General features: G+C 60.3%; 55 protein-coding genes and 2 pseudogenes (1 of these 57 only partly in view). 32 read left to right on the top strand and 25 right to left on the bottom strand.

What is annotated here, in order from left to right:
- The 11 genes and pseudogenes from rpsC to rpsL form a co-directional block, all read right to left on the bottom strand.
- The coding region annotated (gene rpsC / locus QVP03_RS02850; protein ID WP_288210613.1) for a 30S ribosomal protein S3 crosses the window boundary (this coding region is incomplete at its 3' end): on the bottom strand, window positions 1-596 show 596 of its 730 nt. The annotated region extends 134 nt beyond the left edge of the window.
- 4 nt (window positions 597-600) lie between these two features.
- On the bottom strand, window positions 601-1,011 hold the full coding sequence (gene rplV, locus QVP03_RS02845) for a 50S ribosomal protein L22 (RefSeq protein WP_018696465.1): 411 nt from the start codon (window positions 1,009-1,011) through the stop codon (window positions 601-603).
- A 7-nt stretch (window positions 1,012-1,018) separates the two neighbouring features.
- Window positions 1,019-1,288: a 30S ribosomal protein S19 gene (rpsS, locus tag QVP03_RS02840; RefSeq protein ID WP_009597568.1), complete on the bottom strand. Its 270-nt coding sequence runs from the start codon at window positions 1,286-1,288 to the stop codon at window positions 1,019-1,021.
- A gap of 17 nt (window positions 1,289-1,305) precedes the next feature.
- The gene (gene rplB, locus QVP03_RS02835) at window positions 1,306-2,130 is read right to left on the bottom strand and encodes a 50S ribosomal protein L2 (protein WP_018696466.1); all 825 of its coding nucleotides are present in this window, start codon (window positions 2,128-2,130) and stop codon (window positions 1,306-1,308) included.
- 5 nt (window positions 2,131-2,135) lie between these two features.
- Window positions 2,136-2,426 (bottom strand): 50S ribosomal protein L23, encoded by a 291-nt coding sequence (gene rplW, locus QVP03_RS02830; protein ID WP_018696467.1) that lies wholly within the window; start codon window positions 2,424-2,426, stop codon window positions 2,136-2,138.
- Window positions 2,427-2,442: 16 nt separating this feature from the next.
- Window positions 2,443-3,069, bottom strand: coding sequence for a 50S ribosomal protein L4 (gene rplD / locus QVP03_RS02825; protein WP_018696468.1), 627 nt, complete (start codon window positions 3,067-3,069; stop codon window positions 2,443-2,445).
- A 1-nt stretch (window position 3,070) separates the two neighbouring features.
- Complete coding sequence (gene rplC, locus QVP03_RS02820) at window positions 3,071-3,685, bottom strand: 50S ribosomal protein L3 (protein ID WP_022332118.1); 615 nt, start codon at window positions 3,683-3,685, stop codon at window positions 3,071-3,073.
- Between the two features lie 72 nt (window positions 3,686-3,757).
- Window positions 3,758-4,088, bottom strand: a pseudogene (gene rpsJ / locus QVP03_RS02815) (30S ribosomal protein S10).
- Between the two features lie 8 nt (window positions 4,089-4,096).
- On the bottom strand, window positions 4,097-6,211 hold the full coding sequence (gene fusA, locus QVP03_RS02810; RefSeq protein ID WP_022332117.1) for an elongation factor G: 2,115 nt from the start codon (window positions 6,209-6,211) through the stop codon (window positions 4,097-4,099).
- 16 nt (window positions 6,212-6,227) lie between these two features.
- Window positions 6,228-6,704 (bottom strand): 30S ribosomal protein S7, encoded by a 477-nt coding sequence (rpsG, locus tag QVP03_RS02805; RefSeq protein WP_022332116.1) that lies wholly within the window; start codon window positions 6,702-6,704, stop codon window positions 6,228-6,230.
- A gap of 38 nt (window positions 6,705-6,742) precedes the next feature.
- A complete protein-coding gene (gene rpsL / locus QVP03_RS02800) occupies window positions 6,743-7,123 on the bottom strand; it encodes a 30S ribosomal protein S12 (RefSeq protein WP_026318484.1) in 381 nt (126 codons plus the stop codon).
- A gap of 586 nt (window positions 7,124-7,709) precedes the next feature.
- On the opposite strand from rpsL, the gene leuS reads away from it, so the two are divergent.
- From leuS to QVP03_RS02755, 9 genes are all read left to right on the top strand, one after another.
- A complete protein-coding gene (gene leuS / locus QVP03_RS02795) occupies window positions 7,710-10,466 on the top strand; it encodes a leucine--tRNA ligase (RefSeq protein ID WP_022332115.1) in 2,757 nt (918 codons plus the stop codon).
- 113 nt (window positions 10,467-10,579) lie between these two features.
- Window positions 10,580-11,458: an alpha/beta hydrolase gene (locus QVP03_RS02790; RefSeq protein ID WP_022332114.1), complete on the top strand. Its 879-nt coding sequence runs from the start codon at window positions 10,580-10,582 to the stop codon at window positions 11,456-11,458.
- A 278-nt stretch (window positions 11,459-11,736) separates the two neighbouring features.
- On the top strand, window positions 11,737-12,822 hold the full coding sequence (gene prfA / locus QVP03_RS02785; RefSeq protein ID WP_018696477.1) for a peptide chain release factor 1: 1,086 nt from the start codon (window positions 11,737-11,739) through the stop codon (window positions 12,820-12,822).
- Between the two features lie 139 nt (window positions 12,823-12,961).
- Complete coding sequence (locus QVP03_RS02780) at window positions 12,962-13,276, top strand: MGMT family protein (RefSeq protein ID WP_022332113.1); 315 nt, start codon at window positions 12,962-12,964, stop codon at window positions 13,274-13,276.
- Between the two features lie 258 nt (window positions 13,277-13,534).
- Window positions 13,535-14,074: a TonB-dependent receptor plug domain-containing protein gene (locus QVP03_RS02775; RefSeq protein ID WP_022332112.1), complete on the top strand. Its 540-nt coding sequence runs from the start codon at window positions 13,535-13,537 to the stop codon at window positions 14,072-14,074.
- Window positions 14,075-14,077: 3 nt separating this feature from the next.
- A complete protein-coding gene (xseA, locus tag QVP03_RS02770) occupies window positions 14,078-15,325 on the top strand; it encodes an exodeoxyribonuclease VII large subunit (protein WP_022332111.1) in 1,248 nt (415 codons plus the stop codon).
- A gap of 7 nt (window positions 15,326-15,332) precedes the next feature.
- Entirely contained in the window at window positions 15,333-16,256 is a 924-nt protein-coding gene (locus QVP03_RS02765) for an N-acetylglucosaminyltransferase (RefSeq protein WP_022332110.1), read from the top strand.
- Between the two features lie 12 nt (window positions 16,257-16,268).
- A complete protein-coding gene (gene xseB / locus QVP03_RS02760; protein ID WP_018696481.1) occupies window positions 16,269-16,460 on the top strand; it encodes an exodeoxyribonuclease VII small subunit in 192 nt (63 codons plus the stop codon).
- Between the two features lie 2 nt (window positions 16,461-16,462).
- On the top strand, window positions 16,463-17,236 hold the full coding sequence (locus QVP03_RS02755; protein WP_026318485.1) for a class I SAM-dependent methyltransferase: 774 nt from the start codon (window positions 16,463-16,465) through the stop codon (window positions 17,234-17,236).
- 144 nt (window positions 17,237-17,380) lie between these two features.
- Here the strand turns inward: QVP03_RS02755 and trhA are convergent, their stop codons facing one another.
- Window positions 17,381-18,037 (bottom strand): PAQR family membrane homeostasis protein TrhA, encoded by a 657-nt coding sequence (gene trhA, locus QVP03_RS02750; protein ID WP_018696483.1) that lies wholly within the window; start codon window positions 18,035-18,037, stop codon window positions 17,381-17,383.
- An 81-nt stretch (window positions 18,038-18,118) separates the two neighbouring features.
- Here trhA and QVP03_RS02745 point away from each other — a divergent pair, with 81 nt between their 5' ends.
- The 9 genes from QVP03_RS02745 to argH all read left to right on the top strand — a co-directional run bounded on the left by QVP03_RS02745 (window position 18,119) and on the right by argH (window position 28,951).
- The gene (locus QVP03_RS02745) at window positions 18,119-20,317 is read left to right on the top strand and encodes a RelA/SpoT family protein (RefSeq protein WP_018696484.1); all 2,199 of its coding nucleotides are present in this window, start codon (window positions 18,119-18,121) and stop codon (window positions 20,315-20,317) included.
- 32 nt (window positions 20,318-20,349) lie between these two features.
- On the top strand, window positions 20,350-20,970 hold the full coding sequence (locus QVP03_RS02740; protein ID WP_018696485.1) for a GNAT family N-acetyltransferase: 621 nt from the start codon (window positions 20,350-20,352) through the stop codon (window positions 20,968-20,970).
- Between the two features lie 18 nt (window positions 20,971-20,988).
- Window positions 20,989-22,191: an argininosuccinate synthase gene (gene argG / locus QVP03_RS02735; protein WP_018696486.1), complete on the top strand. Its 1,203-nt coding sequence runs from the start codon at window positions 20,989-20,991 to the stop codon at window positions 22,189-22,191.
- On the top strand, window positions 22,188-23,150 hold the full coding sequence (gene argC / locus QVP03_RS02730; RefSeq protein WP_022332109.1) for an N-acetyl-gamma-glutamyl-phosphate reductase: 963 nt from the start codon (window positions 22,188-22,190) through the stop codon (window positions 23,148-23,150). Before argG ends, argC begins: the two co-directional genes overlap by 4 nt.
- A 211-nt stretch (window positions 23,151-23,361) precedes the next feature.
- Window positions 23,362-24,492, top strand: coding sequence for an aspartate aminotransferase family protein (locus tag QVP03_RS02725; RefSeq protein WP_022332108.1), 1,131 nt, complete (start codon window positions 23,362-23,364; stop codon window positions 24,490-24,492).
- A 146-nt stretch (window positions 24,493-24,638) separates the two neighbouring features.
- Window positions 24,639-25,595: an ornithine carbamoyltransferase gene (locus QVP03_RS02720; protein WP_022332107.1), complete on the top strand. Its 957-nt coding sequence runs from the start codon at window positions 24,639-24,641 to the stop codon at window positions 25,593-25,595.
- A complete protein-coding gene (gene argB / locus QVP03_RS02715; RefSeq protein WP_022332106.1) occupies window positions 25,595-26,386 on the top strand; it encodes an acetylglutamate kinase in 792 nt (263 codons plus the stop codon). Before QVP03_RS02720 ends, argB begins: the two co-directional genes overlap by 1 nt.
- Before the next feature lie 60 nt (window positions 26,387-26,446).
- Complete coding sequence (locus QVP03_RS02710) at window positions 26,447-27,508, top strand: M20 family metallo-hydrolase (RefSeq protein ID WP_022332105.1); 1,062 nt, start codon at window positions 26,447-26,449, stop codon at window positions 27,506-27,508.
- 144 nt (window positions 27,509-27,652) lie between these two features.
- Window positions 27,653-28,951 carry an argininosuccinate lyase gene (argH, locus tag QVP03_RS02705; RefSeq protein WP_022332104.1) on the top strand — a complete coding sequence of 433 codons (1,299 nt, stop codon included), beginning with the start codon at window positions 27,653-27,655 and terminating at the stop codon, window positions 28,949-28,951.
- A gap of 148 nt (window positions 28,952-29,099) precedes the next feature.
- Here the strand turns inward: argH and efp are convergent, their stop codons facing one another.
- From efp to QVP03_RS02690, 3 genes are all read right to left on the bottom strand, one after another.
- Complete coding sequence (gene efp, locus QVP03_RS02700) at window positions 29,100-29,666, bottom strand: elongation factor P (protein ID WP_018696504.1); 567 nt, start codon at window positions 29,664-29,666, stop codon at window positions 29,100-29,102.
- Between the two features lie 62 nt (window positions 29,667-29,728).
- Window positions 29,729-30,277, bottom strand: a complete 549-nt coding sequence (locus QVP03_RS02695) for a UbiX family flavin prenyltransferase (protein ID WP_022332103.1) — start codon at window positions 30,275-30,277, stop codon at window positions 29,729-29,731.
- 1 nt (window position 30,278) lies between these two features.
- Entirely contained in the window at window positions 30,279-30,851 is a 573-nt protein-coding gene (locus tag QVP03_RS02690; RefSeq protein ID WP_018696506.1) for a polysaccharide deacetylase family protein, read from the bottom strand.
- A gap of 125 nt (window positions 30,852-30,976) precedes the next feature.
- Here QVP03_RS02690 and QVP03_RS02685 point away from each other — a divergent pair, with 125 nt between their 5' ends.
- Together QVP03_RS02685 and cls are read left to right on the top strand one after the other, a co-directional pair.
- Window positions 30,977-32,002, top strand: a complete 1,026-nt coding sequence (locus QVP03_RS02685) for a DUF4837 family protein (protein ID WP_022332102.1) — start codon at window positions 30,977-30,979, stop codon at window positions 32,000-32,002.
- Window positions 32,003-32,042: 40 nt separating this feature from the next.
- Window positions 32,043-33,458 (top strand): cardiolipin synthase, encoded by a 1,416-nt coding sequence (gene cls, locus QVP03_RS02680; RefSeq protein WP_018696508.1) that lies wholly within the window; start codon window positions 32,043-32,045, stop codon window positions 33,456-33,458.
- Window positions 33,459-33,478: 20 nt separating this feature from the next.
- On the opposite strand, the gene QVP03_RS02675 is transcribed toward cls, so the two are convergent.
- The 4 genes from QVP03_RS02675 to surE are packed head-to-tail and all read right to left on the bottom strand — an operon-like array spanning window position 33,479 to window position 36,366.
- Window positions 33,479-33,928, bottom strand: a complete 450-nt coding sequence (locus QVP03_RS02675) for a DUF2059 domain-containing protein (protein WP_022332101.1) — start codon at window positions 33,926-33,928, stop codon at window positions 33,479-33,481.
- A 23-nt stretch (window positions 33,929-33,951) separates the two neighbouring features.
- Window positions 33,952-34,587: a response regulator gene (locus QVP03_RS02670; protein WP_022332100.1), complete on the bottom strand. Its 636-nt coding sequence runs from the start codon at window positions 34,585-34,587 to the stop codon at window positions 33,952-33,954.
- A 1-nt stretch (window position 34,588) separates the two neighbouring features.
- Window positions 34,589-35,563 carry a sensor histidine kinase gene (locus QVP03_RS02665; protein WP_022332099.1) on the bottom strand — a complete coding sequence of 325 codons (975 nt, stop codon included), beginning with the start codon at window positions 35,561-35,563 and terminating at the stop codon, window positions 34,589-34,591.
- Window positions 35,564-35,592: 29 nt separating this feature from the next.
- Window positions 35,593-36,366 carry a 5'/3'-nucleotidase SurE gene (gene surE / locus QVP03_RS02660; RefSeq protein ID WP_018696512.1) on the bottom strand — a complete coding sequence of 258 codons (774 nt, stop codon included), beginning with the start codon at window positions 36,364-36,366 and terminating at the stop codon, window positions 35,593-35,595.
- Window positions 36,367-36,643: 277 nt separating this feature from the next.
- Here surE and rplS point away from each other — a divergent pair, with 277 nt between their 5' ends.
- Window positions 36,644-37,024, top strand: coding sequence for a 50S ribosomal protein L19 (rplS, locus tag QVP03_RS02655; RefSeq protein ID WP_018696513.1), 381 nt, complete (start codon window positions 36,644-36,646; stop codon window positions 37,022-37,024).
- A 386-nt stretch (window positions 37,025-37,410) separates the two neighbouring features.
- Here the strand turns inward: rplS and QVP03_RS02650 are convergent, their stop codons facing one another.
- Together QVP03_RS02650 and QVP03_RS02645 are read right to left on the bottom strand one after the other, a co-directional pair.
- Window positions 37,411-38,697, bottom strand: a complete 1,287-nt coding sequence (locus QVP03_RS02650) for an MFS transporter (RefSeq protein WP_022332098.1) — start codon at window positions 38,695-38,697, stop codon at window positions 37,411-37,413.
- 37 nt (window positions 38,698-38,734) lie between these two features.
- Window positions 38,735-39,724: a polyprenyl synthetase family protein gene (locus QVP03_RS02645; RefSeq protein ID WP_022332097.1), complete on the bottom strand. Its 990-nt coding sequence runs from the start codon at window positions 39,722-39,724 to the stop codon at window positions 38,735-38,737.
- 264 nt (window positions 39,725-39,988) lie between these two features.
- Here QVP03_RS02645 and QVP03_RS02640 point away from each other — a divergent pair, with 264 nt between their 5' ends.
- The 10 genes from QVP03_RS02640 (at window position 39,989) to QVP03_RS02595 (ending at window position 52,616) form a co-directional block, all read left to right on the top strand.
- Window positions 39,989-42,493, top strand: a complete 2,505-nt coding sequence (locus tag QVP03_RS02640; RefSeq protein WP_022332096.1) for a YfhO family protein — start codon at window positions 39,989-39,991, stop codon at window positions 42,491-42,493.
- A gap of 129 nt (window positions 42,494-42,622) precedes the next feature.
- Window positions 42,623-43,504 (top strand): cell division protein FtsX, encoded by an 882-nt coding sequence (locus QVP03_RS02635; RefSeq protein ID WP_018696517.1) that lies wholly within the window; start codon window positions 42,623-42,625, stop codon window positions 43,502-43,504.
- Window positions 43,505-43,762 (top strand): DUF3098 domain-containing protein, encoded by a 258-nt coding sequence (locus QVP03_RS02630; RefSeq protein ID WP_018696518.1) that lies wholly within the window; start codon window positions 43,505-43,507, stop codon window positions 43,760-43,762.
- A gap of 123 nt (window positions 43,763-43,885) precedes the next feature.
- The gene (locus tag QVP03_RS02625; RefSeq protein ID WP_022332095.1) at window positions 43,886-44,677 is read left to right on the top strand and encodes an undecaprenyl-diphosphate phosphatase; all 792 of its coding nucleotides are present in this window, start codon (window positions 43,886-43,888) and stop codon (window positions 44,675-44,677) included.
- Window positions 44,677-45,393, top strand: a complete 717-nt coding sequence (gene truB, locus QVP03_RS02620; RefSeq protein WP_022332094.1) for a tRNA pseudouridine(55) synthase TruB — start codon at window positions 44,677-44,679, stop codon at window positions 45,391-45,393. Before QVP03_RS02625 ends, truB begins: the two co-directional genes overlap by 1 nt.
- 65 nt (window positions 45,394-45,458) lie before the next feature.
- Window positions 45,459-46,508, top strand: a complete 1,050-nt coding sequence (queA, locus tag QVP03_RS02615; RefSeq protein WP_018696521.1) for a tRNA preQ1(34) S-adenosylmethionine ribosyltransferase-isomerase QueA — start codon at window positions 45,459-45,461, stop codon at window positions 46,506-46,508.
- A 53-nt stretch (window positions 46,509-46,561) separates the two neighbouring features.
- Window positions 46,562-47,368 (top strand): glycogen/starch synthase, encoded by an 807-nt coding sequence (locus QVP03_RS02610; RefSeq protein ID WP_022332093.1) that lies wholly within the window; start codon window positions 46,562-46,564, stop codon window positions 47,366-47,368.
- Entirely contained in the window at window positions 47,352-49,004 is a 1,653-nt protein-coding gene (locus QVP03_RS02605; protein ID WP_195611071.1) for a DUF4270 family protein, read from the top strand. Before QVP03_RS02610 ends, QVP03_RS02605 begins: the two co-directional genes overlap by 17 nt.
- A 77-nt stretch (window positions 49,005-49,081) precedes the next feature.
- On the top strand, window positions 49,082-51,379 hold the full coding sequence (gene topA, locus QVP03_RS02600; RefSeq protein ID WP_022332091.1) for a type I DNA topoisomerase: 2,298 nt from the start codon (window positions 49,082-49,084) through the stop codon (window positions 51,377-51,379).
- Window positions 51,380-51,407: 28 nt separating this feature from the next.
- Entirely contained in the window at window positions 51,408-52,616 is a 1,209-nt protein-coding gene (locus QVP03_RS02595) for a C1 family peptidase (RefSeq protein ID WP_022332090.1), read from the top strand.
- 349 nt (window positions 52,617-52,965) lie between these two features.
- Here QVP03_RS02595 and QVP03_RS02590 read toward each other — a convergent pair whose 3' ends face one another.
- Window positions 52,966-53,607 (bottom strand): pentapeptide repeat-containing protein, encoded by a 642-nt coding sequence (locus tag QVP03_RS02590; protein WP_022332089.1) that lies wholly within the window; start codon window positions 53,605-53,607, stop codon window positions 52,966-52,968.
- 179 nt (window positions 53,608-53,786) lie between these two features.
- Between QVP03_RS02590 and QVP03_RS02585 the strand changes: the two genes are divergently transcribed.
- On the top strand, window positions 53,787-55,202 hold the full coding sequence (locus tag QVP03_RS02585; protein WP_022332088.1) for a BamA/TamA family outer membrane protein: 1,416 nt from the start codon (window positions 53,787-53,789) through the stop codon (window positions 55,200-55,202).
- Window positions 55,203-55,283: 81 nt separating this feature from the next.
- On the opposite strand, the gene QVP03_RS02580 is transcribed toward QVP03_RS02585, so the two are convergent.
- The 3 genes and pseudogenes from QVP03_RS02580 to QVP03_RS02570 all read right to left on the bottom strand — a co-directional run.
- Window positions 55,284-55,850, bottom strand: a complete 567-nt coding sequence (locus tag QVP03_RS02580; protein WP_022332087.1) for a 4'-phosphopantetheinyl transferase family protein — start codon at window positions 55,848-55,850, stop codon at window positions 55,284-55,286.
- A gap of 3 nt (window positions 55,851-55,853) precedes the next feature.
- Window positions 55,854-57,134 (bottom strand): gliding motility-associated protein GldE, encoded by a 1,281-nt coding sequence (gldE, locus tag QVP03_RS02575; RefSeq protein WP_018696530.1) that lies wholly within the window; start codon window positions 57,132-57,134, stop codon window positions 55,854-55,856.
- Between the two features lie 16 nt (window positions 57,135-57,150).
- A pseudogene (locus tag QVP03_RS02570) lies at window positions 57,151-57,671 on the bottom strand (cell division protein FtsZ); the annotation flags it as partial.

The following is a 57,671-nucleotide window of genomic DNA, read 5'->3' as shown; positions in this document are numbered from 1 at the left end:
ACCTTCACACCCAGGATACCCACTTTGGTGAGCGCCTCGGTCAGGCAGAAATCCACGTCGGCACGGAACGTGTGCAGCGGAATACGACCCTCCTTTATAGTTTCGCTGCGGGCCATTTCGGCGCCGCCTACACGGCCGGAAACCTGGATCTTGATACCCTCGGCACCCATGCGCATGGTCGACGCTACGGCCGTCTTCACGGCGCGGCGGAACGATACGCGGCCCTCCAGCTGGCGGGCGATGTTCTGGCCGACGATCACGGCATCCACCTCGGGGCGCTTCACCTCGAAGATGTTGATCTGGATCTCCTTGCCGGTGAGCTTCTTCAACTCTTCCTTCAGTTTGTCGACCTCCTGGCCGCCCTTGCCGATGATGATACCCGGACGAGCGGTGGAAATGGTCACCGTAACCAGCTTCAGCGTACGCTCGATGATGATCTTCGAGATGCTTGCCTTGGCCAGACGGACATTCAGGTATTTGCGGATCTTGGCGTCCTCGACCAGCTTCTCGGAGAAGTCCTTGCCGCCGAACCAGTTGGAATCCCAACCGCGGATGATACCAAGACGATTTGCTATCGGATTAACTTTCTGTCCCATCTGATTACTTGTTTTCTACGGTTACCATTTTGTCAACTACGATCGTCACGTGGTTCGAACGCTTGCGGATTCGGTGAGCGCGGCCCTGGGGCGCAGCCTGAATACGCTTCAGCATGCGGCCGCCGTCTACGAACACCTCTTTTACACACAGTTTCGTGTCTTCCAGACGCTCGTTCTCGTTCTTGGCCTCCCAGTTGGCGATTGCCGACTTGAGAAGTTTCTCCATGCGGATCGACGCCTCCTTCTTCGAAAAACGAAGGATGCCCAATGCCTTGTTGATCTCCACGCCGCGGATGATGTCGGCCACCAGGCGCATCTTGCGGGGAGAGGTCGGGCAATCACGCAGAATAGCGATTGCCTTCTGCTTCTTTTCAGCCTTGATTTTCTCGGCTTTTATTGCTTTTCTTGCACCCATTTTCTACCTATTTTTTCTTGTTACCTGCGTGACCGCGGAAGTTACGGGTGGGGGCAAACTCACCGAGCTTGTGCCCTACCATGTTCTCTGTTACATACACCGGAATAAACTTGTTTCCGTTGTGGACAGCGATCGTCTGACCTACGAAATCAGGCGAGATCATACTTGCACGCGACCAAGTTTTGATGACCGACTTTTTGTTGCCTTCCGCCTGGGCGACTACTTTCGCTTCGAGCTTGGGGTCGATAAACGGTCCTTTTTTTAATGAACGGCTCATTATGTACTCTTATTTAATTATTTTTTCTTCTTGGAAATAATAAACTTCGAGGTCGTCTTCTTCGGGTTGCGAGTCTTGTAACCCTTAGCCAGCAGACCCTTGCGCGAACGGGGGTGACCACCGGATGCACGGCCTTCACCACCACCCATCGGGTGATCCACGGGGTTCATCACCACGCCGCGGTTGCGCGGACGGCGGCCGAGCCAACGCTCACGACCTGCCTTGCCGGAGCTTTCGAGGCTGTGGTCGACATTCGACACGACGCCTACCGTAGCACGGCAAGTTACGAGTACCATACGAGTCTCGCCCGAGGGCAGCTTGATGATGGCGAATTTGCCCTCACGAGCCAGCAACTGGGCGTAAGAACCGGCGGAACGAGCCATGGCGGCTCCCTGGCCGGGGTAGAGTTCGATATTGTGGATGACCGTACCCAGCGGAATCTCGCTCAGGAAGAGCGTGTTTCCGACCTCGGGAGCAACGCCTGCGCCGCTCATTACGGTCTGGCCCACCTGGAGGCCGTTCGGTGCGATGATGTAGCTTTTCTCACCGTCGGCGTATACCAGAAGTGCAATACGTGCAGTACGATTGGGATCGTACTCGACAGATTTTACAGTTGCAGCAATGCCGTCCTTCGTGCGCTTGAAGTCGATGTTACGATACATCTGCTTGTGACCGCCGCCGATGTAGCGAACCGTCATCTTACCAGAGTTGTTACGTCCACCCGAGCTCTTCTTGGGGCTGAGCAACGATTTCTCAGGCTTGTTCGTCGTGATTTCCTCGAACGTGCCGATAATCTTATGTCTCGTACCTGCGGTAACAGGTTTAAATTTTTTTACTGCCATCTCCGTTAGATATTACTGTAAAAATCTATCTTATCTCCGTCCTTCAAGGTGACGATAGCCTTCTTGAAGTTGTTAGCGCGACCCTCCAAGAGACCGGCCTTGGTGTAGCGGCTCTTGAGTTTGCCCATGTAGTTCACGGTGTTCACATCCGTCACGACGACGTTGTACATCTGTTCTACGGCATTGCGAATCTGCAGCTTGTTAGCCCTCACGTCAACGATAAAACCGTAGCGATTCAACTTTTCGCCCTGAATCGTCATTTTCTCGGTCAAAACCGGCTTAATAATAATTTCCATTGTGTGTCTTGCGTTTTTAAGCTAACATCGTATTCAATACATTCTCAGCGCCTTCCACCATCACGATCGCCGAAGCGTTCATCACGTCGTACGTGCAGACGTTCTGCGCCAGCACGGGCTGTACGTAGGGGAGGTTGCGGCACGAGAGCTGAAGGTTTGCATTGGACTCCGGGAGAACCAGCAGCACCTTTTTGTCGGCTACTTTCAGCGCATCGGCCAGGGCAACGACGGCCTTGGTCTTGGGGGCATCCATCGAGATGGGCTCCACTACGCTGATGACGCCGGCCTGTGCCTTGTAGGTCAGTGCGCTGCGGCGGGCCAACTGCTTGAGCTTCTTGTTGAGCTTGAAGCTGTAATCGCGGGGCTGGGGGCCGAAGATGCGTCCGCCGCCCGGGAAGAGGGGGGACTTGATGCTGCCGGCACGGGCACCGCCAGTGCCTTTCTGGCGCTTGAGCTTACGCGTCGAACCGGCAACCTCATTGCGCTGCTTCGACTTGTGCGTACCCTGGCGCTGGTCAGCGAGATACTGCTTCACGTCCAGGTAGATAGCGTGGTCATTAGCCTCCACGCCGAAAACGGCATCCGAAAGGACTACCTTACGACCCGTTTCCTTTCCTTGTGTGTTTAAAACAGCTAATTCCATACTACTTCTCAATTGTTAAATAAGCACCTTTTGCACCCGGGATCGAACCTTTCACGAGGATAAGGTTGCTTTCGGGAATAACTTTCAAAACACGCAGGTTCAAAACCTTGACCTGCTCGCCACCCATCTGGCCGGGCAAACGCTTGCCCTTGAAGACACGCGAGGGATAGGACGACGCACCCAGCGAACCGGGTTTGCGCTGACGGTTGTGCTGGCCGTGGGTCTGGCCGCCCACGCCGCCGAAACCGTGGCGTTTCACAACGCCCTGGAAGCCTTTACCTTTCGATATCCCGGTCACGTCGACCCAGTCCTCCTCCGAGAAGAGGTCTACGGTGAGCGTGTCGCCGAGATTCACTTCGGGCATACCCTTGAATTCAGCCATCTTGCGCTTGGGGGTAGTGCCGGCTTTCTTGAAGTGACCTAACAAACTGCTGCTGGTGTGCTTTTCACTTTTCTCGTCATAGGCAATCTGTACCGCTTCGTAGGTATCCTTCTCCACGGTCTTGATTTGCGTAACAACGCACGGCCCAGCCTCAATGACAGTGCATGGTATATTCTTACCCTCGGCACTGTAAACGGAAGTCATTCCGATTTTCTTTCCAATAAGTCCTGACATTTGTTGTCGATTGTTTGTTATAAATAAAGTGATCTTTCGTGCTATACTAATATAGGTACAAGCCTTCCGTTATCACACTTTGATTTCGACCTCCACACCCGAGGGGAGTTCCAGCTTCATCAGTGCGTCGATCGTCTTGGGCGTCGACGAATAGATGTCGAGGATACGCTTGAAGGTGCAGAGCTGGAACTGCTCGCGGGCTTTCTTGTTGACGAAAGTCGAGCGGTTGACCGTTGACGAAAGTCGAGCGGTGCACCGTGAAAATCTGCTTGCGCGTGGGAAGGGGCACCGGGCCGCTTACAACGGCGCCCGTGCTCTTCACGGTCTTCACAATCTTCTCGGCCGACTTGTCCACGAGATTGTGATCGAATGACTTTAACTTGATTCTAATCTTCTGGTTCATATGTTTGCTTATTCTATATCCTTACGTTTACCACTCGCTTTCTCGATGATCTCCTTAGCCAGGTTGGCAGGAACCTCCTCGAAGTGCGAGAACTCCATAGACGAGGTTGCACGGCCCGACGAGATCGTACGCAGCACGGTCACATAGCCGAACATCTCCGACAGGGGAACCTTGGCTTTCACCACGCGGGCGGTGCCTTTCGACTCCATGCCGGTGATCTGGCCGCGGCGCTTGTTCAGGTCGCCGATAATGTCGCCCATGTTCTCCTCGGGGGTCACGACCTCCACGGACATGATGGGCTCCATAATCACCGAGCCGGCCTTGGGGGCAGCGTTGCGATAACCGTTGCGGGCAGCGATTTCGAACGACAGCTGGTCGGAGTCCACGGGGTGGAACGAACCGTCGAGCAGCGTAATCTTCATCGAGTCCATCTTGTAACCGGCCAGCGCACCGTTGGTCATCGCCGAAGCAAAGCCCTTCTGCACCGCAGGGATGAACTCCTTGGGAATATTACCGCCCTTGACCTGGTCAACGAACGTAAGGCCCATCGCACCGTCGTCGGCAGGGCCGATCTCGAAGATGATGTCGGCGAACTTACCACGGCCACCGGTCTGCTTCTTGAACACCTCGCGGTGCTGAACCGTCTTGGTAAGCGACTCCTTGTAGTTGACCTGGGGGGCACCCTGGTTGATCTCGACGCCGAACTCACGGCGCAGACGGTCGACGATGATGTCGAGGTGCAACTCACCCATACCGCTGATGACGGTCTGGCCCGAATCCTCGTCGGTGTGAACCGTAAAGGTGGGGTCTTCCTCAGCCAGTTTCGACAGGGCGATGCCGAGCTTGTCCAGATCCTTCTGGGTCTTGGGCTCGACGGCCAGGCCGATCACCGGTTCGGGGAAGGTCATCTGCTCCAGGACGATCGGTGCGTTCTCGGCGCAGAGCGTGTCGCCCGTATGGATCTCCTTGAAACCTACGGCAGCGCAGATGTCGCCGGCCGATACGGTCTCCATGGGGTTCTGCTTGTTGGCGTGCATCTGGTAAATACGGCTGATACGCTCGCGTTTGCCGCTGCGGGAGTTGAGCACGTACGAACCTGCATCGAGCTTACCCGAATAGATACGCACGAAGCACAGGCGGCCTACGAAGGGGTCGGTGGCGATCTTGAACGCCAGACCGCAGAACGGATCGTTCTCCGACGCATGGCGCACCTCTTCCTGCTCGGTCTTGGGGTTGACACCCGTCACGGCGGGCACGTCCAGCGGCGAGGGCAGGAACGCAATGACATAGTCGAGCAGTTTCTGTACGCCTTTGTTGTGGAACGACGAACCGCAGAGCATCGGAACGACCTGCATCGAGATCGTAGCCTTGCGGATGGCTGCGAGCAGTTCCTCGGGGGTGATCGAATCGGGATCCTCGAAGAACTTCTCCATCAGCGCCTCGTCGGTCGAAGCGACCTCTTCGATGAGTTTCGCACGCCATTCGGCAGCCTCCTCGGCCATCGAGGCGGGAATCTCCTTCAGTTCGAAGTTATCGCGGACGGACTTGTCGTCGTAGTAATAGATCGCATTATTATATATAAGGTCTACCAATCCTTCGAACTTGTCCTCGGCACCGATCGGCAGGACGACCGGAAGGGCCGTAGCACCGAAGTGCTCCTTGATCTGTGCGCAGACTGCCAGGAAATCGGCGCCCGTACGGTCCATCTTGTTGACGTAGCCGATACGGGGGACATTGTACTTGTCCGCCTGGCGCCATACGGTCTCCGACTGGGGCTCTACGCCGCCTACGGCGCAGAACGTCGCAACGGCGCCGTCCAGCACGCGGAGCGAACGCTCCACCTCGACCGTAAAGTCGACGTGTCCCGGGGTGTCGATCAGGTTGATCTGGTACTGTTTGTCCTTATAGTTCCAGAATGCGGTGGTAGCGGCCGAGGTAATGGTGATACCGCGCTCCTGCTCCTGAACCATCCAGTCCATCGTAGCGCCGCCTTCGTGTACCTCACCGATCTTGTGGGTTTTACCCGTGTAAAAAAGGATACGCTCCGACGTGGTGGTCTTACCGGCATCGATGTGTGCCATGATACCGATATTGCGAGTGTAATGTAAATCTCTGGTTGCCATCTGTTCGGTCTCCTTATTAGAATCTAAAGTGTGCGAATGCCTTGTTGGCCTCGGCCATGCGGTGCATCTCCTCCTTGCGTTTGAAGGCGGCGCCCTGCTGGTTGAAGGCATCCATTATCTCTGCTGAGAGCCTATCTGCCATCGTCTTTCCGGCGCGCTTGCGAGAATAGAGGACAAGGTTTTTCATGGAAATAGAAATCTTGCGCTCCGGACGAACCTCCATAGGAACCTGGAACGTCGCACCTCCGATACGCTTCGATTTCACTTCGACTTGGGGCGTGATGTTCTCCAGGGCCTGTTTCCAGATTTCCAGGGGAGATTTATCAGCATCCTTCATCTTCTTGCCTACCAGATCCAACGCATCGTAGAAAATGGTGTAGGCAATACTCTTCTTACCGTCCAACATAAGGTTGTTGACGAAACGGGTCACAGACACGTCGCCGAACTTGGGATCCGGAAGTAGAATTCGCTTTTTTGGCTTAGCTTTTCTCATTGTTTATTCGAAAATTGTCTAATTAATGTTTCTCGTGATTATTTACCTGCCTTGGGGCGCTTTGCACCGTACTTCGAACGGCGCTGGCGACGACCGTCGACACCAGCCGAGTCGAGCGCACCGCGCACGAGGTGGTAACGTACACCGGGGAGGTCTTTCACACGACCGCCGCGGACGAGCACGATGGAGTGCTCCTGCAAGTTGTGGCCTTCACCGGGGATGTAGGCGTTGACCTCCTTGCCGTTGGTCAATCTTACACGCGCAACCTTACGCATAGCCGAGTTAGGCTTCTTCGGGGTCGTGGTGTACACACGGGTACATACGCCTCGGCGCTGGGGACACGCTGCGAGTGCCGGAGACTTGCTCTTGTCCTCCATGCTCACTCGACCGTTTCTCACTAACTGTTGAATAGTTGGCATTTCTTAAACTGTCCTTTAATTGTTAAAAAATCTATCTCCATTGTCCAAAATGGACTGCAAAGGTACGCAATTTTTCGGAAATACAATATATATGCACATCTTTTTTCGCCTTTTTACAGCATTTTAGCCGACTTGCAATTCTTTTTATTTATAAAATCATCAAAATAATAAGTATTAGTTATGCAAAATTCAACAATCGGTTTGTCATCAGCACGATAGCGGCTTCGAATACGACAGGGGAATGAGGTACGGGCTCGACCCCGGAAGGCGAACCGGGCCGAAACCTGCGGGCTTCGACCCCCATACCGCAGGCTGCAAGACACCGGGCGGGAAAGCCGTGGCGACGCTCCGGGAAAACGACACAGAACTCGACATACACAGCCACAACCACAGCCACGGCAAAGCCTATTCGATATGCGTCGTACCGCGCTACGACTGGCCGGCAGCACCGCCGAAACAGCGACGGGACACGGCCAAAACGGCTGCGTCCCGTTTTTTATGCCGCGACGCCGCCAAAAAAGACGACAAAACAAGAAACTTTTGCTATTTTTGCAGGAAAATCCGAAACAAACCGTTACGAAGAGCTATGGAGTACAATTTCAAGGAGATCGAGCCCAAGTGGCAGCGCCGCTGGCAGGAAAATAAAACCTACAAGGTCGAGACCGACCCGTCGCGGCCCAAATTCTACGTGCTCGACATGTTCCCCTACCCGTCGGGCGCCGGCCTGCACGTAGGCCATCCGCTGGGCTATATCGCCTCGGACATCTACTCGCGCTACAAACGCCAGAAAGGCTTCAACGTCCTGCACCCGATGGGATACGACGCCTTCGGCCTGCCCGCCGAGCAGTACGCCATACAGACCGGCCAGCACCCCGCCGTGACGACCGAGCGGAACATCGCCCGCTACCGCGAGCAGCTCGACAAGATCGGGTTCTCGTTCGACTGGGATCGCGAGGTGCGCACTTGCGACCCCGCCTATTACAAATGGACGCAGTGGGCGTTCCTCAAGATGTTCGGCTCCTATTACTGCTATGACAAGCAGCAGGCGCGCCCGATCGAAGAGCTGACCGCGGCCTTCGAACAAGGCGGCACCCAGGGACTGAACGTGGCCTACACGCAGGAACTGCATTTCACGGCCGAAGAATGGCGCGCCATGCCGGAGGAGGAGAAGGAACGGACGCTCCACAACTACCGCCTCGCGTTCCGTGCCGACACGATGGTCAACTGGTGCCCGGCGCTGGGAACCGTGCTCGCCAACGACGAAGTGCACGACGGGCTTTCGGTGCGCGGCGGCCATCCGGTCGAGCAGAAACGGATGAAACAGTGGCTTCTGCGCGTGACGGCCTACGCCCAGCGCATGCTCGACGGGCTGGACAGGCTCGCATGGAGCGACTCTTTGAAAGAGATCCAGCGCAACTGGATCGGCCGTTCGGAGGGGGCCCAGGTCTTCTTCGACATAAAGGATTCGGCGCGCAAACTCGAAATATTCACCACCCGCCCCGACACGATATTCGGCGTGACCTTCATGGTCATCGCCCCCGAACACGAGTGGGTGGGCGAACTGACCACGCCCGGCAACAAGGCCGCCGTCGAGGAGTACATCTGCCAGGCCAAGAAACGCTCCGAGCGTGAGCGCATCGCCGAGACCAAACGCGTAAGCGGCGTGGCGACAGGATCTTACGCCATCAATCCCTTCACCGGCAAGGCCATCCCGATCTACATCTCGGACTACGTGCTGGCCGGCTACGGGACGGGGGCCATCATGGCCGTCCCGGCGCACGACTCGCGCGACTACGCCTTCGCCCGCCATTTCGGACTGGAGATCGTCCCGGTAGTCGAAGGCGGAGACATTTCGCAGGAGTCGTACGATGCCAAATCGGGCAAAGTAATCAACTCGGATTTCCTCGACGGCAAGGATGTAAAGGAGGCGATTAGGATCATGTTCGACCAAATCGAGCGACGCGGATTGGGCCGCAAACGCATCAACTACCGCCTGCGCGACGCCATCTTCTCGCGCCAGCGCTACTGGGGCGAGCCGTTCCCGATCTATTACCGGGGCGACGTGGCCTGCCCGCTCGCCGAGGACAAACTGCCGCTCGAGCTGCCGCCCATCGCCGACTTCGGCCCCACCGAACAGGGCGAGCCGCCGCTGGCGCGCGCCACGAATTGGGCGACGCCGGAGGGCTATCCCTACGAGCTGTCGACCATGCCCGGATTCGCTGGGTCGTCGGCCTACTACCTGCGTTACATGGATCCGCACAACGACGAGGCGCTCGTCGGCCGTGAAGCCGACGAATACTGGCGCAACGTCGACCTCTACGTGGGCGGCATCGAGCACGCCACGGGACACCTCATGTACTCGCGGTTCTGGAACATGTTCCTCTACGACCTGGGCGTCGTCTGCGAAGAGGAGCCGTTCCGCAAACTCGTCAACCAGGGCATGATCCAGGGGCGCTCGAATTTCGTCTACCGCATCGTCGGCACCAACAAATTCGTGTCGCTCGGCCTGAAAGACCAGTACCAGACCCAGGCGCTCTATGTCGACGTGAACATCGTCCGCAACGACATCCTCGACCTGGACGCCTTCCGCGCCTGGATGCCCGAATACAAGGACGCCGAATTCATCCTCGAGGACGGCAGGTACGTCTGCGGCTGGGCCATCGAGAAGATGTCCAAGTCGTTCTACAACGTCGTGAACCCCGACTACATCGTCGACAACTACGGCGCCGACACGCTGCGCATGTACGAAATGTTCCTCGGCCCGCTCGAACAGTCCAAACCCTGGGACACGAACGGCATCGACGGCGTCTACAAGTTCCTGCGCCGTTTCTGGCGCCTGTTCTACGACCGCGACGGCAAGCTGGTGCTCACCGACGAAAAGGCGACCGAAAAGGAGCTTCGCACGCTGCACAAAACGATCAAAAAGGTCAGCGAGGACATCGAGAACTTCTCGTTCAACACCTCCGTCGCCGCCTTCATGATCTGCCTCAACGAATTGGGCGAATGCAACAAGCGCGAGGTGCTCGAGCCGCTGACCGTCCTGCTGGCACCCTTCGCTCCGCATATCGCCGAGGAGCTGTGGGAAACGCTGGGACACACGACCTCGGTCTGCACGGCAAGCTACCCCGCCTACGATGAGAAACACCTCGCGCAGAGCGCCTTCGAATACCCGGTTTCGGTCAACGGCAAACTCCGTTTCAAGAAGGAGTACGCCACGTCGATGACGCCCGCCCAGATCCAGGCCGACGTCGTGACGCAGCCCGAGGCGCAGAAATGGCTCGAAGGCAAGGCCCCGAAGAAAGTCATCGTCGTCCCGGGCAAGATCATCAACATCGTGATCTGACGCACCCCGGCGCAAGGCGCCACCGACGCCCCCGACACGGCGGATGCGGTCGAATCCGCGCCCGCATTCCCGGACAACCCGCCCCGCCCTGCGGGGACAAAAACGATAAGACCATGAGACGACCACACACACTGCTCGCCACCCTCCTGCTCGCCGCAGGCACGGCGGCCGCACAGGACTACGGACAAGCTGCGACGCTGAAAATCTGGGACAACACGACGGCGCCCCACAGCAACGGCATCGCCACGCCCGAACGGGAACCCGAGCCGAACCGGATTGCCGACGTTTCGCAGGCCGTGCTCTACATCTTCCCGGCCGACCCCGCAAAAGCGACGGGGCAGGCCGTCGTGATCTGCCCGGGCGGGGGCTACGTGAAACTGTGCATCGACTACGAAGGTTACGACATGGCCAAGTGGTTCGCCGCCAACGGCATCACGGCCGCCGTACTCAAATACCGCATGCCCAACGGCCACCCCGAGGTGCCGCTGGAGGACGTCGAACAGGCGCTGCGCATCATGATGGGGCTCGAAGCGGGCGCCACCGGGTTCACGGCCGGCAAGGTCGGCATCGTGGGCAGCTCGGCAGGCGGTCACCTCGCGGCCTCGGCCTCGACGTTGGCCGAGACCAAGCCCGCCTTCTCGATCCTTTTCTACCCGGTCATCACGGCCGAAAAGGGCAAAGGGCACCAGGGGTCGTTCAACGCCCTGCTGGGCGGCAGCCGCAATGCGGAGAGCGACACGTGGTATTCGCTCCAGAACCGCGTGACGGCACAGACCCCGCCGACGCTGCTGCTGCTTTCGGACGACGACAAGGTCGTGCCGCCCGTCAACGGCATCCTCTATTACAACGCCCTCAAGGAGCACGGCGTGAAAGCCTCGATGCACATCTACCCCACCGGCGGGCACGGCTGGGGCATCCGCGACCACTTCGAATACAAGGAGCAGTGGCAACAGGCAACGCTAGACTGGCTGAAAAAGCTGAACGAAGCATAGAATCCAGCTTCCGTGCTCCTGCGGCAACCCGGCCTGCCCGGCTGCGTGGATGTCGGGATACGACCGGCCACAAGCCGCAAAAGCGCAGGGAGGGAACTCGCGGAAGCCGTAGTGCAGGCAGCCGTACAGGAGTTCGGCCAACAGGTTCGTTCCCGCCGGGAGTCGGATTGGCCTGCGGGGCAATAATCTCCCCACGGAGAGGCGCAGCCCCGTTTTTTCAGACGGCGCATTGCCGTTTGACGATTATTGCGTATCTTTGCCGGCAAAATCAAGGATTTATGGCAGACAACAGCATTTTGAGCCGTCTCGACGGCCTGAAACTCAAATACGAGGAGACGGGGCAGAAACTCACCGACCCCGAAGTCATCGCCGACGTCAAACAGTTCGTGCAGCTCAACAAGGAGTACAAGGAGCTGGAGCCGATCATCGAAACCTCGGAACGCTACCGCACGGCGCTGGCCAACCTGGCCGAAGCCAAGGACATCCTCTCCAACGACAAGGACGAGGAGATGCGCGAAATGGCTCGCGGCGAGATCACCGAACTGGAGCCGGCCATCGAGCAGATGGAAGAGCAGATCAAACTGCTGCTGATCCCCAAAGACCCGCAGGACTCGAAGAACGCCATCATGGAGATCCGCGGCGGCACGGGCGGCGACGAGGCGGCCATCTTCGCCGGCGACCTGCTGCGCATGTATACCAAATACATCGAGTCGAAGGGCTGGCGCTACGAAATGACATCGTTCTCGGACGGTGCCGCGGGAGGCTACAAGGAGGTCGTCCTCAAAGTCACGGGGCAGAACGTCTACGGCACGCTCAAATACGAATCGGGCGTACACCGCGTACAGCGCGTGCCACAGACCGAGACGCAGGGCCGCGTCCACACGTCGGCCGCCTCGGTGGCCGTACTGCCCGAAGCCGAGGAATTCGACGTCGAGATCTCGATGAACGACATCCGCAAGGACATCTTCTGCGCCTCGGGGCCGGGCGGACAGTCGGTCAACACGACCTATTCGGCCATCCGCCTGACGCACATCCCCACGGGCATCGTCGTACAGTGCCAGGATCAGAAATCACAGCTCAAGAACTTCGACAAGGCCTTCGAAGAGTTGCGTACGCGCGTGTTCAACCTCGAATACTCGAAATACCTCGACGAGATCGCCTCGAAGCGCAAGACGATGGTCTCGACGGGCGACCGCTCGGCCAAGATCCGCACCTACAACTACCCGCAGGGACGTATCACCGACCACCGCATCAACTATACGATCTACAACCTCTCGGCCTTCATGGACGGTGACATTCAGGACGTGATCGACCACCTGATCGTAGCGGAGAACGCCGAGCGCCTGAAGGAAAGCGAGTTGTAAAAACCGTCCCCATGGGAGCCCCCATCCCCGCATGCGTACTGCCCCCGTCCGGGCCGGCTGCACCGGGGCAACCCCTGCCTTCCATGGCCAACGGGCTTGGACGGGGAACCCGCCGCAAACCGCTATCGACCGAAAACCATTGCAAACCGACAAACTGACAGGCCGGGCATTCGACGACGAGGTATATGCCGTCGTGGCGCAAATCCCCGCCGGGAAGATCGTTTCCTACAAGCAGATCGCCCGGCTGATCGGCATGCCCGACCACGCCCGCCGCGTAGGCCGTGCCATGGCCTCCGCCCCGGCAGAACTCCCCTGCCATCGCGTGGTCAACAGCGCCGGGCGCACCGCCCCCGGCTGGCCGCAGCAACGGGAATTGCTCGAAAAGGAAGGCGTTCGCTTCAAGGCCAACGGCTGCGCCGACGTCGTCCGCTTCATGTGGGAGGAAATCCTGTAACCCGCATCGCACCTGCCCCACGACCGGAACCCGCATCGGGAGCTGCGACGGGAAGAGCACCGGGAACCCCGCCGGGAAGGGCATTCGCCCCACCCCGCCGGACACGATCGCCCGGCAGGCCGCGGCAACATATCGCCGGAAAAAATTTGGCATTCCGCACCAAAACCGTTATCTTCGCATCATCCCGCATACGCTCCGGACATACTGCGGCGGGCAATATTCCCCGCCGGGGATGCGTTTACCGGGAAAAAGCACCGCATGAAAAGATACATCCTGCTCCTATCCGCACTCTTTGCCGCGACACTCTCCGCCGTGGCGCAGCGTCCCCTGTATATCGTCAACGGCGTCGAAACCGAAGAGATCGAATCGATCCCGCCCGACGACATCGAAAATATCGAATCCCTGCCGGCCGACGAGGAAACCATCGCCCGCTACGGGGAAAAAGCCGCCAACGGGGTAATACTCATCTCGCTCCGCTACGACAAACCCGCTATCTTCGAGGCCGGCACGACCTTCGACGAGTACATCGCCGGGCAGGTCAAATGGGACGACGACGAACCGGCAGCCCGCATCATACTGCGCTACACCGTAACTCCCGAAGGCAAGGCCGTCCTGGCGCAGGAGCTCGAATCGACGGACAACCGCCTCAAGCGGCGCGTGCTGAAGGCACTCTCCGAAGCCCCGCACTGGCACCCGGCGCAGAAAAACGGCGTCGCCGTCGCAAGCGAAGGGGTGCTGCACATCCAGCTCCCCAAGGGCAAGCGGATGCCCCGTCCCGTAGAACTGGTTTGGCGCTGACCCATGCTGCCGCACGCCCATATCACCCTGTCGGAATTACAACGGCTCGTGAAGGAGACCCTCCACGAGCGTTTTGCCTTGCCCGTCTGGGTGAGCGCCGAGATCTCCGAGGTCAAAGTCAACTATTCGGGGCACTGCTACCTGGAACTCGTCGAGAAAGGGGGCGATAACGGCGTGCCGCTGGCACAGTCGCGCGCCGTGATCTGGCGCACGGCCTACTCCCGCATCGCGGGCTATTTCGAGGCCGAAACCGGGCAGCGGCTCGCCGCAGGGATCAAGATCCTGGCCAAAGTCGCCGTCAACTATCACGAACTCTACGGATTCTCGCTCCAGATCACCGACATCGACCCTGCCTACACGCTGGGCGACATGCAGCGGCAGCGGCAGCAGACCATCGACTGCCTGCGCAAGGAGGGCGTGTGGGACATGAACCGCGAGGTCGGGATGCCCGCCGTCGTACAGCGCATAGCCATCGTTTCGAGCGCCAATGCCGCCGGCTACCAGGATTTCTGCAAGGAGATCGGCAAAAGCCCCTACCGGTTCCGCCTCACGCTCTTCGATGCGTTCATGCAGGGTGCGGCGGCCGAGGAGTCGATCGTTGCGGCGCTGTGCGCCGTGGCCGACCGCATGGAGGAGTTCGACGCCGTGGTCATCATCCGCGGCGGCGGTTCGGCCAGCGACCTCAACTGCTTCAATGCCTACCGGCTCTGCACCCACGTGGCGCAGTTCCCGCTGCCGGTGCTGACGGGTATCGGCCATGACAAGGACACGAGCGTGGCGGACATGGTGGCGCATACGGCGCTAAAAACCCCGACGGCGGTGGCCGGATGGCTCGTGGAGCGGATGGACACGATCGACGCATGGCTCGACAACGCCGCCCTGCAACTGCGCGACAACGTACTGGTCACCTCGCGGACACAGGAACTGCGGCTTCAGGAGCTGTCCAGCCACCTGCTCTTCCATGCCAAGGGGCTGCTCAGACAACGGGAAATGGCCCTGGAGCAGATGCGCGAAACCCTCGCGGCCAGTGCCGGGAATTTCCTCGCACGCCAGACGTCCCGGCTCGGCAATGCGGCCGAACTGGTCGCCGGACGCTCCCCGGAGCGTATCCTGCGGCTGGGCTTCGCCATCGTCCGCACGGACGGCAAAGCCGTTTTCTCCGCCGCACAAGTCGGAAAAGGCGACACGCTCGACATCGAGGTCGCCGACGGCCGCATCGAAGGCACCGTTCAATACACCGAAACGAAATGACCCCGCCATGAAAGAGGACACCCCTTTCCGGATCGCGTTCTGCGTGCTGTGCCACAAGTACACGCCCGTGCTGGCGGAACTCGTGCACCAGCTCGATGCACCCGGCAACGGGCTGTTCATCCATGTGGACGGCAAGGCGGACATCGGGGCCTTCGCCGCACTCGGCAAGACCGGGCGCGTTTGTTTCGTCGAACCGCGTACGAAAGTCTACTGGGGCGGATTCGGCATGGTAGAAAGTACGCTCCGGCTTTTCTCGGCGACACGCGACGGGGGTTTCCGTTACGTCGTCCTGATTTCGGGCGACACCCTGCCGTTATACCCTGCCGAAACGATACGTACGGTACTCCGGGAAGCCTATGCCCGGGGACGGCAGTTCATTTCGGCCAATCCGTCCATCACCCCCGAAGAGGCCGACCGGATACGCCGGAGGAGGTTCTGCCCCGACAAATCGACCTTCGCCCGCCGCTTGCTGCGGATCGCCATGAAATGCACCATGCGTGCGGACAACCCTTTTTTCGACCGGCTCCCGCCGCTGGAGAAAGGCAGCCAGTGGATTGCGATTACGGATCGTATGCGCGATTTCATCTTCGATTACCTCGCTGCACACCCGGACTTTATCCCTGCATTTCGGTACAGCCATGCAGCCGATGAAATGTTCTTCCATACGCTGCTCGGCGACTCCCCATTTGCCGGGTACAACGCGAATTATTCGCTTGTCCATGCCGACTGGTCGCACCCCGGGGCACACCCGAAAACATTGTCCACAAGCGACTTGTCCCAACTGTCCGTGCTCAAGTCGAGGGGGGGGGAAATTCCCCGCTTTTCGCCCGCAAGTTCGACGACGGGCTGGACATCGCCCGCTACCGCGAAATCCTGTTCGGGCAGGGAACTAAGGCTGCACGGTAAGGGCACGATGAGAAACAGTTGTTAAACCACGAGAGATATGGCAAAGAAAAAAGAACCGGCCTACGCCGAGGCGATCGCCGAGATCGAGAAAATCCTCGCCCGCTTCCGCAGCGAAGAGATGGATGTGGACAGCCTCGCCGCCGAGGTGAAACGCGCCACGGAGCTGATCGCAAGCTGCAAAGCGCGCCTGCACAAGGCCGAAGAGGAAGTATCGAAGATTCTGGAATGACGATGAAAAAACTGATCAAATGGACGCTTAACCACGTGCCACGGCCGCTCCTGCAACGCATCGCGGGCTGGGCCGTGCCGATGGCGGGCCTGTTTTACAGGGGACGCGGCGCCGAGTGCCCCGTATGCGGAGCCAAATACCGGAAATTCCTGCCCTACGGCTACGTGCATACACGCGCCAATGCACTCTGCCCCAAATGCCTGTCACTGGAACGCCACCGGCTGCTGTGGCTCTACCTCACGCGCGAGACTGACCTGCTCAAATGCTATCCCCGCACGCTCCACATCGCGCCCGAGGTCTGCATCATGCGCCACCTGAAACCCCATTTTGCGGGGCATCCGGGGCAATACGTCACGGCCGACCTCGAAAGCCCGCTGGCCGACCTGCATTTCGACGTACAGCAAATCCCGCTGGCCGACGATTCGGTCGACGTCATCCTCTGCAACCACCTGCTCGAACACGTCGCCGACGACCGCAAGGCGCTCGGCGAACTCTACCGCATCCTCAAACCCGGCGGCTGGGGCATCCTGCTCTCGCCCGTGGAGGCGGATTACGAACAGACCTTCGAGGATGACACGATCACCGACCCCGACGAGCGCACGCGCATCTTCGGGCAATACGACCACCGCCGCATCTACGGCGCGGACTACACAGACCGGCTGCGCGCCGCGGGCTTCGAGGCCGCGGATATCGACTACGCCGCGAGCTTCACCGACGCAGAGCGGAAACTGTACGCCCTGCCCGCGGATCACATCTACGCCGTCTATAAGCACTGACCCGGCAACCGGACACGGTGCCCGCAGCCTCGCCCGGCAGCCTGGGACGCCCGGGGTGTCTGAAGTGTCCGAGGTGTCCGAGGTGTCCGGAATATTTTCCGGGGTTCCCTGCTTAGGCCGAAACGCACGGCAATGCGGGCCCCGTCAGTAGAGGAAAAACACGATCCCGATGAAATGCGCCACGACCGCAAGGTTGATCAGCAGATGCCATACCATGTGGTGGTAGCGAAACCCCTGCCGGGCATAGAACCAGGCGCCGAGCGTGTAGAGCACGCCGCCCCCTGCGATCAGCACCAGCAGCGCCGTCGAGGCCTGCCGCACGAAAAGCGGCAGGAAGAAGATGATCGTCCACCCCATCACCAGATAAATCGTCAGGCTGATGGCCGGGATCGAGTTGCGCGACAACGACTTGTAAAAGATGCCGAACAGCACCATCGCCCACTGCAGGATGGTGATGAATATCCCCTGCCAGCCGCCGATGACCGACAAGGCGATCGGGGTGTAACTGCCGGCGATCGCCACATAGATGAAGATATGGTCGAGGATATGGAAAACGGCCTTGTGCTTCGACGCCGGGTTCATCGAATGGTAGAGCGTCGAGGCAAGGAACATCAGGAAGATCGAGATCACGAAAATGCTCACCGAAACCGATGCCGTAACCGGGTTGGGGTCATGCACGTAGGCCCACACGGCGGCAAACGGGAGCGCCACGAGAGCCACGAGCGACATCACTCCGTGCGTAACCGTGTTGGCGATCTCCTCGCCCACGGTCGGAATATAAACATCCTTTTTATTTGCCATAACGCTGTGTATTGGTCTGACGTGCCAAATTTATGAAATTTTTTCATATCTTTGCCAGCAAGGTTAAGCGGTTAGGCAAAAATGGACTTTTCACGGTATGAAAATCTCCGCACGCTCGTGCGCGCGAACTTCTCGGAGCAGACCCGGGCCCTCGTCGACGAGGCGCTCGTCTACGCCGACGGGAAGCTCACGGGCCTGTGCCGCTATGACGGCACGCCGCTGCTCGACCATGCCGTAGCCGTGGCTATGGTCGTAATCTCGGAAGTGGGCCTCGGCCGCAACTCCACGGTCTCGGCCATCCTGCACGACGTGGTGCGCCTGGCCCACAAGCAGCTCCCCGCCGAAGAGTTCCTCGCCCTGACCGCCGACATCCGCGACCGCTTCGGCGAACAGGTCGTCGGCCTCACAATGGGCCTTGCGAACATCTCCGAACTGAAACTGAAGGTCGCCAAGGAACAGGCCGACAATTTCCGCGACCTGCTGGTTTCCTATTCGGAAGACCCGCGCGTGATCCTCATCAAGCTGGCCGACCGGCTCGAAGTGATGCGCTCGCTCGAAATGTTCCCGCGTGAAAAATGGCGCAAGAAGAGCTGGGAGTCGATGAACCTCTACGCCCAGATCGCCCATAAACTGGGTCTTTACAGCCTCAAGAGCGAACTGGAGGACATCGCACTGAAATACCTCGAACCCAAGGACTACGAACATATCGTCACCAAGCTCGAAGAGAGCGCCGAGGAGCGCAGGGCTTTCATCGCGCGGTTCCTGGTGCCCATCGAGGAGAGGCTCGGCAAGCTGGGCATCAAATACCACATCAAGAGCCGCACCAAGTCGATTTTCTCGATCTGGACGAAGATGCACAAGCAGAACGTCCCGTTCGAAGGGGTCTACGACATCTTCGCCATCCGCATCATCATCGACTGCGACAAGGAACAGGAGAAACAGCAGTGCTGGACGGCCTATTCCATCGTCACGGATTTCTACACGCCCAACCCCAACCGCATGCGCGACTGGATCTCGATCCCGAAATCCAACGGGTACGAATCGCTGCACACCACCGTGTCGGCCGGCGGCCGGTGGGTCGAGGTGCAGATCCGCACCGAACGCATGGACGCCGTGGCCGAACGCGGCATCGCGGCGCACTGGCGCTACAAGGGGGTCAACCAGGGAGCCCAAACCAGCGAAATGTGGCTGGGACGCCTGCGCGAACTGCTCGAGGACACCACGCATTCGCTGGCGCAGCGCTTCGACGCCAAGCCGGCCTCGGGCGAGATCTTCGTCTTCACGCCCAACGGCGACCTGCGGAAATTGCCCGAGGGGGCTTCGCTCCTGGACTTCGCGTTCGACATCCACACCTCGCTGGGTTCCACGTGCGTGGGGGGCAAGGTCAACAACCGGGCGGTCTCGATCCGCGAACAGCTCCACAACGGCGACATCGTCGAAATCCTGACCCAGAAGAACCAGACGCCCAAGTCCGACTGGCTCAACTTCGTAGTCACGTCGAAGGCCCGCAACAAGATCAAGTCCTACCTGCGCGAAGAGCAGGCCAAACATACGCGCATGGGACGCGAAGAGCTCGAACGCAAGCTCAAGAACTGGAAATTCACGCTGACCATCGACGAGGCGGTGGCCTACCTGGTCAAATACTTCAAGGTTCGCACCGGCACGGAGGTTTACGCACTGATCGCCACGCAGAAAGTCGACTTGGGCACGATCAAGGAGATCCTCGCCCGCCATATTTCGGGTGAGGCCGACGAACAGCGCCGTGCCGCCGCGGCCGAAGCCGAGCGCAACAAGGTGCACAACGTCAAGGAGAGCACCGCGCCGCAGGACGCGCTGGTGATCGACGACGACATCTCGAAGATCCAGTACAAGCTGGCCAAATGCTGCAACCCGATCAAGGGCGACGACGTTTTCGGGTTCGTGACGATCAACTCGGGCATCACGATCCACCGCAACGACTGCCCCAATGCCAAGCGCATGCGCGAGAACTACCCCTACCGGGTTATCGAAGCGCGCTGGCGTTCGACAGCCGAGGGTGCCTTCCGCGTCTCGATCCGCATCGTGGCGGCCGACACGACGGGCATGGCCAACCACATCACCGAGGTCATCAGCCGCGACCTGAAGCTCAACATCCGCTCGATCAACTTCTCATCGCTCGCCAACGGGTGCATCGGGGGCACGGTGAGCGTCGAGGTGCCCGGCGCGGGCGTCGTGGACACGCTCATCCACTCCATCATGCGGATCAAGGGCGTGCAGCGCGCCTTCCGTATCAACAACTGATTCATACCACAATTTTACCCACATAAAAGTAAATGAATAACAACTCTATCAGCGTCGTATTTGCCGACTCGTCACACGCGCACTACGCCCAGCGTATCTGCGATCTGATCTACGAGTCGGCATTGCAGCGTGGCACGGGCATCGCCAAGCGTTCGCCCGAATACATCGCCGCAAAAATGACCGGTGGCAAGGCCGTCGTGGCGCTGGACGGTGAGAAACTTATCGGTTTCAGCTACATCGAGTGTTGGGGACACGGCGATTTCGTCGCGACCTCGGGACTTATCGTCGACCCGGAGTACCGCCATATGGGACTCGCGGAGCAGATCAAGCGACGAACATTCGAGCTGGCCCGACGACGATTCCCGTACGCCAAGTTATTCAGTATTACGACGTCGCTGCCCGTGATGAAACTCAATTCGCGCATGGGCTACACTCCGGTGACCTTTTCCGAGCTCACCGAGGACGAGGAGTTCTGGCGGGGTTGCCAGGGGTGCTGCAACTACGACATCCTGCAACGCAACAACCGGCGCATGTGCCTCTGCACGGGTATGCTCTACGACCCTGCCAAGGAACCCCCGCAGGTACAGTCGCGCATGGCGCCCTACGTCATGTTCTTCAAAAACAAGTTCAAAAAATTATTCCACCTGAAATAAACAAAACGATATAAGAAAATGGGAAAGCAAAAAGTAGTTCTGGCATTCAGCGGAGGTCTCGACACCTCGTTCTGCGTGAAATACCTCTCCGAGGATAAAGGGTACGATGTCTATACGGCCATCGCCAACACGGGCGGCTTCTCGAAGGAGGAGCTTGCGAACATCGAAAAACGCGCCCTGGCGCTGGGCGCCGTGAAGCACGCCACGCTCGACATCGAGCAGGAATACTACGAAAAGAGCATCAAATACATGATCTACGGCGACATCCTGCGCAACGGCACCTACCCCATTTCGGTCAGCTCGGAGCGTATTTTCCAGGCCATCGCCATCATCGAATACGCCAAGTCGATCGGCGCCGACTGCGTGGCCCACGGCTCGACGGGCGCCGGCAACGACCAGGTGCGTTTCGACCTGACGTTCCAGGTACTGGCACCCGAGATCGAGATCATCACCCCGACGCGCGACATGACCCTGACGCGCGAATACGAGATCAACTACCTCCGCGAGCACGGCTTCGAGGCCGACTTCAAGAAGATGGAATACTCGATCAACAAGGGGCTCTGGGGCACGTCGATCGGCGGCAAGGAGACGCTCCGCTCGGAGCAGACGCTGCCCGAGCAGGCCTACCCGAGCCAGGTTACGGCCCACGCCGAGGAGCGCCTGAAGATCACCTTCCACGAGGGTGAGATCGCTGCCGTGAACGGCAAGCCCTACGCCGACAAGGTCGAGGCCATCCGCGCCGTCGAGGCCATCGGTTCGAAATTCGGCATCGGCCGCGACATGCACATCGGCGACACGATCATCGGCATCAAGGGCCGCGTAGGCTTCGAGGCCGCCGCCCCGATGCTCATCATCGCTGCACACAGGATGCTTGAGAAACACACCCAGACCAAATGGCAGATCTACTGGAAAGAGCAGGTCGCCAACTGGTACGGCATGTTCCTGCACGAGGCGCAATACCTCGAACCGGTGATGCGCGACATCGAAGCGATGCTCGCCTCCTCGCAGCGCAACGTCACGGGTACGGTCGAGCTGATCCTGCGTCCGTACAGCTACACGCTCGTGGGCGTCGATTCGACCTTCGACCTGATGAAGACCGACTTCGGCGAATACGGCGAGGTCAACAAGGCCTGGACGGCCGACGACGTGAAGGGCTTCACGAAGATCCTCGGCAACCAGATCAAGATTTACCACAACGTCCAGAAACGCAACAAGAAATGATCCGGATCGGCATCATCGGAGGCGCCGGGTATACCGCCGGCGAACTGATCCGCCTGCTGCTCGCCCACCCGCAGGCCCGAATCGTCTTCGTCCACAGCACGAGCAACGCGGGCAACCGCCTGGCCGACGTACACGGGGGACTGGAGGGCGACACCGAAATGCGTCTGAGCGACGCATACGACCTCCGGGCCATCGACGTGCTGTTCCTCTGTTCGGCACACGGCGAGAGCCGCAAATGGATGGAGGCGAACACGGTACCCGCAGGCGTGAAGGTCATCGACCTCGCGCAGGATTTCCGCGACGAGAGCGACGGGTTCGTCTACGGGCTCCCCGAGCTGAACCGCGACCGTATCCGCACGGCACAGCGCGTCGCCAACCCGGGCTGCTTCGCCACGGCGATCCAGCTGGCACTGCTCCCGCTCGCGGCGGCGGGACTATTGACCGGCGAAGTGCATGTGACGGCCGTGACCGGCTCGACGGGCGCGGGGGTGAAGCCCTCGGCCACGACCCATTTCAGCTGGCGTTCGGACAACATCTCGGTCTACAAAGCCTTCACGCACCAGCACCTCGTGGAAATCGGACGCAACCTGCGGCAGCTGGAACCCTCGTTCGACCAGGCAGTGAACTTCGTGCCGATGCGCGGCGATTTCACGCGGGGCATCCTGGCAAGCGTCTACACCGCCTGTCCGCTCGATGAAGAGGCTGCGCGCAAACTCTACGCCGACTATTACGCCGCGGCAGCCTTCACGCACGCCACGACGCGCAGCATCGACCTCAAACAGGTCGTCAACACCAACAAGGCGCTCGTGGGCGTGTCGAAATACGGCGACAAGCTGCACATCGTCTCGGTGATCGACAACCTGCTCAAAGGCGCTTCGGGACAGGCCGTGCAGAACATGAACCTGATGTTCGGGCTCGACGAAACCGCAGGGTTGCGACTGAAGGCAAGCGCTTTTTAAAAAGCACCTTGCATCCAAAGCCGCCTTTTTGCGGCAAAAAACGACAGGCAATTCCGCGTTGCCGTTCGAGGAGGGAAACCGGCAGGATAAAGGCCGGGCGTCAAAAAAAGCGGGGGGGGGCGGTTTGCCCGCAAGCCCGCGAAGGCGCCCGTTTTAGCGCAGCCTTCCTGCCGCCCCGCAGAGAACGACATGCGGATAAAAACTTTACACAATGACACTATTCAACGTATATTCCTTATATCCCGTAGAGCCCGTCCGGGGCAAGGGCTGCCTGGTCTACGACGCGGCAGGCACCGAATACCTCGACCTCTACGGCGGACATGCCGTCATCTCGATCGGCCATGCCCAGCCCGACTACGTACGGGCAATCTCCGAGCAGGCCGCACGGCTGGGGTTCTATTCCAACTCGGTCGAAAACTCGCTCCAGACCACGCTGGCCGAAAAGCTGGGCCGCGCATCGGGCTATGACGATTACAGCCTCTTCCTCTGCAACTCGGGAGCGGAGGCGAACGAGAACGCCCTGAAACTGGCCTCGTTCCACACCGGCCGCACGAAGGTGCTGGCCTTTTCCAAGGCATTCCACGGCCGTACCGCAGGCGCCGTCGCCGCAACGGACAACCCTGCGATCTGCGCCCCCTTCAACCGCACGGCCAACGTGGAATTCGTACCGCTGAACGACCTCGCTGCCGCGCGCGCGAAACTCGCCATGGGCGAGTTCGCAGCCGTCATCATCGAAGGCATCCAGGGCGTGGCCGGCATCCACTGTCCCACGGACGATTTCCTGCGCGGACTGCGCAAGGCGGCGACCGAAACCGGCACGCAGCTTATCCTCGACGAGATACAGTCGGGCTACGGACGCACGGGACACTTCTTCGCCCACCAGGCAGCCGGCATCCGCCCCGATCTGATCACCACGGCCAAAGGCATGGGCAACGGCTTCCCGATCGGCGGCGTGCTGATCGCGCCCCATTTCGAGGCGCGCCCCGGGCTGCTGGGCACAACCTTCGGCGGCAACCACCTCGCCTGCGCGGCGGCCATCGCCGTACTCGACGTGATGGAGCGCGACGGGCTCGTCGAGAACGCCGCCACGGTCGGCGAATACCTGCTCGGGGAACTGCATAAGATTGGCGGGCTGAAAGAAGTCCGCGGTCGCGGACTGATGATCGGCATCGAGATCGACGGTTCCGGCGCGGAGTTCCGCAAGCGGCTGCTTTTCGGGAAACATGTCTTCACGGGCGGGGCAGGCGCCTCGACCGTGCGGCTGCTGCCGGCACTGTGCCTCACGCGCGAACATGCAGACCGGTTCCTCGACGCATTCGATGCGACGCTCCGCGGGAAATAAGTAATCCCGCTCCCCATCGCGGCAAGACCCCTTAGCGGAGGGGATTCAGCGGAGGGCAGACTCGTACACGCGGTGTTCCGCCGCGGACGAAAGCCCCCGCAAGCAACACGACGGATAAAACAAACTAAAGCCAAAACAAAAACGACATGCATAAATTTACCTGCGCAGCAGACATCGGCGACCTGCCGACAGCCGTCGCCGAAGCCATGGAGATCAAACGCGACCGGTTCCAGTTCACGGGGCTCGGCCGCAACAAAACCCTGCTGATGCTGTTCTTCAATTCGAGCCTCCGCACGCGGCTCTCGACGCAGAAGGCGGCGATGAACCTCGGCATGAACGTCATGGTATTGGACGTCAACCAGGGCGCCTGGAGGCTCGAAACCGAGCGCGGCGTGGTGATGGACGGCGACAAGGCCGAACACCTGCTCGAAGCCATCCCCGTCATGGGATCGTACTGCGACGTGATCGGCGTACGGTCGTTCGCCCGCTTCCACGACAAGGCCGAAGACTACGAGGAACGCGTACTGGAACAGTTCATCCGCTACTCGGGGCGCCCCGTATTCTCGATGGAGGCCGCCACGCGGCATCCGCTGCAAAGCTTCGCCGACCTGATTACCATCGAGGAGTACAAGACCACGGAGCGCCCGAAGGTCGTGATGACCTGGGCGCCGCACCCCAACGCCCTGCCGCAGGCCGTACCCAACTCATTCGCCGAGTGGATGAACGCCGCCGGCTACGACTTCGTCATCACCCATCCCGAAGGCTACGAGCTCGCCCCGCAGTTCGTCGGCAACGCCCGCGTCGAATACGACCAGCGCAAAGCGCTCGAAGGGGCGGATTTCGTCTATGCCAAGAACTGGGCGGCCTATGCCGACCCCGATTACGGGAAGGTGCTCAGCCGCGACCGGAGCTGGACGGTGGACGCCGAAAAGATGGCGCTCACCCACGACGCCTATTTCATGCACTGCCTGCCCGTGCGGCGCAACATGATCGTCACGGACGAAGTGATCGAATCGCCGCGCTCGCTGGTGATCCCCGAGGCCGCCAACCGCGAGATCTCGGCACAGGTAGTACTCAAAAGGTTGCTGGAGGGGTTGAAGTGATGGAAAAAATCACGGTAGTAAAAATCGGGGGCAACGTCATCGACGACCCCGCGGCCCTGCGAGGCTTCCTCGCGGACTTCGCCTCGCTGCCCGGGGCGAAGATCCTCGTCCACGGAGGCGGCAAGCTCGCCACGCGCCTCGCCCAGAAACTCGAACTGCAGGTGCAGATGGTCGACGGGCGCCGCATCACCGACAAGGGCACGCTCGACATCGTGACGATGGTCTACGCCGGGCTGGTCAACAAACAGCTCGTCGCCGGGCTCCAGGCGGCCGGATGCAATGCACTCGGGCTGTCAGGCGCCGACGGCAACGCCGTCATGGCGCGCCGCCGCGCACCCGAACCGATCGACTACGGCTTCGTGGGCGACATCGAAAGTGTCAACCACACGCTGCTCGGGGAACTTCTCGGGGCAGGCGTCACGCCCGTATTCTGCGCCATCATGCATGACGGGCAGGGCACGCTGCTCAACTGCAACGCCGACAGCGTGGCTTCGTCCGTGGCACTCGGCGCCGCCCGGATCGCCCCCACGGAGCTGGTCTTCTGCTTCGAAAAAAACGGCGTGCTGCACGACCCGGACGACGAGACGACGCTCATCCGCGAAATCACGGCCGAGTCGTACGCCGCGCTCAAAGCCGGCGGCATCGTCAGCAAAGGGATGATCCCCAAGGTCGAGAACGCACTGAAAGCCGTTGCCAACGGCGTGCGGAGCGTCACGATCAAACACTCGGAGAACCTGCTGAACGAACCCGGAACGGTACTGCTGAACGACACCGGAACGGTAATCAGGTAATACGCCCGATCCCTGTGGCCGCACGGCCACAGGGGAACGGACAGCCAGCTCACAAACGACATGGATGCAAAAACCAAGGAAGCCATCGACCTGCTCAGGACGCTGATCGCAACGCCCTCCCCGTCGCGCGACGAAAGCCGCACGGCCGACCTCATCTTCGCCTACCTGGCGGAACACGGCGCGGCACCCGAAAGACTACACAACAACGTTTTCGCCCGCTCCGCAGGCTTCGACCCGGCGCGCCCGACGCTGCTCCTGAACTCCCACCACGACACGGTACGCCCCGCAGCCAGCTACACCCGCGACCCGTATGCCCCGACCGTCGAAGGCGACCGCCTCTACGGCCTGGGGAGCAACGACGCCGGGGCTTCGGCGGTGAGCCTCACGCAGACCTTCCTGACGCTGCGCACACGCCCCCTGCCGTTCAACCTCCTGCTGGCGCTTTCGGCCGAAGAGGAGTGCATGGGCGAGCACGGTATGCGCGCCCTGCTGCCGCAGCTGGGACGGATCGACATGGCAATCGTGGGCGAGCCCACGGGGATGCAGGCCGCCGTCGGCGAACGGGGGCTGGTCGTCCTCGACTGCGAAGCCCGCGGCAAAAGCGGCCATGCGGCCCGCAACGAGGGCGTCAACGCGCTCTATATCGCACTCGACGACATCGCCCGCCTGCGTACTTTCCGCTTCGACCGCCGCTCCGACCTGCTGGGCCCCATCGGCATCGCCGTGACGCAGATCGCGGCAGGCACGCAGCATAACGTCGTTCCCGACACCTGCCGTTTCGTGGCCGACGTCCGCACCACGGACGCCTACACCAACGAGGAAACAGTCGAAATCCTGCGTCGGGCACTACGCAGCGAGGTGACGCCCCGCTCGACACGCATCCGTGCCTCGGCGCTCAACGCCGCCCATCCGCTCGCACGGGCGGCCGCCGCCACGGGGCGCGAAAGCTACGTATCGCCCACCACGTCGGACATGGCGCTGATGCCCTTCCCGTCGCTCAAGATGGGGCCGGGGCAATCCTCGCGCTCGCATACGGCCGACGAATTCGTGTTGCTGCCGGAGATCGAAGAGGGCATCGGAATTTACGAAAAATTCATAACACAACTGGCTGAAACCCTCTGATGCCCGCGGCAGGAGACTGCAACCCCGCTGCGAAAGAGCCCCCTCCGAGGCAGATGGCAGCCCGGCAAACGCGGCGCACCGCCGCAAGCCGACGGCCGACGGCAATAGGGAGCCGGTACAAAGAGAGAAACGAATATACACAATATGGCAACGAAACTTTGGGACAAGGGCTTCGAGCCCGACAAGATGATCGAGGAGTATACCGTCGGCAACGACCGCGAACTGGACATGCGGCTGGCGCGCTACGACGTCCAGGGCTCGCTGGCGCATATCGCCATGCTCGAAACGATCGGGCTGCTGACGGCCGGCGAACTGGAAAAGCTGACGGCGGGACTGAAAGAGATCGCCGCCGAGATCGAGGCCGGGCGCTTCGAAATCGAACCCGGCACCGAGGATGTCCACTCGCAGGTGGAGCTGATGCTCACCCGCCGCCTGGGCGACGCCGGCAAGAAAATCCACTCGGGCCGCTCACGCAACGACCAGGTGCTGGTCGACCTCAAACTGTTCCTGCGCGACGAACTGCGCCAGACCGCCGAAGCCGTAAAAACGGTCTTCGACCGCCTGCAAACGCTCAGCGAGCAGTACAAAGAGGTATTGATGCCGGGATACACCCACCTTCAGATCGCCATGCCTTCGTCGTTCGGCCTGTGGTTCGGCGCCTATGCAGAAACGCTGGTGGACGACATGCGGCTCATCGCCGCGGCATGGCACATCGCCAACCAGAACCCGCTGGGCTCGGCCGCCGGATACGGCTCGTCGTTCCCGCTCGACCGTGAGATGACCACGCGCCTGCTGGGTTTCGAAGCGCTGCACTACAACGTCGTGGCGGCACAGATGAGCCGCGGCAAAAGCGAACGCGCCGCCGCCAACGCCATCGCGGCCGTCGCTGCGACCATCGGCCGCCTGGCGATGGACGTCTGCCTGTTCATGAGCCAAAACTTCGGCTTCGTATCGCTGCCCGACAACCTCACCACGGGATCGAGCATCATGCCCCACAAGAAGAACCCCGACGTCTTCGAGATCATGCGCGGCCGCTGCAACCGCCTTCAATCCGTCCCGAACGAGATCGCCCTGCTCACGGCGAACCTTCCCGTCGGCTACCACCGCGACATGCAGCTGCTCAAGGACATCCTGTTCCCGGCGACGACCGAAATCAAACGCACCCTCTCGATGTGCGACTTCATGCTCGCGCACCTGAAGGTCAACACCGACATCCTCGACGAGCGGAAATACGACTACCTCTTCACGGTCGAGGACGTCAACCGCCTCGTACTCGCAGGCGTCCCGTTCCGCGAAGCCTACAAGCAGGTGGGGATGGCCGTACAGCGCGGTGAGTACCGTCCGACGCGCGAGGTGCACCACACCCACGAAGGCAGCATCGGCAACCTCTGCACCGCCCAAATCCGCCGGAAGATGGAGCGCGTGATGTCCGAATTCGAATAACGGGCGCACCGTCCGATCCGCCCCGGACAAAAGGGGCTGTCTGACAAATCTGATTTCAACGATTTCACCCCTGCCAGAGCTTATTCTGACAGGGGTGATTTTCGATTTTCGGGACTTGTTTGACAGCCCCTGCCGGAACGCTGCCGGCTTACTTGATGCGCTCGTAATACTCGCGGGTGCGGGTGTCGACGCGAATCTTGTCGCCCGTGTTGATGAACAGTGGAACGCGCACCGTCGCACCGGTGTTGACCGTAGCGGGTTTGAGCGAGTTGGTCGAAGCGGTGTCGCCCTTGATGCCCGGCTCGGTATAGGTCACCTCCATGTCCACGATCGGGGGAAGCTCGGCCGAAAGCACGGTCTCCTTCTCGGTGTGGAACATCACCTCCACGATCTGGCCGTCGGCCATCAGGTCGTAGTTGGTGATCAGGTTCTTGTCGATGTTGATCTCTTCGAAAGTCTCGGTGTGCATGAAATGCGCCCCCAGGTCATCCTCGTAGGTGAACTGGTAGGGACGGCGTTCCACGCGTACGGGTTCGATCTTCGCCCCTGCCGAGAACGTATTGTCCAGCACGCGGCCCGATTCGAGGTTCTTGAGTTTGGTTCGTACGAAAGCGGGGCCTTTGCCCGGCTTCACATGCTGGAAATCCACGATTTGAAAGGTCTTGCCATCCATTTCGATGCACATACCGATCTTGATGTCAGCTGTAGTTGCCATAAGGTATTGTTTTGAATTGATTTTTTCGTGGGCGCAAAGTTATGAAAAAAATCCGGAATTTCCTATTTCCCCCATTCATAGCGCGGTATATCGACCCCGAGCAATGCTACGGTGCGGTCGGCGACCGTACCGCACAGCTCCTCGATGCCCTGCGGCGCGGCATAGAACGACGGCGATGCGGGCAGGATCACCGCCCCGGCCTCGGTCAGCGCCGCCATGTTGCGCAGGTGTATGAGCGACAGGGGCGTTTCGCGTACGACGAACACCAGCCGGCGCCGCTCCTTGAGCATCACGTCGGCGGCCCGCTCGATCAGGCTCTGCGCCGTGCCGGCGGCCACACGCCCCACGGTACCTACCGTCGACGGCACGACCGCCATGCCGTCGTAACGCGCCGAGCCGCTCGCCGGAGGGGCGAACATGTCGTCGTTCGCATATTCGCGGATGCGCGTGTCCACGGGCAGCGACACCCCCTCGTGCGCCATCACCTCGCGGGCGTGGCGGCTGCACACGAGCGCGATCTCCGACACGCACGGCGAGGCGAGCAGCCGTTCTATCGTCAGGCGGGCATAGATGGCGCCGCTGGCGGCGGTTATGGCGACGACGAACCTCATGTCAGAATTCGATGGCTTTGCATTTGAGCCCCATCTGCCGGATCTTCTCCAGCGTGCGGGGCAGGGCGTAACGCATGTTGCGGAACGCCTTTTCGCTGTCGTGGAACACCACGATGGCCCCCGGGGCAAGGTATTTGGTCACGTTCCGCAGGCAGGTGCGGGGCGAGAGCTTGCGGTTGTAGTCGCGCGAGATGATGTCCCACATCACCAGCTTGTAGCGCTGCCCCAGGAAACGCGCCTGCGCCGGGGTGATCCGCGCATACGGAGGCCGGAACAGCTCGCTGTGAACCAGATCGTTGGCAAAATCCACATCCTCCGTGTAGCGTTCGAGGCTCATCCCCCATCCCTTCTGGTGCGAGTAGGTGTGGTTGCCGACCCTGTGCCCGGCATCGAGGATGCGCTGGTAAAGGTCGGGGTACATTTCGACATTCTTGCCCAGCACGAAGAACGTGGCTTTGGCATCGTACTTGTCCAGCGTGGAAAGTATCCACTCCGTGACACCGGGCGTGGGGCCGTCGTCGAAGGTGAGGAACACGCCGTCCTGGTCGTCGATCTCCCAGATCAGATCCGGCATCAGGCGCCGGATTATTTTCGGTGGTTTTAAACGCATGGCTGCTTATTCCAGGCAAAAATAGTGAAATTCCGCGCTTTTCCGAAAAATATAACTATATTTGTAGTAGATTCAATTCCAGACCGGCTATGAAAACTATCTTCCGTATCGCGCTGGCCGCGGCCGTCGTCGCAACGATGGCAGGTTGCAAGGTATTCAGGACACTGACCGATTCGCGGCTCAAAACCGCACAAGGCGCCCCCTACGAGCTGATCGTCGTCTGCCCGCAGCAGGAGTGGACGGGCGAGGTGGGCGATACGCTGCGCGCGATATTCACGGCACCGATCCCCTACCTCAACCAGACCGAACCGTTGTTCGACGTGCTGCGCGTCACCGAACGCGGGTTCACGGGCATGGTCGCCGACCACCGCAACATCCTCAAGGTACTCAAAGACCCCACGCTCACCGAGTCCAGCGTCGCCGTCCAGTACAACGTGACGTCCGACCCCCAGATCGTGATGACGCTCATGGGGCCCAACGACAAGTCGATCACGGCGTTCCTCTCGGCCAACCGCGGGAACATCGTCCTCGCCCTCGAAAATGCCGAGCGCGACCGCGCCATCAAATACGCGGAGAAATTCAACGAGAAGGGCATACACTACGCCGTCCTGAAAAACTTCGGGGTCGAGATGAACGTACCGAAAGGCTATGCGCTGGCCGCGAACGAACCCGATTTCCTGTGGGCGCGCTACGAATACCCCACGGCCAGCCAGGGCTTCTTCATCTACTCTTACCCCTACGAGGGCAAGGAGTCGCTTTCGCCCGGGGCGCTGCTCGCCGCCCGCAACAAGTTCGCCGCCCGCATTCCCGGCCCGTCGGACGGTTCATATATGACCACCTCCGACGCCTTCGCGCCCGATTTCCGCATGTTCCGCATGGAGGGGCGCCTCTGGTGCGAGATGCGCGGCTTCTGGGACGTGCACGGCGATTTCATGGGCGGCCCGTTCGTAAGCTACACGACCGTCGACACGGCGACCAACCGCGTCTTCACGCTCGACTGCTACATCTACTCGCCCAAAAATCCCAAACGCAACTACATGCGCGGCGTGGAGCACCTGCTCTACCTGGTAAAATTCCCCGCCGCGGAAGCCCCGCAGGAAGAGCAGCGGCAATAGAGCCCGCCCGGCAGCGGTTCGCACCGAAGGAGAAACCCGTATGCAACAAATACTGACATACTTCTTCCTGGTTGTATACTCGATCACGATCCTCGGCATCATTCTGGTCATCATCACCGAAAACCGGAATCCGCTGAAGACCCTGCCGTGGATCATCGTACTGGTACTGGCCCCCGTGGTCGGGCTGGTCTTCTATTTCTTCTTCGGGCAGAACCTCTCCAAGCAGCGCATCATTTCGCGCCGCACCCGCAAGCGCATCACCATGCAGCTCGAAGAGCCCGAACACACCGAAGGCCCCGGCATCCCGCCCCGCTACCGGCCGCTCGCCTCGCTGCTGCTCAATACGCTGCACTCCGTACCGCTCTACGGCAGCCGCATCGCCGTCTATACCGACGGAAAGTCGAAGATGGAGGCGCTGATGGAGGAGATCGCCCGCGCACGGCACCACATCCATATCCAGTATTACATCCTCAACGACGACCAGACGGGTTGCCGCCTGCGGGATGCCCTGGTCGCAAAGGCGCGCGAGGGCGTCCGGGTTCGCATCCTCTACGACGACGTAGGCAGCCGGGGTGCAAAGAACTCCTTTTTCAAAGGGATGCGCGACGCCGGGATTGAAGTATACGCCTTCCTGCACGTCAAATTCCCGCTCTTCACCAGCAAAGTCAATTACCGCAACCACCGCAAGATCGTCGTGATAGACGGCCGCGTCGGATTCATCGGCGGCATGAACATCGCCGACCGCTATGTCCGCGGCACGCAATGGGGCACATGGCGCGACACCCATTTCCGCATCGAAGGCAGCGGTGCCGCCGGGCTCCAGGCCTCGTTCCTGAGCGACTGGTCGGCGACTACGAAAACGCATATTTCGGGGCCGGACTACTACCCGCCCGCCGGACACTTCACCGACGACATCCTGCAAATCGCCCCCAGCGGCCCGTTCGGCAAGTGGCGCGCCCTGCTGCAGGCCGACAGTTACGCCATCGCCCGCGCACGGCAGCGGATCTGGATCCAGACCCCCTACTACCTGCCTTCGGACGTACTCAACACGGCACTGCACGAGGCTGCGCTCGCAGGCATCGACGTACACCTGATGCTCCCGGCCCGTTCCGACTCGAAAGTCGTCGACCTTGCGACCCACTCCTACCTGGACGACATGATGAAGGCGGGGGTGAAAATTTCGTTCTACACCCCGGGGTTCCTGCACTCCAAACTGCTGATCATCGACGACATGCTCTCGGTGATCGGCTCCGCGAACATGGATTTCCGCAGCTTCGAGCACAATTTCGAGATCAACGCCTTCGTCTACGACCGCGAATTCGCAAGCCGCATGGCCGCCATATTCGAAGACGACCTGGCACACTGCCATACCGTCACCCCCGGCGAATGGTTCACCCGCCCGCGCACCCGCCGCGTCGCGGAATCGCTTATGCGCGTCTTTTCGCCGCTGCTGTAAATTTCCGACGCGGCAGGCGGCTATTCGTATCCTCCGGCCTGCAGTTCCCGCTGCAATTCGGTCATGATCTCCTGTCCCAGCGCCGCACCGGCGGACATGCCCTCCTGCATGATCGCAGGGGTCGCACCGACCGCCTTCCGCATGACCGGCTTGGCGTAAAGGGCATTCAGCTCACGCAGATCGGCGAGCGTCAGATATTTGGAATAGATCGGCACATAGATATCGACCATGCGGGCGCGCATCTTCTCATTGAATTTCGAGATTATCTTCTCCCAAACGGCTTCCGAAACCGACGGGGCGGAGGTTTTGAGGTACCCGACCATCTGGGTCATGACCACATCGGCATTCCGGAGCGCCCCGGTCAGCTCCATCATCTCGGCGACCGCATCGCGGTATTCGTCCGACTGCGCACGGGCGGGCAGCGCCGCGGCAAACACGGCGCACACGACAAGGCAAAGGATTTTTTTCATCGGTATGGGGTTTAGGTTAGGTGTCAGATCTCCACGATCCCCTTGCGGATGGCATAGACGACCAGGCTGGCGGTGTTTTTACAGCCGGTCTTTTCGAGGATGTTGGCGCGGTGCTTGTCGACCGTACGTTTCGAGATGAACAGTTCGTCGGCGATCTCCTGGTTCGACAGGCCGCGGCATACGGCCACCAGGATTTCGCGCTCGCGGGCCGAAAGCTCCTCGTCGGGGGCATCCTCGCGCGTACGCATACGCCCCGCGAGCGACGACAGGAGCTGCGGGCTGAAATAGCTGCCCCCGGCCATCACCGTGTCGATGGCCTCGACCACGTCGCCGATGTCCGAGTCCTTGAGCAGGAAACCCCGAGCCCCGGCCTGCACCATGCGCGTATAGTAGCTCTCCTCGCCGAACATCGAAAGGGTAATGATCCTCAGCTCGGGACACCGCGCCAGCGCCCGCTCGGTGGTCTGCGCGCCGTCGATACCGGGCATGGCGAAATCCATGAAAACGATGTCGGCCTCCAACTCCGGCAGCATGGCGAGGAACTCCTCGCCGCTGGCCGCCTCGCCCACCACGCGGCACCCGGCGCAATGCTCCAGCAGCCCCCTGAGCCCGTTGCGGAAAAGCGAATGGTCGTCTACAAGTACGATCGTGCGTTCCATATCATTTGCGTTTGCGGCGGCGGAGCCTCTGCGATGCCTGCTCCTCCTGCGTATTGACACGGATCGCGGCGCGCATCCCCCGGCCTTTGGCACTGGCAATGTCGAACACGCCGCCCAGCGAATTGATGCGCGACGAGATGTTCGAAAGCCCCATGCCGCAGTCCATCATGGCCTGCGGGTTGAACCCCCGCCCGTCGTCCGTATAGTCCAGCGCCAGTTCCGTCCCGTTCTGCGACAGCGAAAGGTTGATCGACGAACAGGCGGCATGCTTGAGCGAGTTGTTGATCAGCTCGCAGATCACCCGGTAGAGGATCACCTCGACGTCCGTATCGAACCGCTCCGAACGGAGGTTGGTCGTGAAGCGGATTTTCACGTCGTGCATCGCGGCGCTCTTGTCGATGAAGTTCTGCACGCCCCGCGCCAGCCCGAAGTCATTGAGCACGTGGGGCGAAAGGTTGTTCGAAATCTCGCGCAGCGAACGGATCGCCTCGTCGATCACATAGGTCGTATTGTCGATGATCTCCTTCTGCTCGGGGCTGCGTTCGTCGCGTGCCAGCGCCGAAAGCGACATCCTCGCCGACGAGAGCAGCGGCCCCAGCCCGTCGTGCAGTTCCTTCGAGAAGCGCGAACGCGCCTTTTCCTCGGTGCGGAGCACGGCCGTGAGGATGCGTTTGTTGAGCAATTGCCGCTGGCGGTTAAGCCTGCCGATGTACTTGAAGAGCTTGTGGGCGTACATCACGCCGATCGACAGGCAGATCGAGATCACGATCCCCAGGTAGGCGAACCACCACCGGGGAACGTACTGCCCGCTGGCCATCAGCAGCTGCACGAACCGCTCGACCGAGAGCAGCGAAAACCCCACGATGAAGAGAATCCACACCGAATTGTACTTGGTAGCCCGCACCAGTTTGAGGGCATATGCCGTCGCGACCGTCTGGATGAGGATGGCGATGACAAGCAGGATCTTAATCAACATAGGAGTCCCGATTTTTTACAAATATAGTATTATTCCAACACATTGGCAAGGGCTGCGAGCTGGCGGTAATCCGTCAGGTCGACCTGCACCGGCACGACCGAAACATAGCCGTGCGCGAGCGCCCACTCGTCGGTATCCTCCGCCCCGGGCTCGCCGTTGACGAAATCGCCCGTGAGCCAGAAATACGCACGGCCCCGCGGGTCTTCGTGGCGGTAAAACTCCTCGCGCCAGAACCCGCGGTTCTGGCGGCAGAGGCGGATGCCGTGCAGTTCGCCGGGCTTGCCTACGGGGACGTTCACATTGAGGCACAACGGGAGTTCGACCTTCTTTTCCAGGACGCTGCGCACGATCCGCTTCCCGTAGACCACCGCCGCCTCGAAATCGGCGTCTGCGCCGTGGTCGTCGAGCGACAGCCCGACCGACGGGCAATCGTAGAAACTGCCTTCGATAGCCGCCCCCATCGTCCCCGAGTAGAGCACGTTCACGGCCGAATTGGAACCGTGGTTGATGCCCGAAATCACCAGGTCGACGCGCTCGTCGCGCAACAGGTAGTCGAAGGCCATCTTCACGCAGTCGACCGGCGTACCGGAAAAGGAATACACTTCCAGCCCCTCCTCCTTCCGCACGCAGCGCAGGTAGAGGGGATTGTACATGGTGATGGCCTGGCTCATGCCGCTCTGCGTCGTCTCGGGTGCCACAACCACCACGCGGCCGAAGGCCCGCGCGACCTCGACGGCCGCCGCCAGCCCCTTCGAATCGTACCCGTCGTCATTGGTTACGAGTATCAGTTTTTCTTCTTTCATAGTCGGTATTTTACCTGCAAAGATAACAATAAATCACGCTCACGGAAGATATTTTCATGCCGCACTTGCACCGAATGAAAAAAACTTCGTATATTTGCAGTCCCTTACGGGGCGTATATCAACCTCTTTCATTGGGCGCTACGCAGTTGCGGGGACACAAGGACGGCACAGCCCGTCCGGCGTGCCGGGAACGCGGAATTACGGATCAGGGTATCCGTATGGTACGGCGGGCGCAGCGGGAATGTTGGGTGCGAAACACATTAAATTTGTTGCAACAATGAACAAAGACGCAATCATCAAGCTCGTCAACGAGCAGATGTGGGCAAAGACGGATGCCGATGTACCGTCGTTCAAGGCCGGTGACACGATCACCGTATCCTACAAAATCATCGAGGGTAACAAGGAGCGCGTACAGAGTTTCCGCGGCGTAGTTATCCAGATCAAGGGTTCGGGCAAGACCAAGATGTTCACGATCCGCAAGGTTTCGAACGGCGTGGGTGTCGAGCGTATCTTCCCCCTCTATTCGCCCCACATCGACAAGATCGAGGTCAACAAGATCGGTGTCGTACGTCGTGCACGCATCTACTACCTGCGCGACCTGACCGGCAAGAAGGCCCGTATCAAGGAGAAGCGCATGACCAGCGCGGACAAGAAATAGTCCGGGCCGTCAGCAAGAAAAAACAGGAAGGTTCCCCTTCCTGTTTTTTTGTGCCCGCCCCCGAAAACTCCCGCCGCCCCGAGTAACGGCCTGTACAGGCGGCCATCTTCGACGGCCTGTTTCAACAGCAACAGAAGTTCCGGCCCGGAATTCCGCCCCGGCCGCGGCCCGCGCCAGCCTGCCGTCCGCACTTACAGGCCCGCCGCCCCGAACTCCCCTCCCGGCGCAGGTTCTCCGCCGCACGATCCGGCATAACCGGGAAAGGCGACGAGCGGAACCCCGAAATATTGGGCATCCCGCCATGAAGCGCCGCTGACAACATGCCGCAAGAAACCCGGCGTTCTCGGAACGCCGGGTTTCCCGTAACTCGCAACCGGTTCTGCGGATTACTCTTCGACCGGAATGTCCTTGTTGACGTTCTTCGAACCTACCAGCGCGTAGAAGAGCATGTAGGCCAGACCTGCGACAACCACCCAGTAGCTCGAGAGGTAACCTGCGAAGTCGGCCACGCCGCCCTGGATCAGCGGGAGGATACCGCCGCCGCAAACCATCACCATGAAGATACCCGAACCCATCGAGGTATACTTGCCAAGGCCTTCGACCGCGAGGTTGAAGATCGTGCCCCACATCACCGAGGTGCAGAGGCCGCAAAGGGTGAAGAAGATCACGCCGACAGGCACTTCCACCATTCCGAACCCGGTTCCGGTGAACACGGGCATCGCACCCATCACGTCCGTCGGGGCGAAGATGCCCACCAGCACGAAGATCAGCGCCAGCGAGGCGACGAACGAAAGCTGCACCTTGCTCGAAATCTTACCGCCCAGCAGGCCGCCCAGCAGACGGCCGCACATCATCAGGAACCAGTAGGTACCCACCAGCGAACCGGCCGCAGCCGCTGCCATGCCCACGCCGCTCGTCGAAGCGTCGGGTGCCGCCGTAAGGAACAGGTTCATGAAGTTGGGAATACCGACCTCGACACCTACATAAATAAAGATGGCGATCGTTCCCAGCAGGAAGTGACGGAACGAAAGGGCGCTGTGCTTGTCCTTGACCTCGGCCTTTTTCTCCTGGATGGCGAACGGCTCGGGAATGTTGACCATGTAGAGCACGACGAATACCACGGCGAAGATGCCCATTGCGATCCACAGTGCGGGAGCTGCGTCGCTGATCGTGGCGTTGGCCGCGTTGCCCATCAGGTAACCCACCAGCACCGGAACGATGGTCGCGGAAATCGAGTTGAGCGAACCGCCGAACTGGATCAGCTGGTTACCCTTCTTGCCGCCGCCGCCGAGCGTATTGAGCATCGGGTTGACGACGGTGTTGAGCATACACATCGAGAAGCCCGAGACGAATGCGCCGATCAGGTAAATCGGGAAACTGCCCGCTTCGCCCGAAAGATACTGGATACCCACGCCGACGAAACCGATTGCCACGGCCGCAAGCGCCGTCTTCTTGTAGCCGATGCGCTTGAGCATCATACCGGCCGGAATCCCCATCACCGCATAGGCGATGAAGTTGGCGAAATTGCCCAGCTGCGACATCCAGTTCGCCACGGCGAACTGGTTCTTGACAATTACGCCCAGCGGATTCGAAAGCCCCGTCACGAATGAGATCATTGCGAAGAGCAAGAACATCATGATGATGGGCAGCGTGTAATTTTTTTTCTGTTCCATACGATTTTATCTGAATTTAGGTTAATGAGTTTCGCGGTTATCTGTCCCTCTCGGCGATGTAGGCGCAAAGGTTAACGAGCGCCGTACGGTACTCCGAGGGCTCGTATTCGGAGAGCATCTCGACGGCCCGCGCTACGTAGCTGCGCATCACTTCGGCGGCAAAAGCCAGCCCGCCCTCGTTCTCGACCGTATTCTGCAAATACTCCACCGATTCCTCCTCCTCGCGGCAGCCGGCCAGCCGCCCGAGCAACTCGGCACGGCGTTCGGGAGTCGCCTTGTCCAGCACCGCTAACAGCGGCAGGGTGATCTTCCCCTCGCGCAGGTCGTTGTTGGCAGGTTTGCCCGTATGCGCCGTACGCATGTAGTCGAGGATGTCGTCCTGTATCTGGAACGCCATGCCGATCGCCTCGCCGAAACGGCGCATCAGCGCCACCTTCTCGCGCGGGGCACCCACGGCCATCGCCCCGGCCGATGCGCTGACCCCGATCAGGCATGCGGTCTTTTTATAAATAATGTCGAGGTACGCCTGGCGCGTCATGGTGTGCTTCTCGGCACACTCGCTCTGCAACACCTCGCCCTCGCACAACGCCGCCATCGAACCGCATACATGCGTCACCAGGTCGAACTGGCCGCTCGAAAGGCCGATATTCATGTTCCTCGCAAGGATGAAGTCGCCCAGTATCACCGCCTTGTGCGACTGCCAGCGGGCATTGGCCGACGGGCGGCCCCGCCGCGTATCCGACTCGTCGATCACGTCGTCGTGGATCAGCGACGCCACGTGGATCATCTCCACGAGCATCGCGGCCAGATGCACCCTCCGCCCTTTGGCCGCACCCTCCACCGGGGAGTTCATCGCCGCCGACAGCATCACCAACAGCGGACGTATGCCCTTCCCGCGCGAGGAAAGCGCATAACGCAGCATGTCGGCAAGCAATTCCCCTTCGGCCGTAAACTGACGGTCGACGAACCCGTCGAACGCCTCCAGTTCCGCAGTCACAGGTTTGCGGATCGTATCGAGTGTAATCATAAAACAAACTTAACCCAGCGGCAACGGACGCAACATCGCCCGGGACGGGCCCGGATAATCCGGACATCCCGCACACCGGGTCGCCGCATATCTTTGGCAAAGATAGTGATTTTTCGCAATCGCGACTCGTCAAGTAAATGTTTTTTCGTACCTTTGCGAAACTTGGATCTTTCACCGGGACAGGCTGCAGCCCGGGAATGCCCGAACAAATTCGGCACTTCTCCCGCCCTGCACTATCCTTGGCAACGGTTAACGACAGGGAAAATGGATTTTTCGAAAACGATCATACGCCGGCTGGCGCCGGCAGCGGCGGCGCTCGTCGTCTTCTTCGTGGTGAGCGCGGCCTATTTCGCCCCGCAATTCCGCGGCGAAGTACTGCCCCAGCACGACGTGGTGCAGTACGAAGGCATGGCAAAGGACATCAGCGACATGCGCGCGGCCACGGGCGAAGACCCCCAGTGGACGGGCGGCATGTTCGGCGGCATGCCCGCCTTTTTGATCAACGTGGCCTACCCCGCGCAGATCGTCAAGCGCACCGTGGGACAGGTCGTGAAACTCATCGACACGCCCGCGGCCTTCCTCTTCTTCGCCATGACTGCCATGTGGCTGATGCTGCTCGTCTTCGGCGTCGACCCCTGGGTCGGCATCGTCCCGGCGCTGGCCTACGGGCTCTCGACCTATTTCCTGCTGATCATAGGCGCCGGGCACATCACCAAGATGTGGGCGCTGGTCTATGCCCCGCTGATGATGGGCGGTGCGTGGATGACCCTGCGGGGAAACATGTGGGCGGGCGGTGCGCTCACGGCGCTCACGGCGTCGCTCGAAATCGGCGCCAACCACCCGCAGATCACCTACTATTTCCTCCTGGCCATGTCCGCCTTCTGGATCAGCGAGGGGATCGCGGCCTTCAGGGAGAAACACCTCGGGGACTTCTGGAAACGCACGGCGGTACTCGCCGCCGCAGGCATACTCGCCGCAGGGTCGAATTTCTCGCCCCTGTGGTACACCGCCAGCCACTCCAAAGAGACCATGCGCGGCGGCTCCGAACTGGCCTCGACCTCCGAGACTTCGCAGGACGGGCTGGCGCTCGACTACGCCACGGCCTGGAGCTACGGACGTACGGAGAGCCTGAACCTGCTGATCCCCGACTTCATGGGGCGCGAATCGGGCACGACCTTCTCGCCCGACGGCGAGGTGGCTGCCGTACTGAACGAATACGGGCTGCGCGGCGCCGCACAGCAGCTGCCGGCCTACTGGGGCAGCCAGCCCTACACCGGCGGCCCGACCTACCTGGGCGCCGCGGCCATTTTCCTCGCAGCGCTGGGCATCGCCCTGGCACGCGGACGCAACAAATGGTGGATCGTCGCCGTCTCGGTGCTGATGCTCCTGCTGGCATGGGGACGCAACCTAATGTGGTTCACCCAACTGGCCTTCGACCTGCTGCCCGGCTACAATAAGTTCCGCACCGTCTCGATGGCGCTCGTCGTCGTCCAATGGGCCGTGCCGCTGCTGGGAGCACTGGCACTCATGCGGCTGTGGCGCGGGGAGATCCCGCGCCAGAGGCTGCTGCGGGCGCTGGCATGGGCCGCGGGCGTCACGGGCGGGCTCTGTTTGTTGCTGGCCGTCGCCGGCAGCGCGTTCTTCGATTTCGGCCGCGCGGAAAGCACCGGGATGATGACCGAACAGTTCCGCCAGTTGTTCGAGGCCAACAACATGCAGGATTACCTCCAGCGCGGCATGGATGCCGAAATGGGCATCGCCACGGGCAATGCCATGGCTGCCGAACGCGCCTCCATGATGCAGGCCGACGCATGGCGCTCGCTGCTGATGATCCTGCTCGCAGCGGGCGGCGTAGCGCTGTTCGCCCTGCGCCGGATCAACAAATACGTGCTCACGGCACTGCTCGCCGCCGTGATGCTGCTCGACCTGGTGCCGGTCGACTTGCGGTTCATTTCGCACGACAACTTCATTTCGGCGCGCCAGCACCAGGTCACGGCCACGGCCGCCGACAAGGCGATCATGGCCGACAAGGAGCCGGGGTTCCGCGTCTTCAACCTCACGGTCAGCCCCTTCCAGGACGCTACGACCTCCTATTTCCACCGCTCCGTAGGCGGCTACCACGGCGCCAAGCTGGCCCGTTACCAGGATCTGATCGACCGCTACCTGAGCTACCGCAACGACGCCGTTCTGGACATGCTCAACACGCGCTACCTGATCGTGCCAGGCGACGGCGGACAGCCCGAAGCGGTGCTCCGCCCGACAGCCAACGGCGCCGCCTGGTTCGTCGACACGATCGCCGTGGCGGGGAGTCCGCAACAGGAGATCGACCTGCTCGGGGAAACCGACCTGAAACGAACCGCCGTAATCGCAGAAAAAGACAAGCCGTACACGCAGGGCTGGACGGCGTCCCCCGCCGACACGGCGGCCGTACGCACCATCGCCCTCACGGAATACCGTCCCAACTACCTCAAGTACGAATACACCGCCCCCGCAGAGAGCGTGGCGGTATTCTCCGAGATCTTCTACCCCTACGGCTGGACGGCCTACGTCGACGGCGCGGAAGCCCCCTGTTTCCGGGCCGACTACGTGCTCCGCGCCATGAGGCTGCCTGCCGGGCAACATACCGTCGAATGGAAATTCCGCGCCCCGGGATGGACGGCGGCCGAAGCCGTGACGCTCGTCTCGTCGCTCGTGATCCTGCTCGGAGCTGCCGCTGCAATTGTTTATTGGATTCGACAAAAGAGGAAAGAGAATAATCCGGACGAATAACATACGAATCCCGCCAGGACAAACCCCCGCCGAGGCGGGGGTTTAGGGGTGGGTCAGACTTATAAACACGGCGAAACGCCGTGAATGAATCGGACGACGGAAAAGAGCCGTCGAAAAAGCATTTCGGCTATGAAAGACGACAAGCGACTGAAGCGAAAAGTCCGCAACTCCTACATCGTATCGACGGTGAGCATCACGCTCGTGTTGTTCCTGCTGGGCTCGGTGGGCTACCTGATGGTCGCGGCGATGAAGGTCGCCGACACCCTGCAGGAGAGCATCGCCGTGACCGTGGAGCTGGAAAACGGGCTTTCGGACGAACAGAAGGACGCAGTCAACCGGCAGCTCACGGCCGAAGACCTCGTGGCGACGATCGCCTACGTCGGCAAGGAGGAGAAGATCGAGGACGCCGAGTTCCGCAAGATGTTCGCCAGCGAATTCGAGGAAATCCTGGACGAAAACCCGCTGCTCGACTCGTTCGAGCTGACCCTCACGGCCGCCTCGGCCGACAAGGAGCTGCTCGACGGCTTCATCGCCGGCATCTCGAAGATCGCGGGGGTCGAACGGGTGAGCTACCCGGCGCTGATGGCCGAACGGCTGCACGCCACGGTAGGCAAAATCCGGCTGGTGCTGGTGCTCTTCGGCGGGGCGCTGCTCGTCATTTCGCTGATCCTGCTGGGCAACACCATCCGGCTGGCCATCTTCTCGAAGCGCTACCTGATCAATACCATGAAACTCGTCGGCGCCACCAAGTGGTTCATCATGAAGCCCTTCCTCGGCAGCAGCATCACGCAGGGCATCCTGGCCGGACTGGGAGCCTCGCTGCTGTTCGGGCTTTCGGTCTACGGGCTCAACGAAGCCGTCCCCGAACTGCTGACGATCGCCGAGGCGGGCAAGGTCGCCATCATCCTCGGCGCGATGATTGCCGGGGGCATCGTAATCTCGGGGCTTTTCACGATCCTCGCGCTGAACAAATTCATCAACATGAAGTCGAACAAGATATACCTTTATTAAATGAAAAAAGCCAATAACACCCCTCCGGAACAGGAAAATCCCCGTATGCCCCTGACCCGCCGCAACTACATTCTGCTGGCCGTCGGGTTCGCCGTCATCCTCCTGGGCTTCGTGCTGATGGCCGGCGGCGGCAGCGATTCGCCCGACGAATTCAACTACGCCATGTTCTCGTGGCGCCGCATCACGCTGGCCCCGATCCTGGTCATCGGCGGTTTCGTCATCGAGATCTACGCCATCATGAAACGCTTCGAAAAATAATCCGCCCGGCCGTCCCGGCGCCCGGCCTCCGGCGGCCCGTTCCGGCCGAGGCACAGCGCGCCCCCGCACCGGGACTCCCGGTGCGGCGCGACGGCACAGGAGATATACCCGCTTAAATCAGTTATGGACACCTTACAAGCCATCCTGCTCGGTATCGTGCAGGGCATTACGGAATTCCTGCCCGTGTCGAGCAGCGGCCACCTGCAGATCGCCAAGGAGCTGCTCGGCGTGGAACTGGAAGAAAACCTCACGTTCGACGTGGCGCTCCACGCCGCCACCGTACTGAGCACCATCGTGGTGCTCTGGAGCGAGGTCTGGCGCCTCCTGAAGGGGCTCTTTTCGCGCCGCTTCAACGCCGAGCAGGCCTACGTGCTGAAGCTCGTACTTTCGATGATCCCCATCGGGGTCATCGGCTTCCTCTTCAAAGACCGGATCAACGCCATGCTCGACGCCCCCTACATCCTGGTGATCGTGGGCGCCATGCTGCTGCTTACCGCGACGCTGCTGGCTTTCGCCTACTACGCCAAGCCGCGCCAGAAGGAGACCATCTCCTACCGCGACGCCCTGATCATCGGCCTGGCGCAGGCCTGCGCCGCCATGCCGGGGCTATCGCGTTCGGGGACGACCATCGCCACCGGACTGTTGCTGGGCAACAAAAAGGCCGCCGTGGCACAATTCTCGTTCCTGATGGTGCTGGCGCCGATCCTGGGCGAAACGCTGCTCGAAGCCGCAAGCGGCGATCTCACGGCCGGCATCGCCACGGGCACGCTCGCCGCCGGGTTCGCAGCCTCGTTCATCACGGGGTGCCTGGCCTGCAAATTCATGATCGAGATCGTCAAGCGGGGCAAGCTCATCTGGTTCTCGCTCTACTGCGCGCTGGCCGGCCTGGTATCCATCCTAAGCTATTTCTGCTGATGAAGGAGACACTCGACCTGCGGGGCCTCAACTTCGAGGAGGGCTACATCGCCGTCATCGACAAGCCCCTGAGCTGGACGTCCACCGACGTCGTACGCAAGATCAAGTCCGCGCTCCGCAGGCTCGGCTACCGCAAGATCAAGGTCGGCCACGCGGGCACGCTCGACCCGCTGGCCACGGGCGTCCTTTTGGTCTGCATCGGCCGCGCCACCAAGATGGTCGACGCCCTGCAGGCCGAGGAGAAGGAGTACGTGGCCGACGTCATGCTGGGTGCCACGACCCCCAGCTACGACCTCGAACATCCCGTCGACGCGACCTTCCCCACGCAGCACATCACGCGCGGGAAGGTACTCGAAGCCCTCGCCGCACTCTCGGGCGAACGCCTCCAGTCTCCGCCGGTCTATTCGGCCAAAAAGATCGACGGCATGCGGGCCTACGAACTGGCTCGAGCGGGCGAGGAGGTCGAAATGCGCAAGGCGCTCGTCCACATCTACGAAATGCAGCTCGAAGAGTACGACCTGCCGCGCATCCGCATCCGCGTACGATGCAGCAAGGGCACCTACATCCGTTCGCTGGCCCACGAAATCGGGCAGGCGCTCGAAAGCGGCGCGCACCTGACTTCCCTTTGCCGGACGCGCAGCGGCGGCTTCAGGGTCGAAAACGCCCACAGCCTCGATGATTTTCTAAAAAAATTGCAGGAACTTGAAACAAAATAGGCTTTTTTGCGTATAGAAATTAATCTGTGTTGTTTATTTCGAACGTAAAATAGAGTATTCCACCTATGAAATTATCGCAATACGGGTATGATTTCGCCCCCGAAATGCTGGCGAAACACCCGACGGAAAACCGGGACGATTCGCGCCTGATGGTCATCGACCGCGCCAAAGGCACCATCGAACACCGTATTTTCAAAGACATCATCGAATACTTCGACGAAAAAGACCTCTTCGTATTCAACGACACCAAAGTCTTCCCGGCACGCCTCTACGGCAACAAGGAGAAGACGGGTGCCGAGATCGAGATCTTCCTGCTGCGCGAACTGAACCGCGAACTGCGGCTCTGGGACGTGCTGGTCGACCCGGCCCGCAAGATCCGCATCGGCAACAAGCTCTACTTCGGCGACGACGACCTGCTGGTGGCCGAGGTGATCGACAATACGACCTCGCGCGGGCGCACGCTGCGCTTCCTGTTCGACGGCTCCTACGAGGAGTTCAAGCAGACGCTTTTCAGCCTGGGCGAGACACCGCTGCCCAAATGGGTGCGCGACAAGGTCGAACCCGAGGACGCCGAGCGCTACCAGACGATCTTCGCCGAGCACGAAGGCGCCGTTGCCGCCCCGACGGCCGGCATGCACTTCTCGAAGCACCTGATGAAGCGCATGGAGATCAAGGGCATCGACCGTGCGTTCGTCACGCTGCACGTCGGGCTGGGCAACTTCCGTACGGTCGACGTCGAAGACCTCTCGAAGCACAAGATGGACTCCGAACAGTTCTTCGTGACCGAAGAGGCTGCCGGGGCGGTGAACGAGGCCAAGCGCAACGGGCGCAAGGTCGCAGCCATCGGCACGACCGTCATGCGCACCCTCGAAACGGCGGTCTCGACCAACGGCATGATCAAGCCGATGGAAGGATGGACGAACAAGTTCATCTTCGCGCCCTACGAGTTCACGGTGGCCGACGCCATGGTGACCAATTTCCATCTGCCTTACTCCACCCAGCTGATGATGGTTGCGGCGTTCGGCGGCTACGAAACGATCATGAACGCCTATAAGATAGCCAAGGAAGAAGGGTACCGATTCGGCACTTACGGGGACGCGATGCTCATTCTTTAAGATTTTTTCACTATCTTTGCACAATAGACCGCGAAAGATCAAATACTCGAACCATGGCAAATAAGATTCTGTACGTCTGTCAGGAGATTACACCCTATCTTCCAGAGACGGAGGCTTCCGGACTTTGCCGCGCTCTCACGCAGGCGATGCAGGAGCGTGGGAACGAAATCCGTACCTTCATGCCGCGCTACGGCTGTATCAACGAACGCCGGCACCAGCTCCACGAGGTAATACGTCTTTCGGGCATGAACCTCATCATCGACGACAACGACCACCAGCTCATCATCAAGGTGGCCTCGATCCCCGCGGCGCGCGTGCAGATCTATTTCATCGACAACGACGACTATTTCTCGCGCAAGGCCGTGCTGACCGACAGCGAAGGGGCGGAATTCCCCGACAACGACGAACGGGCCATCTTCTTTGCCCGCGGCGTGCTGGAAACGGTCAAAAAACTGCGCTGGACGCCGACCATAGTCCATTGCCACGGCTGGTTCTCGGGAGTGATCCCGGTCTACCTGAAACGGGTCTTCGCCGACGACCCGATTTTCCGCGACGTGAAAGTCGTCGTCTCGCTCTACGCCGACGGCTTCCCCGGGGAACTGGACAAGGGCTTCGCCGCGAAGATCGCCGGCGAGGGGGTCAAGGATAAAAATCTCGCAATTCTCGACGTCCCGTCATACGAAAACCTCTGCCGCTTCGTTATGGAATATGCCGACGGTGTGGTCGCAGCTTCCGCAGATGCCGACCCCAAGGTATTGGAGATCGCCCGTGCGAGCGGGAAACCGATGCTCGAATACCAGTCGCCCGAGGCAGCGGACTTTTTCGATAATTACAACCGATTCTATGAAGCGATTCAATAATTTCCGCCGTTTGCTCCGCGCCGCCGCCGTCGTGACGGTCGTCGCTGCGATGACATTCGCGGGCTGCACCAAGGTCGACGACACACTGGGGTCGAACCTCGTGCCGGACAACCAGCAGATGAAAGCGGGTTACCAGACATTCGGCGCCCTGACGCTGACGGGGGATCTCAACCCCAGGCGCTATGTCGAGACGCGGCTTTACCAGACCGACTCGCTCATCACGTCGAACCTCAGCTACGGGTACATGGGTTCGATGCTCAGCGACACGTTCGGACTGCGCACGGCAGGGTTCCTCACGCAATACATCCCCTATGAAATCGATTCGGGATATTTCGGGTTCCGCCCGATCCTCGACTCGGCGATCATCCTGCTTTCCATCTCCAGCTACGGGAGCGACACGCTTACCCCGCAGCTCTACAACGTATACGAGGTCGTCAGCAACAAATACCTGACCGAGAAACCCGTCGAAAGCGGAAAGTCCGAGCGCGACACGACCTTCTACCTCAATTTCGACCCCGTCAAGGCGGGCGCCGTAGGCAACGAGGTGCTCTTCACGTTCACCTTCCCCGACGGAGAGAAGACGGGTCCCGCCACCACGTACGCCACCATGAAACCGACCCAGAAGGGACGGGAATTCATCAACCGCCTGATGCTTCAGGAGGGCACGTACAAGGGCGACTATTCGATTTACAGCCTCGACAGCCTCGAGCAGTGGGTCGCCGAATTCAAGGGGCTCTACATCGTCCCGGCCGTCGACCAGACGTCCCCCAACAAGGGCAACATCTACGCCACGTCGCTCGACGCTTCGGGCTTTGCGATCTACGGGCGTAACCGCCTGGAGAGCGACCCTACGCTGATCGCCGACACGCTCTCGATCCCCTACATTTTCTACGACTCTTCGGTCGACTACGGCAACGTGTCGGTCAACACCATCCGCCACGACTACTCGAAAGCCACCTCTCCGCAGAGGTTCGACATCGCGGATGCGGTCGAAACCAACGAGAACCGCCCCCTCAGCAAGCAGGTCTACGTCGAGGGCATGGGCGGCGTCGTAACGGAAATGACCTTCACCGAGGAGTTCTTCAGGCAGCTGGCGCAGATCATCAAGGACGAGAACGCCGCTTCCGCCAAGGAGTTCAATACCCTGGCCATCAACCAGGCCCGGATGTCGGTCTATTTCGCGGGCAGCAACTACGACTGGCAGAACCTGACCGACGTGAAGCACATGATCGAGCAGATGGACGCCTCGCAGAGCCGCCTGGGCCTCTATACCAATTACAAAAAGCTCTCGGGCATCACCGACTACGCCTATGCCTACGAGAAGACCTACAGCACGACGCTGACCTACGGCGGTTACATCAACCGCAGCCGGGGCTGCTACGTGATGGACATCACGGGCCACGTGCAGAGCATGTGGAACTACTACCAGGAGGCCGTGGAGGAGCTGGGCGAGAACGCCCCGTGGGAAGAGATCGCCGAGAGAATCAAAACCAGGACTATGTACATGGGGCCCGAGGCATACGGCCTCTACACCCAGAATTACAGCGTGATGCAGGGTATGACGCCTTCGGACGGATCGCTGACCAAGGAGGATGCCCCGATCAAGATCGACATCGCCTATACCCTGGTCAAATAAAGGATCAACAGCACGGAATGCGAAACCTAAGTACTCATGCTTAGGTTTTCGCATTTCAGAAAAGCCATAAAGAACGCATGCAGGAAAATTTAGTAATCGTCGAGTCCCCCGCCAAGGCCAAAACCATCGAGAAGTTCCTCGGCAAGGACTATATCGTCAAGTCGAGTTTCGGACACATCCGCGACCTGTCGAAAAAAGACCTGGGTATCAATATCGACGACGAGTTCAGGCCCGTCTATGAAATCCCGGGCGACAAGAAGAAAGTGGTGGACGAACTGACCAAGCTGGCCAAGAGCAAGACCGTATGGCTGGCGTCCGATGAAGACCGCGAAGGAGAAGCCATCGCATGGCACCTGACCGAAGTGTTGGGGCTCCCCGTCGACCAGACCAAGCGCATCGTCTTCCACGAAATCACCAAGCGGGCGATCCTCGAAGCCATCGAGAACCCCCGCACGGTCAACATGGATCTGGTCAACGCACAGCAGGCACGCCGTATCCTCGACCGCCTGGTCGGTTTCGAGCTTTCGCCCGTGCTGTGGAAGAAAGTGCGGCCGTCGCTTTCGGCCGGCCGCGTGCAGAGCGTCGCCGTACGGCTGATCGTCGAGCGCGAGCGCGAGATCATCGCCTTCCGCTCGGCACCCTATTTCCGCGTCGTGGCACAGTTCTACGCGGCCAACGACCCCGAAAAGACCCTCTTCAAGGCCGAACTCCCGTCGCGCTTCGAAACGCAGGCCGAGGCCGAGGCATTCCTCCGCAGTTGCATCGGCGCCACATTCACCGTGTCGAAAGCCGAAGAGAAACCCGCACAGCGTTTCCCGGCACCGCCCTTCACGACCTCCACGCTCCAGCAGGAGGCGGGCCGCAAGCTGGGAATGTCCGTTTCGCAGACGATGTCCGTCGCCCAGCACCTCTACGAGCAGGGTCTCATCACCTACATGCGTACCGACTCGGTAAACCTCTCGCAACAAGCACTGACCCAGTGCAAAGAGGAGATCACCAGACTCTACGGCGAAAAATATTCGTCGTGGCATAACTACAAGACCAAGACCAAGGGTGCCCAGGAGGCGCACGAAGCCATCCGCCCGTCGTATATTGACCGGCAGTCAATCGAGGGCACCCCGGCCGAAAAGAAACTCTACGACCTGATCTGGAAGCGCACCGTAGCCTCGCAGATGGTCTGCGCCGAACTCGACCGCACAACCATCGTGATCGACATGTCGGGGTCGTCGCAGCAATTCGTCGCCACGGGCGAAGTCGTCCGCTTCGACGGCTTCCTGCGCCTCTACTCCGAATCCACGGACGACGACCAGGCCGCCGAAAGCGGCGAAGGGCTGCTCCCGAAAATGGCACAGGGCGACGAACTGCTTTCGACGCAGATCACCGCCACGGAACGCTTCACGCAGGCCCCGGCACGCTACAACGAGGCTTCGCTCGTCAAGCGCCTCGAGGAGCTGGGCATCGGACGCCCCTCGACCTACGCGCCGACCATCACGACGATCATCAACCGCGGCTACGTGGTCAAGCAAAACAGGGAGGGGCAGAAACGCAACTACGTGCAAATGACCCTCACGGGCGACAAGCTCGCCACGAAAAACCTCTCGGAAAGCTACGGCAAGGAGAAGAACCGCCTTTCGCCGACGGACATCGGCATGGTCGTCAACGACTACCTCGAAACGCAGTTCAAGCCGATCATGGACTATAACTTCACGGCCAGCGTCGAAAAGGAATTCGACCGCATCGCCGACGGCGACATCACGTGGGTGAAGATGATCCACGATTTCTACGGCCCCTTCCACCAGATGGTCGACACGGCCATCGGCACGCAGACCGACAAGAAGAGCCAGGCACGCATCCTGGGCAACGACCCCAAGACGGGGCATATCGTCAAGGCACGCATCGGCCGCTACGGCCCGATGGTCGAGATCGAAGGCGAGGAGGGGCAGAAAGGCCGCTTCGCCTCGCTCAAAAAGGGCCAGCTGATCGAGTCGATCACGCTCGAGGAGGCGTTGGCGCTCTTCGCGCTGCCCCGCGACCTGGGCCAGCTCGACGGCGAAGAGCTCTCGGTGGGCATCGGCAAATACGGGCCCTACGTGCGCCACGGCAAATCGTTCGCATCGCTGCAGAAGGGCGACGACCCCTACACGCTTACCTACGAGCGGGCCGTGGAGATCGTCCATGCCCAGCAGGCGGCGGCCGCCGCGGCCAACACTCCGCTGCGGAGCTTCCCCGAAGAGCCCGACATGCTGGTCAAGAACGGCCGTTACGGGGCCTACATCGCCTACAAGGGCAAGAACTACCGCTTGCCCAAGGGCAGCAAACCCGAAGAGCTCACGCTCGACGACTGTCTGAAGATCGTCGCCGACTCGAAAAAATAGCAACACCCACAACCTAAACCCTAAAGCAATGAAGAAACTCCTGCTGACCCTCGTTGCCTTCTGCGCCGCACTTGCGGCTGCGGCACAGACACCCGACACGACCGCCGCCGAAGGCTACCGGTTCACCGACGTCAAACTGATCCCCATGACCCCGGTCAAGGATCAGAGCCGTAGCGGCACCTGCTGGTGCTACTCGACCCTTTCGTTCCTCGAAGGGGAAATCCTGCGTGCGGGAGGCGCCCCCGTGCACCTCTCCGAAATGTGGATCGTCCGCCATACGTTCATGGAAAAAGCCGTGAAATACATCCGCATGCACGGTGAGATCAACTTCGCCGAAGGCGGGGCCTCGCGCGACGTGACGGAAGGCATCCGCAACTACGGCATCGTCCCGTTCGAAGCCTACCCGGGCTTCAACTACGGCACCGAGAAAGCCGATTTCCACGAACTCTCGCGCGTGCTGAAAGCCTACCTCGACGCAGTGATGGAGGCCAGCACCAAATCTTCGAACAAGCCGCTCTCGACGGCTTGGAAACGGGGTTTCAACGCCATTCTGGACGAATATTTCGGCCCGATGCCCGAGACTTTCACCTATCAGGGCAAGGAATACACGCCCCGGACGTTCGCCGCCTCGCTGCCGATCGACATCGACGACTATATCGACATCAGTTCGTTCACACACCACCCCTTCTATACGCAGTTCATCATCGAGGTGCCCGATAACTGGATGTGGGGCACGGTCTACAACCTTCCGCTCGACGAAATGATGGCCGTCGTGGACAATGCACTGGAGAACGGTTATCCCGTCGCGTGGGGCACCGACGTAAGCGAAAAGGGATTCAGCCGCACCAAAGCGATCGGTATCGTACCGGCCGCCGACCTCGAAGGCATGGGCGGCACCGAAGCCGAGCGCTGGGGAAAACTGACGCAGAAGGAGAAGGATGACGCACTCTACAAGTTCGACAAGCCGGGCAAGGAGCTCGACATCACCCAGGAGATGCGTCAGGTGGCTTTCGACAACTACGAAACCACCGACGACCACGGCATGGTCATCATGGGTACGGCCACCGACCAGGCAGGCAACCACTACTACAAGGTGCAGAATTCATGGGACGTACGTCCGCCCTACGACGGATTCTGGTATTTCTCGCGCCCGTTCGTCGCTTACAAGACAACCTCTGTCATGGTCAACAAGCACGCCCTGCCCAAGGAGATCGCCAAGAAACTGGGCATCAAATAACCCGGGCGTAACGACCGCCCCTGAGAAGCCTCAGCCGCATGGCGGCAGGGAGCCCGAAATGAAAAGCGGCCCGACTTTGACAGTCGGGCCGCTTTCGTATATCGAAGTTTTAACTCTTTTCCGAAAATAAAAGGGAGATATTACATCTCGCGCAACTTGATGCTCTCTCCCAACATAATCAGGGCGGTGCGTAACCACTCATTGATCCTTGCTTTCATACTAAATAATTTTAAATAATTCTTAAAATATTTTATCATTTAAGACGAGGCAAAAGTACTACGGCAAAAGCAAACTTCCAAATATTTTATTAAGATTTTTTAAGAAATATGTAAATTTTTTGAATAAACCCTTATTCCTCCACCTCTACCCCCAGCAGCCGCACCAGGTCAACCGCCTGCAATGCATTGATCTTCAAACCCTTTATTTCAAACGAATCGACCTCGCCGACACGTATTCCCCGGATGTCGGAATCCGCGAACGAAAGCCCGCGCAGGCGCGTGCCGCGGAATTCACCCTGCGTCAGGTCGCAGCGCGAAAAGGAGGCCTTCTCCAGGCGGCACTCGTCGAACACGGCTCCCCGCATGACTCCCTGACTGTGCGCCACGAAACGCAAGCGCCCCAGCGCGAAATTGGCGAACTCCGCCTTGCAGCGCTCGAAGGCCACATGCTGCATCGTCGCTTCGGAGAGGTTCGTCCCCATGAGCTTGCAATCCAGGAACTCCACCCGCTGGAAACTGCACCCCGTCAGGTCGGCGTTCGACAGGTCGCAGTTCCGGAAGGTCACATCCGTGAAATGCGATCCGCGCAACACGCACGCCGGGAAAAGGCAGCCTGCGAAAAGACACGACTGCACCCAGACATGTTCCCGGTCGAGGTGCGGGAAAACAATGCCGCGGAAAATGCCTCCGGCAATCTCTTCGCCTTCGGTCAACGCCCTACCATCGGTATATTCCACGGGATCGGCGGCCGGGACAGGTCTGGTTATCTGCATCGTCAAATTCAGTAAAAGAGGCACCCGACTCCCCGCCTGCAAAGCCGCACACGGGAGGGTTGCTACAGCAAAGATAAACATTTATCCCGGAAAGCCGCGTCCATCCCCGGCATCCGCCCGCCGTTTTGCGCATACGGAAAATAATTCCTATCTTTGGATCGCCTTTCACCGAACAATCAATGAAAAAGGGATACAGAACCATTTTAACGGTCTGCATGCTGCTGATAGCATATACCGCCGTAGGACAGCAACCCGACAAGGACATGGATTCCTTTCCCTCGACCGAGGAAGCCCTGTCCCAGATCGGAAGCGCCGCAGCCCGCTCCCCCAAACAACCCGCCGACACCGCAGCCCTCACATCGCCTGCCCAACGCAAAGGCTTCATACGCCGCATCATCGACTATTACAGCCGTTCGAATATCGACCGTACGTTCGAAAAGAAAATCGACTGGAGCATCGTCCCCGGCCCGAACTATTCGTCGGATGTCGGCTTCGGCATCGGGTTCCTCGTGGCGGGGCTTTACCGAATAGACCGCACGGACTCCGTGACCGCCCCGTCGAATATCTCGATCTACGGCAACGTCACGACCGAAAAATTCGTCCTGCTCCGCTTCTCGGGCGACAACATCTTCAACCACAACAAACAACGCCTGAGCTACGCCGGGGCCTTCGTCTATTTTCCGGGGGCCTTCTACGGCGTGGGCTACAACGCCGGCGCGGAGGGCTACGCACAGGAGCTCACCACCACGATGGGCATCTTCCGCATCTCCTACTGCACGGCGCTCGCCGGACGCTTTTACATCGGCGTCAGCGGGGGCATCGACTACACCGGGGCGAAGTACAAAGACACAGGCATGGTCGCCTATATGAATAATGTCAAAGCCGACGTAGACGCCGGGAAGCCGGTTCCGGGTGGCAGGATGGGCGAACTCTACACCCTCTGGCAGGAGGGGCGCTACGACCCGGCCAAGCAGGATCCCTTCTCGAATTACATTACCGAATCGGGCGACAATCCGAACGCCTTCAACACCAGCCTCGGCCTCTTCGCCCAATACGACACGCGCGACGTGACATTCAACGCTTCGAGGGGCATCTTCATCAAGGCCGAAGCCAAGTGGTATCCCGAATGGCTGGGCAATACGCGCCGCAACTTCGGACGCTTCACCCTGACCTTCGACTTCTACCGGAAACTCTGGAAAGGCGCCATCTTCGCCTACGACCTCTACGCCGACTTCACGGCCGGCACCCCTTCGTGGCACATGTACGCCAAGATGGGCGGCATGGAACGCATGCGCGGCTACTACGAAGGGCGCTACCGCGACAAAAGGCTCGTCGAGACGCAGATCGAGCTGCGCCAGAAAATCTACCGCCGCCACGGCGTCGTAGCCTGGATCGGCGGCGGACAGGTCTGGGGCACCGACAAATTCCGCTGGGACAACACCCTTTACAGCTTCGGCTGCGGCTACCGGTTCGAGTTCAAGAACCGGATGAACATCCGCCTCGACTACGGCTGGGGCGTCTACGGCAACCAAAACCTGCCGTGGGATCGCAAACGCTCCTCGGCCTTCCTCTTCACGGCCTCCGAAGCCTTCTAAGAGCCTGCGCCGCGCGAACAGGACACATATGGGAAAGCCCCTCCCGAGGAGGGGCTTTCCCATGCGGTAATCCCGCCGGAACTATACCGTATATACCGTGATAAACCCGTCGGCACGATGCAGCGTGAGCCGGATCGCCTCCCCGCCGCCGATGCGCCCGACAACGGTTCCAGCCGCAAAATCCACCGCCTCCACCCGCAGGTCGTGCAGCAAGTCCAGCCCCGGGCGCCGGGCATATTTGTAGAGCGCCTCCTTGGCGCACCAGACAGCGGCAGGCAGCAACGGATCGCCGGACAGCGCCAGCTCGGAGGGGGACATGTAACGCGGCGCGGCACGGCTGAAATCCCGCGTCTCGGGTTCGATGTCGACCGCGCAGGGGACATCGGACAGACAGACGGCCACACGCCCCCTGCAGTGCGAAACCCCGACGTATACCCCGTCCCTGTCGACGACCGGGGCCCCGGCGGCATCATAGGCAATCCGCACATCCGCCCCCAGTTCCCGGCGGACGACGGCTCGCCACGTGAGGTATTCCCGGCGCCGGCCCTCCCGCACAAAACGCCCGGCCTCGGCCAATTCGTCGGATGTCACCCACCCGGCTACTCCGGCCTCGTCCATCGGCGGCTCTATGAAGAGTGCCTTTCCCATCGTTCACTGCAAGTCCACACGGATTTTATCGACACGGTGCCCGTCCATCTCCTGCACCGTAAAACGGATGTCGTGCGACGTAAAGACATCGCCCTTGCGGGGGAAGTCGCGTTTGAGTTCGAGCATCAGCCCGGCGAGGGTCTCGGCATCGCCCTTTACGTCGGCAAAGGTCTCCTCGTCGATTCCCAGCACCCGTTCGAAATCGCCCAGGTGGCTCTTGCCGTCGAAGAGGTAACTCTTCTCGTCGAGACGCGTGAAGAAACTCTCGTCGGCATCGCTTTCGTCCGAAATCTCGCCCACGATCTCCTCGATAATATCTTCCAGCGACACCAGCCCCAGCGTCGAACCGTACTCGTCGACGACGATCGCCATGTGCACCTTGTTCGACTGGAAGTCGCCCAGCAGGTCGTTGATCTTCTTATGCTCGGGCACGAAATAGGGCTTGCGCACCAACTGCTGCCAGCCGAATTCGTTGCCGTGGTTGATATAGGGGAGCAGATCCTTGACATAGAGCGTCCCCCTGATATTGTCGATATCCTCTTCGTATACCGGGATACGCGAAAAACCCGACCGGATGATCGTCTGCTTGACGGTCTCGTAATCGTCCGTCACCGAGAGCGCCGTAATGTCCACGCGGGGTTTCATGATCTCCTGCACCTCGGTATTCACGAAGTTGACGATCCCCGACAGCATCACATGCTCCTCGGGGCTCGAACTCTGGGTCATATCCACGGCGTCGGCCAGTTCGTCGAGCGAAATCTCGCTCTTGTGCGCCGCCTTTTCGCTGATGCGGCTGCTCGTGCGCACCAGGATGTAGGAGAGCGGATAGAAAATCCACCGCAACACCCTGAGCGGCCGTGCCGCGAACTGCGCGAAACGCACCGGCATGGTCTGCGCCAATACTTTGGGCAGTATCTCGCCGAACAGCAGCAGCAGGAAAGTCACCAGTACGGTCTTGAACAGGAACTCGAAACGCAGGAACGTAAAAACCGAGTCGATGATACCCGACACGAGGATGACGATGCAGATATTCACCAGGTTGTTGACCACCAGAATCGTCGCCAGCAGCACGTCGACATTCGTCAGCAAGTGCAACACCGCCTCCGCCGAAGCGGTCGTGCGCGTCTGCAGGCGGCGGATATCCTTATGCGACAGGGAGAAAAACGAAGTTTCAGCCCCCGATACGAGCGCTGAAACGCACAGCAGTCCCAACGTCACCGCGCACAGCACGGCGATATGGCCCGAAAACCCGTTGAATGCGATCCATGAAGCGGTACTCTCCAAACTTGCGCGGATTTAGTTAGTCAAAAAGCGATCCGCCCTGCGAATCGGCAGCCTGCTGGCTGTTTTCGGACTCCTCGCGCAGCACCTCCTTGCGTCCGCCGGGCATCTGCACGATGAACTTCGAGTTGCGCGACTGGTAGGCCGGTTTGGCCAGCAGCAGTTCGATGTTGTTGTAGCGGGTTGACTTGGCGCCGAGCATCACCTGCTCGGGCGGCCGCTGCGGCGGCGCAACGGGCTTGATCGGCTCCAGCACGGGAGCCACAGGCTCCTTCACCGGTTCCGTGATACGCGCCGGGGGGATGATCTGCTTCATCACGTCGACGGACGCATCGCCCGAGAACCCCGTGGCCACCACCACCAGTTCGATGGCGTTGCCCAGCTGGGGCTTCTCGCTCGTACCCCAGATAATATTGGCGTTGTGTATCACGCCGTTGTCGTCCTGCACGCTGGCATGCGCCTGGATATACTCCAGAATGCGCACCACCTCCTCGTACATCAGCGAGTCGGCGTTCGACACCGAAATGTTCAGCAGTATAT

Origin of the sequence: Alistipes sp. CAG:29, assembly GCF_000435435.1 — a bacterium.
GTDB classification, from domain to species: Bacteria; Bacteroidota; Bacteroidia; order Bacteroidales; family Rikenellaceae; genus Alistipes; species Alistipes onderdonkii.
This window is presented reverse-complemented; position numbering and strand designations above follow the sequence as displayed.

Coding starts and splice junctions, on each gene's coding strand:
- rplV (WP_018696465.1), bottom strand. CDS start 1,011: ATGGGTGCAAGAAAAGCAATAAAAGCCGAGAAAATCAAGGCTGAAAAG.
- QVP03_RS02710 (WP_022332105.1), top strand. CDS start 26,447: ATGGATGCAAAAACCAAGGAAGCCATCGACCTGCTCAGGACGCTGATC.
- QVP03_RS02720 (WP_022332107.1), top strand. CDS start 24,639: ATGCATAAATTTACCTGCGCAGCAGACATCGGCGACCTGCCGACAGCC.
- QVP03_RS02695 (WP_022332103.1), bottom strand. CDS start 30,277: ATGAGGTTCGTCGTCGCCATAACCGCCGCCAGCGGCGCCATCTATGCC.
- efp (WP_018696504.1), bottom strand. CDS start 29,666: ATGGCAACTACAGCTGACATCAAGATCGGTATGTGCATCGAAATGGAT.
- QVP03_RS02595 (WP_022332090.1), top strand. CDS start 51,408: ATGAAGAAACTCCTGCTGACCCTCGTTGCCTTCTGCGCCGCACTTGCG.
- QVP03_RS02605 (WP_195611071.1), top strand. CDS start 47,352: ATGAAGCGATTCAATAATTTCCGCCGTTTGCTCCGCGCCGCCGCCGTC.
- trhA (WP_018696483.1), bottom strand. CDS start 18,037: ATGGCAAATAAAAAGGATGTTTATATTCCGACCGTGGGCGAGGAGATC.
- cls (WP_018696508.1), top strand. CDS start 32,043: ATGCAACAAATACTGACATACTTCTTCCTGGTTGTATACTCGATCACG.
- QVP03_RS02610 (WP_022332093.1), top strand. CDS start 46,562: ATGGCAAATAAGATTCTGTACGTCTGTCAGGAGATTACACCCTATCTT.
- xseA (WP_022332111.1), top strand. CDS start 14,078: ATGCTGCCGCACGCCCATATCACCCTGTCGGAATTACAACGGCTCGTG.
- QVP03_RS02745 (WP_018696484.1), top strand. CDS start 18,119: ATGGACTTTTCACGGTATGAAAATCTCCGCACGCTCGTGCGCGCGAAC.
- rpsL (WP_026318484.1), bottom strand. CDS start 7,123: ATGCCAACTATTCAACAGTTAGTGAGAAACGGTCGAGTGAGCATGGAG.
- rpsG (WP_022332116.1), bottom strand. CDS start 6,704: ATGAGAAAAGCTAAGCCAAAAAAGCGAATTCTACTTCCGGATCCCAAG.
- QVP03_RS02665 (WP_022332099.1), bottom strand. CDS start 35,563: ATGTTGATTAAGATCCTGCTTGTCATCGCCATCCTCATCCAGACGGTC.
- QVP03_RS02765 (WP_022332110.1), top strand. CDS start 15,333: ATGAAAGAGGACACCCCTTTCCGGATCGCGTTCTGCGTGCTGTGCCAC.
- QVP03_RS02675 (WP_022332101.1), bottom strand. CDS start 33,928: ATGAAAAAAATCCTTTGCCTTGTCGTGTGCGCCGTGTTTGCCGCGGCG.
- QVP03_RS02585 (WP_022332088.1), top strand. CDS start 53,787: ATGAAAAAGGGATACAGAACCATTTTAACGGTCTGCATGCTGCTGATA.
- QVP03_RS02625 (WP_022332095.1), top strand. CDS start 43,886: ATGGACACCTTACAAGCCATCCTGCTCGGTATCGTGCAGGGCATTACG.
- argC (WP_022332109.1), top strand. CDS start 22,188: ATGATCCGGATCGGCATCATCGGAGGCGCCGGGTATACCGCCGGCGAA.
- QVP03_RS02635 (WP_018696517.1), top strand. CDS start 42,623: ATGAAAGACGACAAGCGACTGAAGCGAAAAGTCCGCAACTCCTACATC.
- leuS (WP_022332115.1), top strand. CDS start 7,710: ATGGAGTACAATTTCAAGGAGATCGAGCCCAAGTGGCAGCGCCGCTGG.
- QVP03_RS02645 (WP_022332097.1), bottom strand. CDS start 39,724: ATGATTACACTCGATACGATCCGCAAACCTGTGACTGCGGAACTGGAG.
- xseB (WP_018696481.1), top strand. CDS start 16,269: ATGGCAAAGAAAAAAGAACCGGCCTACGCCGAGGCGATCGCCGAGATC.
- QVP03_RS02685 (WP_022332102.1), top strand. CDS start 30,977: ATGAAAACTATCTTCCGTATCGCGCTGGCCGCGGCCGTCGTCGCAACG.
- QVP03_RS02640 (WP_022332096.1), top strand. CDS start 39,989: ATGGATTTTTCGAAAACGATCATACGCCGGCTGGCGCCGGCAGCGGCG.
- rplW (WP_018696467.1), bottom strand. CDS start 2,426: ATGGAAATTATTATTAAGCCGGTTTTGACCGAGAAAATGACGATTCAG.
- surE (WP_018696512.1), bottom strand. CDS start 36,366: ATGAAAGAAGAAAAACTGATACTCGTAACCAATGACGACGGGTACGAT.
- truB (WP_022332094.1), top strand. CDS start 44,677: ATGAAGGAGACACTCGACCTGCGGGGCCTCAACTTCGAGGAGGGCTAC.
- rpsS (WP_009597568.1), bottom strand. CDS start 1,288: ATGAGCCGTTCATTAAAAAAAGGACCGTTTATCGACCCCAAGCTCGAA.
- QVP03_RS02580 (WP_022332087.1), bottom strand. CDS start 55,850: ATGGGAAAGGCACTCTTCATAGAGCCGCCGATGGACGAGGCCGGAGTA.
- QVP03_RS02670 (WP_022332100.1), bottom strand. CDS start 34,587: ATGGAACGCACGATCGTACTTGTAGACGACCATTCGCTTTTCCGCAAC.
- QVP03_RS02725 (WP_022332108.1), top strand. CDS start 23,362: ATGACACTATTCAACGTATATTCCTTATATCCCGTAGAGCCCGTCCGG.
- queA (WP_018696521.1), top strand. CDS start 45,459: ATGAAATTATCGCAATACGGGTATGATTTCGCCCCCGAAATGCTGGCG.
- rplS (WP_018696513.1), top strand. CDS start 36,644: ATGAACAAAGACGCAATCATCAAGCTCGTCAACGAGCAGATGTGGGCA.
- rplC (WP_022332118.1), bottom strand. CDS start 3,685: ATGTCAGGACTTATTGGAAAGAAAATCGGAATGACTTCCGTTTACAGT.
- QVP03_RS02630 (WP_018696518.1), top strand. CDS start 43,505: ATGAAAAAAGCCAATAACACCCCTCCGGAACAGGAAAATCCCCGTATG.
- argH (WP_022332104.1), top strand. CDS start 27,653: ATGGCAACGAAACTTTGGGACAAGGGCTTCGAGCCCGACAAGATGATC.
- fusA (WP_022332117.1), bottom strand. CDS start 6,211: ATGGCAACCAGAGATTTACATTACACTCGCAATATCGGTATCATGGCA.
- QVP03_RS02590 (WP_022332089.1), bottom strand. CDS start 53,607: ATGCAGATAACCAGACCTGTCCCGGCCGCCGATCCCGTGGAATATACC.
- argB (WP_022332106.1), top strand. CDS start 25,595: ATGGAAAAAATCACGGTAGTAAAAATCGGGGGCAACGTCATCGACGAC.
- QVP03_RS02740 (WP_018696485.1), top strand. CDS start 20,350: ATGAATAACAACTCTATCAGCGTCGTATTTGCCGACTCGTCACACGCG.
- QVP03_RS02775 (WP_022332112.1), top strand. CDS start 13,535: ATGAAAAGATACATCCTGCTCCTATCCGCACTCTTTGCCGCGACACTC.
- rplD (WP_018696468.1), bottom strand. CDS start 3,069: ATGGAATTAGCTGTTTTAAACACACAAGGAAAGGAAACGGGTCGTAAG.
- argG (WP_018696486.1), top strand. CDS start 20,989: ATGGGAAAGCAAAAAGTAGTTCTGGCATTCAGCGGAGGTCTCGACACC.
- QVP03_RS02690 (WP_018696506.1), bottom strand. CDS start 30,851: ATGCCGGATCTGATCTGGGAGATCGACGACCAGGACGGCGTGTTCCTC.
- topA (WP_022332091.1), top strand. CDS start 49,082: ATGCAGGAAAATTTAGTAATCGTCGAGTCCCCCGCCAAGGCCAAAACC.
- rplB (WP_018696466.1), bottom strand. CDS start 2,130: ATGGCAGTAAAAAAATTTAAACCTGTTACCGCAGGTACGAGACATAAG.
- QVP03_RS02650 (WP_022332098.1), bottom strand. CDS start 38,697: ATGGAACAGAAAAAAAATTACACGCTGCCCATCATCATGATGTTCTTG.
- QVP03_RS02755 (WP_026318485.1), top strand. CDS start 16,463: ATGAAAAAACTGATCAAATGGACGCTTAACCACGTGCCACGGCCGCTC.
- prfA (WP_018696477.1), top strand. CDS start 11,737: ATGGCAGACAACAGCATTTTGAGCCGTCTCGACGGCCTGAAACTCAAA.
- QVP03_RS02790 (WP_022332114.1), top strand. CDS start 10,580: ATGAGACGACCACACACACTGCTCGCCACCCTCCTGCTCGCCGCAGGC.